We start from the raw sequence: 57,671 nt of genomic DNA on the forward strand, positions 1-57,671 counted from the left end.
CTTGCGCTGTATGTATCCAAAGACAGTAGAAATAGACATAGGTTATGTTGTTATAATTGGGGTTCTGTAAATTTAGTGAAAATTCAGGCGATTTGGTGTTAATTAAACTACCCGGAAATGTTAAATAAAGTGGTAGTTCATCGAAAGTGAGGACCTTTTCAGCAATTTGACGCCCGAGTTTAGCTACAGAAAGGTTATCGCATGCGTTAAATTGCTCCAATAGGACAATAAGTGAGAGTAAATCCCTAATAATCAATAATAAAGACTATCTTCGCCTTTTAATACTTATTTATATGAACGAAGGAACAATTAAATTTTTCAATGAAGCCAAGGGCTTCGGATTTATTACGCCAAGTAATGGCGGAGCAGACTTATTTGTACATGCAACAGGTCTTAACGGGCAGGTGCGTGAAAACGACAAAGTGTCTTATGATGTAACGGATGGTCAAAAAGGACCAACCGCAACCAATGTAAACGTTATCTAAGATATAATTTACCAGTGTTTGTTAAAAGCCAATCCTTCTGATTGGCTTTTTTTTTGTTTTAAATAGCAACTATCCCCCAACATAATCCTGTTCCTTTCCCTGTGCCGTTTAAGTGGATCGGCTTCGTCTTGTGTTTCGGTCAGTTTGGCCAAAGCCTCAAGTCATCCCGATAGCTATCGGGACACACGAAGTGATGGTCTAAAGCGCCCAGAGTTCCACCACGGGTTTTACATCACTCGCAATACCAATGGATTTGTACTTCAGATCGACTCTTTTGATGGCTTTTTTACCGCTGAGCATGGCCGCATTGCTTTCGCTGTCGCTTTTGATCAACTGATGGAGGTCAACCCTTTGCATTTCTCCGCTCGCCAGATAAATGTCAAAAGATTCCAGGTTGATGGTAGCATTAATCATTTTAATTTTAACTGCGCTGTAACGCTTGGTGGTGGTCACAATGATTTCTCCGGCTTCTTTCTTAAAGTCGATTTCGGTTTCCGCAATTTTACGCCAACCGGGAGCTACCTTCTCGCTCTGTGCCTGTATGATGGAATGGCTTGCTATCAGAAGCAGCACCAATGCTAGCTTTTTCATTTGCTGTATTTTTAAGTTGATAAAAACGTTTGAAATGATAAAAACTGAGGTCATCTGAAGAGATTATAAAGGTAGAAAATACAGCCCCAAATAAATTACAACTATTTGGGTTTTTATTACACTATTCCATCGCTTTTAAAACGGATAACCAATCGCCAGGTTGAAGATGAGATTTTCCTTGCGCCACGATCCACTGCCAAAATCAATTTCATCCAATACCCAACGGCTGCCATCCTCGAGATAAGGTTTTCGTAAAGGGAAGGCAAAATCGGTACGCAGCAGTAAAAACGAAAGGTCAAACCGCAGCCCTACTCCTGTTCCCACCGCAATCTGGTCCATGAACTTTTTGGAGAATTCAGCGCCGGGTTTATCGGGGTTTTTATGCATCAGCCAGATATTACCGGCATCCACAAAGACTGCCCCATTGATGATGCTAAACAATTTGGTTCGGTATTCTGTATTGAATTCCAATTTGATATCACCCGATTGGTCAGGTAAAAAGATACTGGTCCCGGATTCGGGCAGATAGGAACCCGGACCGATGGAGCGCGAACGAAAAGCCCTAATACTATTGGTACCGCCAATAAAAAACTGCTTGATAAAAGGCAGTTCGGTCGAATTGCCATAACCATAACCAACACCCGCAATGATGCGACTGGCCAATTGGGATTCGGTTCCGAGCTTTATATAATGGCGAAAGTCATTTTCAAACTTGATAAACTGGCTGAACGGCACGCCCAATACTTTGATGGTATCACCTTGTTTTACATTGGCACCCGTAATCAAACCGGACAACATGGCTGAAGTATCGACCGATCCTTTATAATATAAGGTGTTTTTTCGGATTGCCTCCATCGTATTGGTGTAGGTATAGGAATAAGTTGGGCCAAAAATCAATTGCTTTTCAATGACTTTGGCCAAAGTGGCATTGGCCGCAATTTGCTCATAGTATAAACTGGTTACATTGTTCGGACTCACATAATGGATATCGGTTACATTCAATTGGTGTTCTTTGCGGATGTTTTCTTTCCACAGATAACCAAACGAACCTTTGAAGGAATTCAGCGCATACAATTGTTCTCTTTTTTGGAACTCATAGCCGATGGTCGCCTTAGTTTTCGGCACAAACCCACTGGAAGATTTTAATTGGAACGGCGCAATAAAACGAGGCCAGATCAAACTGGCTTCCGATCCGATTCGATACACATTAAACCCATTATTCTGACCGGATACCTGTACTTCCAATCCGCCAAAAACAGAAACGGTAAACAATTCCGCCCCCTTAAAAGTATTGCGATTGCTCCAATTAACGTTGAGTTCGGTTCCGGTATAATTGGCCGAATTGGATTTACCCAAAACTTCTATGCGTATCGATTTCTTTTTATGCGGTGTGAGATAATAGTAAGCATTCAAAACCGTATCAAGCGAGTCAGAAACGGTAAATTGGTTCTTTACAAACTTAAACGTGCCAAGGTTCACCAGTCGGTTCAGCGAAAGATTGTGATCGGTTCTGTTGTACAAATCGCCTTTTGAAAAATAGAGTGTACGGTCAAAAATCCGCGGGTTAAATAATTTTTCTTTGTCATAAATGGTGAAATCCTTGTAACGCACCACCGCAGTAGTATCTTTTTCCAACTTGTCCAAACGGCGTTTACCGGTATTAATGGAATAATTAGGATAGATGATAATGTCGCCAATAGTAAACACTTTTCGGGCTTTTGCCGGCGTTTCTTCTTTTACTTTTACAATCAGATCGGTTTCATAACTGCCTACCGTACTGTCCACCTGCATGATCAGATAATCGGGGCCAAAATAATAGTACCCTTGTTCCTTGAGACGCGCATCAATGCGAAGGCGTTCTGCTTTTATAACTTCTAAATCATAAGGCGCCCCTTTTTTCAATAGCGTCTTGTCCCGGGTAGCCGTTACAGCTTTTCCCAATCCCGAAGAATCTGTTGGGAATTTGATTTCTTTGAGATGGTATTGCTTGCCGGGATAGGCGCTGTACTCTGTAGTAGCGCGTTTCCCTCTTTTAGTAGAATCGGCAGTGGCGGTGGCTTTAAAATAACCCCTGTTCTCAGAATAGTTCTGTAACAATCGCGCATTATAATCCATATCCACCTGACTGAACAATACCGGTGGTTCTCCTGCTTTAGTGCGAAGCCAATAACGAAATCCTTTTTGTTTTTTGGGCTCTCCGGCCAAATGATAAAAAAACAATTTGACCCGCAGTCCGAGGTATTTGGTATTGGGTTTAGGACGCAGCAATGCCTTGAGTTCCCTCTGCAATGCTTTGCGCTCTTTGGCGGAAACTAAAGTGTCCACTACCTTTACTTTGCCGCCTACATACAATAATTCACCTTCGGGCAAACGTTTGGTATTGCTGCAGGACGAAGCGAATAGCAGCAGTAAAAAAATAATCCAATAGCGGTGGAAGCCTTTCATATTATAATTTTTCTGTTTCTTCTGTTGGCGGTTGTTCTTTCTGTTCGTCTTCTAAGGCTTTATCTCTTTTCATTTTTCGTTTCAGCGCCTCTTTAATTCTTTTCTCTTCTTCCGAACGGTGAAAAAGTTCGGTAAACTTATTGTAATCCATCGTGATGATAAAGGCGACGCCGGTTTCAATGATTTGTCCCTGCAGGGCAATTTGGTATTCATTTTTGCGATACGCTCTCAGCATATAGCGGCCGTCTTTAGAGAGTTGGTAACTCACAGAAACATCACCGGCTATATTGGTCAGGTCACGATTGGCCTGTTCAGGTCCTTCAATGCCAAAACTGCTGCCCACGGTAACTTTTAAGCGGTCATTCAGCAATTGTTTTGAAACCCCTACGTTCAAATCGGTGCGGTTGGCCTTTTCTCCTGTGGTGTAATCATTGGACGTTTCCAGGTCTAAATCGACCTCAACCCCTTTGATTAAGTCACCGGCCAGATTATTGAGTTGTTGAGACAGTATTTTACTCACACTCTGGCGCGCAAAGGTTTCAGTGCCGCTGCCTGCCTCACTGGCAAAAGGATTTTCTCCGATAAATCGGTTTAATAGCAATAAGGCAAATACTTGCTTGTTGAGTTCATCGGGTTGTTGGCGCAATTGTGCCAATTTCGTTCGCGTGGTGCTGACTATTTCTGAGGAAACATTATAATTGCCTTCGGGCAATATGATGTCAAAAGTAATCACCGGTTTTAGCAATTCGCCATTCATTTTCAATACCGTTTCAAACGGGATGCGCTGTTTATAGGTGTTCCTAACGGTTGGGGAAACATCGCCCAACTGATCGTCGAGCAAGTCAATCGGTGCCGTTTTGGTTTTATAAACAGCCTTGATATTGATATCGGCAGAAGTGGGTTCGCCGGTCCAAAGTATATAACTGCCCTCCCGGATTTCAAATTTTCTTTTGAGGAAATTAAAGGTCATTTCATAGGAACCTTCTTTGAGTTCGTAACGCCCGGTGAGCGTGGTTTTTCCGGATTCATCGATGCCTCCGGTAAGCTGTGCTTCTCCTTTGAGTTTGAGATAATCGCCGTTTCCTTTGTCGATAATCAAAGTCAGTTCGGCTTCTTTGTTGACTTCAATATTGACAGAAACATCCATTCCTTTGAATTTTGATTTATTAAGCGAATCGAGCGTTACAGCGAATCGCTCATCTACCAACGGTGCATCCTGGTCAATAAATTCGACTATGCCTTCCCTATCGGCTATCGCGGGATCAGATTGTGGCAAAACGATGGTAAGCTCGGTACTTTTATTGACTTTGATATTGCCCTCAACCACCGGTTTATTAAGATCGCCTTTGACTCTTAATCTCGTGTCAACAAACAGTTTTCCATAATACAAGTCGTTGTCTTTAGCGGTCGAATTGGTCACTCTGAAATTATCGGCATTGATTCTCAAATCGAAAGCAAAATCGCGGTAATTGGGCGTATCCACTTTCCCGCGCAGTTCGAGGGTGTTTTTTTTGGAATCGGACAAAGTAAATTTTTTGAACACCATTCCGGCTTCAGTAAAACTCATGGAATCATTCAATAATTCAAAGGCCGAATTCAGTTTGGTTACCGTAAAAGCACCATTGTGAAATTGCAGCTCACCTATGATTTTGGGTTGGTCAAAAGTGCCTTTGATATGGAATTTCCCTGAAACATACCCGCTGCTTTTGGTAAGCTGGTCATAGGTAAAGGGCTGAATGCTCAACAAATTTAATTGCTGCATGTCGAGGTTCAAGTCAAAGCTTTGGTCGCCATATCGGTAAACACCGTTCAGCGCCACTTGATTTCCCTTTTCTGAAAGCGTGGCTTGAACCGCGTAAGTATTGGCCACCCGATTATCAACTTTGAGACTGATGTTGCCGATGGTTTCTTTCTTAAAGGAGAAATTTTCAATGGTCAGGTCAGAGACGAAAATGAATTGGGTATTGAGGTTTTCCAATCGCACTTCTCCGTCAATGATACCGCCGAAAGCCAAGGCTTCCTTTTGCACCATACGCGAGAGTGTAGCAATGTTAAAGTCGGTAAAATTAATCAGCAACGGCGCGTTTGGCATATTCGATTGCGACTGTAACCGAACAAGGCTTCCTTCGTTTCTGAGTGTAAAATCGTTGGCATAAATACCATCATTCCCAAAACGAATGAGGTTGTTTTCGGAGACTGTCCATTTTTCATAATTGAGCAGTAAGTCTTCGGGGGACAAATGGAATTCGGTATGGCCGTTTATCGCTTTTAAGTTTCCGGCGACTAAATATTGGTCTTTGCTTTTATCATCCAGCAATCGCAAGCTGAAGCCCAGCGTATTTTCCTTGATGACGCCTTCGATTGAAGTACCGGGCAGTCGCAACTGGGCGTTTTGAATTTCATCAATAAAAACATTATACACTAAAGCATCGTCTTTGGTATTGATATTGACCACGGCATTGGTAATCGTATTGGTGCCATAGACCAGTTTTGGTACAGTTGCCCTGAGTACAATGGTATCGTTAACGCTGTTGTATCGGCCTTTAATACTGATAGGCTGTAATTGGGTAATCTCGGGGAACAATTGGGTAATTACCGGATCATTACTGACATTAATATCAAAATCAAATCGCTGTGACGGGGTTAGTTTTTTCTTTACTGAAGGTTTCACATCATAATAATTCGCTATCGAATTGGATAAGGCAGTGGCTATTTGGCTGAGCTGGTATTTCCCTTCCATCCTGGCTTTAAGGAGTTGGGATTTGATTTGCAACGTATTCTTTTCCGCTGTTGCAATGGCTGTGATGTTAATGGAATCCAATTGGAATTGTTCTTTCCCGTTCGAAAAAAGCAAATGGTGAACCGCTATTTTTCCGTTGAGAAAATCGGGATCGGCGGTGGGCAGATTGGCCTCAAGTTGGCCTCTTACCTTTAACGGTCCGGTATGAAAGTGCAACTTTTCTAAATCGGCCAAAGCCAAATTCAATTGGAGTTGAACCTCTGGATATTTGTTTTTAAAACTGCCTTTGGAAACCAAATCAAATTCGAGATTCGGGTCGGTGCTATTGGCAGTGGCTTGGTAATCTCCATTCACAATACCGCCTTTTAGCGCAAGATTTTGATAAGTATAACCATTAAAGTCTCCTTTTCGCATAAAGCCGTCTACTGTTGCTGTGGCCGTTTTGGGATTTAATCCGGTGCCTTTTATTTTGGCTTTGGCGGTTACTTTACCTATCGAATGGTCTTTGATTAACTGACCCATGTCAAAATTATTGAGTTCAGCAACGCCATTGTATCTTTCTTTGTTTTTTACCCTATAATCAAAATGGGTTTTTATTTTGGCACCGCCAAAACTACTGTTCAGAACAATATCGGTATTGAAATTGTCTAATTTTCCTCTGAACCTGCCTTTAACATTCATCCGCGCCGGCAACTGAATATTCCCCGGAATATACTCATCGCCTATAACCCGGCGAACGTCATCGGCTTGTAACTGAAGGTACTTGATGTCTAGATTATACCACGCTTTCAAGCCATCCGGCAAGCCAATAATTCTACCGCTTGCTATCATGTTCACTGTGCCTATGCCACTGATTTGCATTTTAGGAAAAATAAGGTCTTGGAGTTGACCTTTAACCTGTCCGTTGATTTTGGCTATGGCGTTTGGGTTGTTTTTAAAAAGTGCTACTTCACTCACTTCGGGTGCAAACAGTAAGATGTCTTTGACCGACACGTGGCTATTTTGTAAACTGGCATTGATTCCCAATATGCCCGGATTCGCTTGCAGTGCTTTTACAGACGGATAATTAACACCAACTTGGTTTCTGAGCAAGGTTTGTGGTGTTTTTAAATAGAGATTTTTGAGATTTACGCCTCGGGGACTATAGGTAAAATCGGTGCGAAGCGCTTGTATATTTACACCGCTTTGCTCTTTTGCGGTAAATGATTTGATGTTCCCGGAAACGACTTCATTGGCATACTTCAGGCCTTTTGCTTCGAGTTGGAGTTGTTCTACATTCAAATGCCTGTAATCAATACCGCGTTTGACCCGTAGCGTATTTTCATCATCAAAACGGAAATCAATTTGTTGCAAGCTGACCGTATTCAGGCTCAGTTGCCAATTGGGAGTTTCTTGCGCCTGAAGAGTATTGATATTGAGTCTGCGGTCGTTTCTGCCCAATGTTAATCCGCCTTTTAAGCCTGTTAATTCAAATCGGTCGATGGCTATTTTTTGCTTTTGCAAATTGGTTTCCTCAAAATCGATAAAAAGTTTGTTCAATATGAGCCCGCTATTGAGTCGTGTCCCGGCATTGTCATAACCAATGTTTATTTTGGTAAAATCAATTTTACCCAGTTTGATTTTCAAATCGGGTCTTTTCTTAATCAGCGAATCGGTAGTTACGATGGTTTTGGTGGCAATTTCACGCACCAATTCGCCCTGTTTTAGTTTTACGGTCAGTCCGTGAAGGTTAATCTTTGGCACATCAAAATCCATTTTCTCTAAGTCAAATGTCTTCATATTAGTATCAAAACTAATTAGTGATGCATTGAGATTGTTTTTGGTTACAGCATCATCAAAGTGCAACCGGATATCCTTAAGGCTGATTTTGTGAACGGAAAAAATGGTGGGCTTGCTATCCTTTTTTGGCGTTTTGGAAGCAAAAGCATCAATAATATAATCGAAATTGAAGACTGAATCTTTATCGCGTTTAACGTTAGCTATGATACCATCCAAACTGACAGCATTGATTTCTACCTCATCATCCAACAATTTAAAAAGGCTGATATCAATTGTTATTTTTTTCCCTGCCAATAAAGTATCTCCGATTTGGCTTTGCAGGTAAATGTCTTCCAGAATGATTTTTTTGGGTAGCCCAATTTCGATGCTGCCAATGCTGACCGGCGTGTGGATTTTGCCTTCGAGATAAGCAACGGCTTTGTTTTTAATAACATCCTGTACTGTCGGAATCTGGATCAATAAAACCAATAGCAGGAACAACCCGATAATAGAGCCTATTATCCAGCAAACTATCTTAAAGCCTTTCTTTACGTATTTTGACAGCGTCACTTTTGTATCAGAATAGTAGCGTGTGTTCTACACAACCTTTGTTATTTTATTATAAATCAGTTATCTATACAAATTTGACACAATTAATCCGGATAAGTATTATAAATAACAAGTGGTTTATTATATAATTCGCACATTGGCTGTCAAAACTATCGCCCTCAATATCCCTTTTTATGCTATTTTTGTGGCTATGCGAATCAGAACTTTAAACGGAATTGACCCAACCCTTGTAATGGAAGCCTTTAACAAAGGTTTTTCCGATTACAGCGTTCCGGTGCAAATGACTGCTGAGCAATGGGCTTATAAAATGCGGAGCGAAAATGTACAATGGAATCTTTCCGTTGGCGCTTTTGACGAAGATCAATTGGTTGGGTTTATCCTTCATGGAAACAAAACCAGAAACGGTCAGCAATGGGTTTACAATGGCGGAACCGCGGTCATTCCTTCGCACAGAGGGCAACGGCTTACGCAAAAAATGTATGATTATATTTTGCCAATACTCCGCGAACAAAGTGTTAGCAAAATTCTCCTGGAAGTGATTGATACCAATGAACCGGCCATTACAACTTACCAAGCCATTGGATTTAAAAACACCCGGAGATTACTGTGTTTCAAAGGCCATTATCAGGCTAAAATACTAAGTAATAATTATGAAATCAGAACGCTTGCTACTTTAGATTGGGCTGTCCTGAAAACTTTTGGGGAGGTTACTCCGAGTTGGCAGAATGATATCGAAGCCGTTGAACTGATACGACCACAAATCAAGGCTTTGGGGATTTTCAGGGATAATATCCTGGTAGGTTATCTCATCTACAATCCTGTAAGCAATAAAATTTTCCAATTGGCTATAGCCAAAGAACAGCGCCAAAAAGGATTGGCTTCTGCCCTGTTGCAATATGCTTTCGGGGAAACAGACAAACCTTTAATCCTGACCAATATAGAAGATACCGCTACTGTAACCATTAATTGCCTCAACCATTTTGGTTTGGAACATTTTATTACGCAAAATGAAATGGCATTAGTGATGGCTTAAAAGAAATTATTCTGCTAACTGCGCTCTGCATTGGTCACAAAACCACACTTTTTCCTGATCAACCTGTTTAATCGTTCCGTTGGCATCATTCATCATGCATTGGGAATGATGGGTGCAATGATCCAATCCGAGGTTATGTCCTATTTCATGCAGCGCAACTTTTCTCAACCGCTCTAAAAACTGGGCACGGGATACATTGCGTTGCAACCTAAACGTGGAAACCACACAGGTTTTTCCGGGTCTGAATCCCAGACCAAAAATGCCCCATTCGGGGAACTCAGCGTTTTTATGATGGGCAATGTCTTTCTCTGTAACCAACAGTAAATTGTGATTGGACAAGTATTTCACCAATATCTTAGAAGCCTCATATCGGGTTTTACTGGGCGCTAACAAATCAGCTGTCAGTGGTAGCGCAGGTTTGATTACACACTCATAACCGTAGAACGCTTCGACAGATTTTTTCAGATGATTGCTGTAGTCAACATTGACATCACCCAACGGTTGGATGTAAACTACAGTTTCTTTAAGAGAAGTGAAAGTAAAATAAGTCGAAATGTACAAACCTGTCGCTATGACAAGCGCCAGAATTACAAGGATTATGATCGTTTTCTTTCTTAAAAATGCGGCCATGAGGATTGGTGTTGTTGGTTTTCAAATCATCATAAATTGTACCGTTTTATAAACAATAGAACGTTTCCGCAATAAATATTCTCAATATTTAATCCCTCAAAGCAATTAACTGAACATTCAATAATTCGGCCTTTTAAACAAAGTAGATATGGTCTTTTAAACAAAACTGTGATAACAAACACACTCTAACTTTGTCCCTATAATTTAAATCAAATAAAAAAATGAAAACAAACAATTATCAGGGAGTCCTACAACAACCTTTAAGCAGCGGGTTTAATGCAAAATCAACCACAAGTGACGTAATCAAAGGGATTGACCTAACAGGGAAAATAGTTATTGTAACCGGTGGTAATACTGGTATCGGTCTTGAAACTACTAAAACACTGGCATCTGCAGGAGCTACGGTAATAGTAGCAGTGAGAGACACTGAAAAAGCAAAGAAAAATTTAGAAGGCATTACCAATGTTGAAATCGAAGCTATGGATTGTATCAATCCACAATCAATTGATATGTTTGCACAAAAGTTCATGGCATCAAACAGACCGCTGCACTTATTAATCAATAACGCAGGAATAATGTGGGTCCCTTTACGCAGAGATACTCGTGGTTTTGAATCACAATTGGCAACAAATTATCTGGGACAATTTCATCTCACTTCAAGATTATTTCCTGCCCTTAAAAAAGCAAATGGAGCCAGGGTTATCAATGTCTCTTCTTTAGGACATCAAATGGCGCCCTTCAACTTTGAGGATCCTAATTTTCTAAATCGGGAATACCAAACATTATTGGCCTACGGACAATCAAAAACCGCGAGCAATCTTTTTACCGTTGAGTTGGACAATCGTTCCAAAGCCTACAATATAAGAGCCTACGCTGTACATCCAGGTTCAATTGGCGGTACTGAATTAGCCAGAGAAGCATCATTGGATTTATTACAGCAAATGGGATTTTGCGATGCCTATGGCAATATTCTTCCTGAAATTGCTGCCAATCTGAAATCTGTTCCGGAAGGCGCCGCTACTACCGTTTGGTGTGCTACCAGCCCATTGCTTAACAATATTGGAGGCGTATACTGTGAAGACACTGATGTTGCCAATTTATTCGGAAATGCAAAGGAAGATACTTTTGGGACAAGTGGTGTAATGCCTTATTCGTTAGACGAAGATCTAGCTTGGAAACTGTGGAGTTTAAGCGAGGAAATGACAGGTGTTACTATTCAGGATATTTAATTAATTTTGATAAAGCATAAGCAATAAATCGAAATGGATTTTCAGACAAACTACATAACCCCAGAAATTAAATTATCATGTTATGAAGACAAGCTCTTCAAAACAGAATTAACATTTGACCATCATATGCTTGTATGGTTCATCTCAGGGGAAACAAAGATTATTCAAGCTGAAGCCAGTTATATATTTAAAGCAGGTGACATTTTCTTAATTCCACGAAATCAGTTGACAACAGTAATCAATTACCCAAAAGATGGATTACCACATAAAACAGTGGCCATGCACTTGTCGACGGAAAGATTAAAAGAGTTTTACGCCAATATTGAAGTAAATAAAGAGGCAACTGCGATACCTAAAATCCGTATATTCAATAACCATCCTTTGTTGCAAAGTTGCTTTACATCACTGTTGCCCTATTTTGACATAACGACACCATTTCCTGAAAATATCGCTTCACTAAAAATTACAGAAGCCATCAGCATACTCAGAGAAATTGATAATAACATTGACGGTATTTTAGCCAACTTTGAAGAACCAGGTAAAATTGACTTGGCCGGATTTATGGAAAAGAATTTTATGTTCAATATGCCAATGGAAAAATTTAGTTACCTCACAGGAAGAAGCCTCACAACCTTCAAACGCGATTTCAAAAAAGCCTTCAATGCCACGCCTCAAAAATGGCTTACCCAAAAACGTTTGGAACTCGCCCATTACCTGTTTGCCGAGAAAAACAAAAAACCTATTGAAGTGTATTTCGAAATAGGTTTTGAAAACCTCTCGCACTTTTCTTATGCTTTTAAAAAACACTTTGGGTATGCTCCTACCGCTTTAATAGAGGATAAAAGCAATCGTTAATGCTTGCGATTGAATGTTGATAATAACAAAAAAAAAAATCGGGAGTGAGTCCCGATTTCTTAGTTGTTGTGTATTTAGATTTAGTTTTAGTTTTTGATAAAACGTTTTACAGTGGTTTGGTTTTCCCCCTGCAATTGGATCAGATAAAAACCGGCTGACAAATGATTCACATTGATCGCCGCTGTATTTTGTCCTGAGATTAAGTTGTTCTCTGCCAAAACTTTTCCGGCTGCGTCAATAATGCGGTATTTTGTAAAATGGGCATCATTGGATAAACTCAAGTATAAAGTGGCTGCGGTTGGATTGGGATAAATCGTAAAGGCAGCATTCGGATTTGGATTTCCTACGCCTAAATTACAATTGGTATCTTCTTCCACAACGATGGGTAAAGATTCATTGCTGCTCGTACTGTTCGGGCAGAAACTTGGTGCGGCAACCACATGGTAAGAACCCGGACCGGTAATTAAATAATTCATTTCATTAGCGCCGTCTATAGGTGTGCCGTTTTTATACCATTGGATACCCGAATCATAAGGCATAAAAATCGAAGCCGTAAAACTTCCACCCGGACACAACATCATATTTCCGTTGTTGGGATTGATTGAAACGAACTCATTCATTTCGGTACCTACCGTAAAGCCAACCCAGGCATAACTGTCTATCTGAATCACATTCGACTCATAAGTATTTCCGTTGAGCGTGGCCACCACTTTAAAAAGAGATTGGTCATAAGTATACCAGTCATAAGTAAAGGAAGACTGTGTTGCACCGTCAATCGCCACATAAGGATCAGAAGAAAACCAATATTTAGAATACCACTGATAAGTATCATAAATAGGATTGGTTACCGTTGCTGTTCCATTGGTCCAAGGGCAAAGCATCAGGTCACCTGTAATTTGCGGTGCCTGTGCTGATGCTCTTCCCAGGCTAATTAAACAAAAAATAAATAGTAGTGTTTTTTTCATAAGGCAAGTTTTTAAAGATTAATTTGTTAGTTAGTACAAATTTAGAAAGGGCAGCCTTAATCGGCACGTTTTTGGGCGTGACAAATTGTGACATTGGAGAGAATAATTTGTGACAACACAAAGTTAGCCAATTATAATAAGCTATAAAACAGCAACTTAAATAAATCGCAAAAGTGACAGCCTAAATACTAAGCAGGTAAGCGTTCAAAGAAAGGTGTTCGGGAAGTTCAAGGCGTTTTTCAATTCTTTCCTTGCGTTTTCTGCAGGCGACCGGAGTAATGTGGAGCATATTGGCAATTTCTTTGGTATCCAGATTCATATAAACATAAGAAATATAACGGATATCAGTTGTCGTTAATTGCGGATGTTTTTCGGTCAGTCTTTTAATAAATCCCTGATTGACATCGTCAAAATGACGCACATAATTGTCCCAGTCATCATCGGTTTTGAGGTAATCCTTTAAAGCCTTTATGTCTTTGATGATGGTGCTGTTTTCCGAAAGCTGAGGCACTTCCGACAGCGATTTTAAAATGTCCTGCAGCAGTTGATTTTTTTCCGATTGGTACAAAGCCCTTGATAAGATTTTTTGGTTTCGCAACTCAATTTCGTTTTGCAGTCTTTCCTGTTCCAATAAGGTGGTGCGTTCCTTTTCATGCAGCAAGGCATTATCCGCCATTTCCTTTTGGAGTTTGAATTCTATAAGTTCCTGATCGCGCTTGATGATTAACTCTTTTTGCTTGTTTTTGATGAGTTGGTTTCTGAAGATTAAAATCAGGATGATAATCCCCAAAGCAATGACCAGGATGACCGAGTAGAAAATATTGCGTTCGCTTTGGATCTTGGCTTCATTTTCGACAATCTTCTCTTTGTAATTCTGAATCTGGAATTTGACTTCGCTGCTTTCATACAACTTGCCGTTCTTTATTTTATTGAGTTCGTTATCTGAAATATTGATGGAATCCTTATACTGAAACGCCAAATCATAAGACTTCAGACGAAAATAAATATCCGACAAGTTCCTGTACAATTCAATCTTATTCTCCAAATCGGGTTGCTCCGACAGGGCATTATTGGTCCATTGCAAAGCCGATGACAGATTGTTTTCCTTCAGATAACTTTTGGCAATAATGGTCGAGAGGTTGATGCGATGGTCAATGTCTTCTTCCGCTTTTAATTTTGGCAGCAAACTTATCGCTCTGACTCTTGCTCTTTGGGTTTCACCCAATAACAGATCATTGGCACAGATTCCTATTTGAGTCGGAATGGCGACCGTCGGATTTTTGGTATAACCCAGCGCGTCATTGAGATAGTTTCGGGCTTTTTGGAGTTTGTTTTCATCATTGGCCAAACTGCCCAAATTCATCGAATACAAACCCATTTTGAGCGAGTCATTGTATTTTCTGGCAATCAAATAGGCTTTATAAAAATGCTCATTGGCCTTCTCAAACTTCTTTTCCTTACCATATAAAATGGCAATATTGTTTAGCACTATCATCTCGTGTTGCGGATCTAAATGCTTGACTGCAATTTGGTAGCTGATAAGGTATTGCTTCAGCGCTTCACCATAATCGAGCAACATATAATAATTGTTCCCGATATTATTTTGGGCCAAAAACAATTGCTTGTACCATTTGTTTTTCTCGGCCAAATCCCGGGCATTCGAAAGCAACTCCAGTGACTTGACGTGATTTTTCTTCAGCATCAATTCGACTCCCGTTTTGATAATGGAATCGCATTGTTTGCTATCGGTCGCACCGGCTGTAGTGAACCAAAACAAGAAGAAAAACAAAAATGGAATAATCGATTTGATAGATAGAAATTTTAAAAACATTCCAAAAATAGCGCTAAATTTTTAAATGAATAGGATTAAATACAGTCGGAAAGGTTGCGTCAAAAAAAAAGCCCCGGGTCATCACTCCGGGACTCAAACAAAAAATAATCACCTATCAATCGTTCTTAACCGCTACTTAACCAACGGTGTGATGCAACATTCGATGACAATCTTTATTTTATTGTAATATCATTGACTTGTCAAAAAACCTATTGTGGTACTCTTCTTTGTAAGCATGCTTCCATCGCTTATGGCTCCAGAGATAATTTTCCGGATGGCTTTTGATGGTTTCTTCCAATTTCCCGGTAAAAATACTGGTAATCATTCCCGTCTTATATTGCGCTGTAAAATCGAAAACCGGCGTTAAAGCAAACTTATAATGGCCTCTGTCTTCGCGTATGATTTCGGCAAAAAGAATGGGTGTTTTGTGTGCCGCAGTGTATAACTCCGTTCCACTGATAAAAGCCGTTCGCTGTGATAAAAATGACGTCCAAAAACTCTTTTTAGGCACAATGGGGTTTTGGTCTGCTACCAATATCAAAACATGCTGTTGCTGTGTAAAAGCTTCCATTTCCTTTTTCATATTGCTGGAAGAAACCATTTTTGAACCAAACCGGCTTCTTATCCTGAGCATTAAATCGTTAAATGATTTATTCCTTACAGGTTTATAAGCCACCACAACATTGGTATTTTTAAATGCCGAAGCCACATGAGCATTCGCCCACTCCCAATTGAATTGGTGCCCTAAATAAATATGGGCATTTTGATTGCTGGCCAAAACTTTTTCAAGCTCGGAATAATCCGCTGTGATATGCTTTTGCAATTGCCTTTCCGATATGGATAACAATTTTAAGGTCTCCATAAAGTGATCACAAAAATTCTTGTAGAACTTTTTCTCAATCGCCATCCTCTCTTCCTCATCAAGATAAGGAAAGGATTTGGCAATATTGGCTTTCACTACATCACGACGGTATTTGAAAACATGGAACAGCAAATAAGCAAATACATCGGAAATGATATATAAAATCCGCAACGGAATCAGTGAAATCGGATACAATAGTACGGTTATCATTTTAGCAATCAATTGGCAAATACCTGGTCTATATCAAACAATTGAAAATTCAATTTTGATTCCTGTTTTGCATTTTCTGTTTTGAGTTCTTCGTTTTGAATTTCAGACTTCTGATCTTCTATATTGTTACATTCATTTCTCACGACACATTTTACATGGTCAAAAAAGCTTGTGTTTTTCATAGTTCGTTTTGTTTTGGTTAATACTTAAATCATTCCCATCCGCCACCTAAAGCTCTATAAAGCTCAACATTGGATGCTAATCTTTCTTTTTTGATAGTGGCCAATTCCAATTCGGCTTGTAACAGATTGCCTTGAGCAAAATTCACTTCAAGATAAGTCGCCATACCGCTTTTGAAAAGCAAATTGGCGTTGTCGACTGCTTTCTGTAACGTCGCAACACGTTCAACAGCGATGGTGTATTGTTTTTCCTGTTTGTCAATTTTTACCAACGCATTCGATACTTCACCCACAGCAACTAAAACAGTTTGTCTGAACTGAATCACAGCTTGGTCGCGTTCCAATTTGGCTACTTCGTATTGTGTTTTTAATCTTTTTCCGTTCAATAATGGCGCAGTCAATCCACCGGCAACCGACCCAAAAAGCGAGGCCGGAATGTTGAACCAATTGCTCGATTCAAAAGAATTCACACCACCAACAGCCGTAATATTCAATGAAGGATACAAACTCGCTTTGGCAATTCCCACTTTAGCATTGGCTGCTTTTAAAGCCAGTTCCGCGCTTTTTACATCCGGGCGTTTGCTCAACAATTGCGATGGAATTCCGGCAGACAGATTGTCTTTTACAATTATGGTTTCGAGTTTACTGGCTCTTTCCTTCGCCTCAGGAAAAGTCCCTGATAAAACACTCAAGGCGTTTTCCTGTAATTGGATGTTCTTTTCCAGCTCGGGAATCAATTGCGTCGCAATCAATCGGTTGGCTTCGGTTTGCTGTTTCGCCAATAAGTTGACATTTCCGGCTTCATACTGCAGATTGACTGCGAATAAGGTGCGGTCATTGATTTCCAAAGTTTTTTGGGCTATCGCCAATTGGGCATCCAACATCAACAAGTCATAAAAACCATTGGAAACAGCAGCCACGATGGTGGTTTGCAATGCTTTTTTGGCTTCGGCCGTTTGCATATAAACCGCCTGTGCTGCTTTCTTTCTGCTTCTGATTTTACCCCAGATATCGGCTTCCCAGGAAAGATTTAATCCGGCTGAAAAATCATCCACATGGTGTTGTCCCAATGCCTGACTGATATTCATTCCGTTAAAGCTATTATCTGAAAGTCTGGTGCTTGAAGCTGTTGCAGAAGCATTCAATTGTGGCACATTGCCCCATTTGCTTTGCTTGAATTGCAAATTGGCTATCGCGATATTCTTTTCGGCGATTTGCAAATCGTTATTTTTAGCCAAAGCCTGATCGACTAGTTTGACCAAATCGCTTTCTTCAAAGAAAGATTTCCATTGGATATCGGCGATGTTGGTCGTATCAGCGGCTGTGCTGTTTCTGAAATTTGCGGGAACTTCAGGTTTGACGGTCTGTGCCAATGCAGTAAAACTTACCATCATTAGCATCGCCAACACATTTATTTTTATATATCGTTTCATAATCTGATTTTTAATTTTTGTGTAATTAGGCTTGAGCTTGTTTTTCGTTATTCAAAACAGCCAATGGCTTCCCGGTTACTTTTTCCTGTAAATACTGGAAGGTTATAAACAAAACCGGAATGATAAATATTCCCAGGATTACTCCTGAAACCATTCCTCCTGCCGCACCAATACTAATCGAATGGTTACCCAAAGCTGATGGTCCTGTCGCACGCATCATTGGGGTAAGCCCAACAACAAAAGCAAATGAAGTCATGATGATTGGTCGCAAACGCAGTTTGGCTGCTTCCAATGCCGAAGCCAAGAGTGATTTACCTGCTTTTCTTCGCTGCACGGCATATTCGACAATCAGGATGGCATTTTTGGCCAGCAATCCGATGAGCATGATTAGCGCAACCTGTACATAAATATTGTTTTCAATTCCCGTCAAGCCAATAGCGGCAAATACTCCGAAGATTCCTGTTGGTATCGATAACAATACTGCCATCGGAAGGATGTAGCTTTCATATTGTGCTGCTAATAAGAAGAACACAAACAACAAGCTCAATCCGAATATCATGGCTGATTGTCCTGATGAAGTAATTTCTTCATTGGTCAAACCGGAAAACTCAATGGTATAGCCTTTTGGCAATTTCGTTTCGGCCACTTCCTGAACGGCTTTGATGGCAGCGCCTGAGCTAAATCCGGGTTTGGCTATGGCATTCACTCCAATGGAGTTAAACAAATTGTATCGTGAAGCCGTTTCGGAACCGTTAACCGGTACCATTTTTACCAATGAAGACACCGGAACCATTTCGCCAAATCGGTTTTTAACAAAAATATTGTTCATCGATTCTATGCTGGTTCTGGAATTTACCTCAGCCTGAACCATCACACGGTAGTATTTTCCGAAACGGTTGAAATCAGACGCCTGTGCACTTCCGTAATAGGTCTGCATCGTTTGGAGAATGTCCCTAACATTCACGCCCAATTGCTCTGCTTTAACATCATCCACTTCCATTTCCAGCTGTGGATAATCGGCTTTGAAACTGGTAAAGGCAACCGCTATTTCGGGACGTTTCATCAATTCGCCGATAAACGCATTACTCACGCCGCTAAACTTGCTGATGGTTCCTCCTGTTTTATCTTTCAGCACAATATCCAAAGCGTCAACATTACTAAAGCCGGGAACTGTTGGGAAGGTAAACACAAAGAAATTAGCGCCTTTTATTCCGGCCAGTCTTCCACGCACATCGTTCATGATATCGTTGATGTCTGAATGCTCACCGCGTTCTTTAGCCGGTTTGAGCAAGATGAATGCCACTCCGGCCGAAGAACTGGTGGATTGCGTTAGCATATTAAAGCCCGAAATAACATTCAGCACTTTTTTAGATGGAAGGTTCCCTAACTTACCTTCCACTTCCTCCATTACATTTTTGGTTCTTTCCAAAGATGCTCCGGCAGGCATTGATAACGAAATCGCAATAAATCCTTGATCCTCTGATGGAATGAATCCTGTGGAGGTATTTTTTACCATATAGACTGTTGCTACAATAACTACAGCCAATCCACCAAAGCTTACCCATTTGTTTTTGATTAAAAACTGAAGACTTTTTACATATTGATTGGTCAGTTTGGCAAAACCGGTATTGAATCCGATAAAGAATTTTTCCTTAAAGTTTTTCGGTTTTTCTTCACCATGATGGTGATCATCATGAGGCACATCTTTTAAAAATAAGGCTGCCAAAGCCGGACTCAATGTCAACGCATTTACCGCAGAAATCACAATTGCAATCGCTAAAGTAAAGGCAAACTGACGGTAGAAAACTCCGGTAGAACCTTCCATAAATCCGACCGGTAAAAACACGGCCGACATGACTAATGTAATTGATATGATGGCACCGGTAATTTCGCTCATCGCCGAAGTGGTTGCGGCTTTCGCCGACAATTTCTTGCTGTGCATTTTTTCGTGAACCGCTTCGACAACGACAATCGCATCATCGACTACAATTCCAATCGCTAACACCAGGGCAAAAAGGGTAAGTAAGTTGATCGAGAATCCAAAAACCTGCATAAAGAAGAACGTCCCTAAAATAGAAACCGGAACCGCAATCGCCGGAATTAATGTTGCTCTGAAATCCTGAAGGAATAAAAACACGACAAGGAATACCAACAGGAAAGCCTCAATCAAGGTTGATTTCACCTGCGAAATCGACATGTCCAAAGAATCTTTGGTATTGTATAAAATCAGGTGTTTGACATCTTTTGGAAAATCCTTTGACGCTTTTTCCATCATTTCCCTGATGGCAATCTGCACATCACTTGAATTGGAACCCGGCAATTGGAAAATACCAATATTCAATCCTGATTTTCCGTCTATTCGTGTGCTGCTTCCATAGGAATACGAACCAAATTCAACACGTGCAACGTCTTTTAAACGAAGTACGGAACCATCCGCATTGGAATGGATTACGATGTTTTCGTATTCACCCGGATTGTTTAATTTCCCTTTGTATTTGATTACATATTCAAAGGCTTCTTTACTGCTTTCGCCAAATCGTCCCGGTGCCGCTTCCAGGTTTTTATCCTGAATGGCTCCCAAAACCTCCTGAGCGCTTAGTTTGTAAGCGGCCATTTTTGATGGATTTAACCAAACACGCATCGAGTAATCCTTGTTTCCTCCAAAAATAAAAGCCTGCCCTACTCCGGGAATCCTTTTTATCTCGGGAATGATATTGATTTGTGCATAATTGTTCAAAAAAGTTTGATCGTATTGTTTTTCATTTTCGGTGTACAAATCAACAACCATCAAGAGACTGTTTTGTTTTTTGGTCGTCTGTATTCCCGCCTGAACTACTTCTGCAGGCAATTGACTGGTAGCTTGTGACACCCTGTTCTGGACATTTACAGCGGCCTGGTCGGGATCGGTTCCGAGTTTAAAATTGACTGTGATTACAAGCGAACCATCATTACTGGCGGTAGAACTCATATAACTCATATTCTCTACCCCGTTGATGGCTTCTTCCAGTGAAGGTGCAACCGAGCGCAAAACTGTTTCTGCATTGGCTCCAGGATAAAGCGCTACAACCTGCACTGCCGGCGGCGCGATATCAGGGAATTGCTGTAACGGAAGCGTTTGTAAACCAATTGTTCCGAGGATCACAATAAGTATAGCGATGACTGTTGACAGCACGGGTCTGTCAATAAATTTTTGTAACATGATAAGTGATTTAGTTTTTCTTGATTAAATTTTGGCCACTACTTTTTTAGCATTTTGCTTCGCCAGTTCGCTTACGCTCGTGTCAGGAATAATGGTCGCGCCGTCAGGCAGATTTTCAAAACCTTTTAATACGATTCTGTCTCCGGTCGCAATGCCTTCCTTAATCAAATAATCGGTTCCGCTCTTGGCAGAAACAACTACCGGTTGTCTGGTCACTGCATTCTTTTTGTCCACCAGGAAGACATAAATTTTATCCTGAATTTCAATAGTCGCTTCTTGAGGAACCACGATCGCGTTTTGGTGTTGCATACTGATTTTTACCCTTCCTGTATTTCCGGAACGCAAGAGTCCGTTGGCATTTGGGAATTTCGCTCTCAGCGTAATGGCTCCGGTGGTTTTATCAAATTGACCGTCAACCATATCGATTTTTCCTTTTTCAGCATACTCAGTATCGTCAGACAACACTAGAGAAACCGGTGCCAAACCTCTTAATTTATCATTTACCGAATTGCCTTTGTACTGTGATTTGAAGTTGATAAAATCATTTTCGCTTAAAGAAAAATAAGCGTACACTTCTTTGGTATCCGACAATGTGGTCAATGATTCAGGATCAGCCGGACTGATTAAGCTTCCTTGTTTTCTTGGTAATCTTCCGATATAACCGCTAACCGGTGCTTTGATGGTCGTGTAACCCAAATTGATTTGGGCCGTTGCCACCACTGCTTTAGATTGCGCTACGGTTGCTTTGGCTATCGCCAAATTAGCTTTGGCTGTTTTCAATTGATAATCCGATACGACTTTGTTTTGTACCAATGGCAATAGCTTTTCTACTTCCAATTGGGCATTAATTACCGCAGCTTCTGCCGCATTCAAACTAGCCGTTGCATTGTTGTATTGCTGACGGTAAGGATTGTCGTTGATTTTAAACAAAGGCTGACCTGCTGTAACATAAGCACCTTCATCTACATAAATTTTATCCAAGGTTCCGCTTACTTGCGCTCTGATTTCCACATCAGTTTTTCCTTGTATGGCTACCGGATATTCAGTATCGGTAGTGGTTGATTGGTAAGCGATGTCCAGAACCGGTAAGGTTGCCGGTGCACTAGTCGGTGCGCCTGCATTTTTGTCGGCACAACTGGCTAAAAACAGAGCGATTAAGCTCAAGGTAATTAAGTTCTTCATAATGATTGTTTTGATAGTTATTGATTTTTGTTTTTGATTTGTATTTGTATTTGTCATTCTAATTTTGTTTATCTGAAATAATTAGATTTTATACCGAATGTCCACTGGACATTCTCCTCTTAATATCAAATGTTTTTGATTCTTATTTATTGAAGTTTCCATATTACTATTTGAAATGAACGGTTCAGAATTATTGCTGTTTGATATAAATTTTATGATTGTAATACCTTTATTTTGAAACGATTGTTCCAGAATTAAAGCTGATTTTACAAAATATTGTACTTCTTCCTCACATTCATTTTTTGAAATGATTGTTCCAGAATTGTTGTTAAAAAAAAGTACTAACGGGTAATACTTTTAATAAGGTATTCAGACATTTTTTTGATAATAATTGGATCCTGGTTTAAAATAAAAGCCTGTTTCCATCCTGTAAATGTCGTCATGATATATTCTGCTAATAAAGGCGCCTCTTCACTTCCATCCAACTCACCATCGTCTATCGCTTTTTGGATTAAGTTGGTCATTAACTCCAGGTATAAGGCGCTGTTTTTGATTAACACATTTCTAACCTGGCTGTCTTCGGGAGCAATTTCAAAAACGGTTTTGATTCCCAAACAGCCTTTTTCAGAATCTACAACCCAAGCTGCCTTATCACGAATGATATTGATTAACGCCTGTAAAGCTGATTTTTCCTTGGCCACTTTTTCCTGTGTTTCCTTTAAACCGGCTTCGGCATAAACGGTAACACATTTTATGAATAAACAATGTTTGTCACCAATGGTATTGTACAAACTGCTTCTGTTAATCTGCATGGCATCTACCAAATCCTGCATAGAAGTCGCGTGATACCCTTTTTCCCAAAAGACGTTCATTGCTTTTTCTATAATCTCACATTCATTAAATTCAACACTGCGTGCCATGGTATTCAAATTTCTGGGACAAAGATATAATTAATTCTGAAACGGTTGTTTCAGAATTAACATTTTTTTTTAAATTATTTTTTTTCAAGACCAAAAAAGACGTTTTAAACCTTATAAAATCAGGCCTTATTGAAAACAAAAAAATGTTAACTTTATCCTATTCTCAATCTTATTTAAAATCTATGACATTGAATAATGATAATTTATCCTTCAGACCGCTCAACTTTGAAGAGTTTAAAATCCTGGTCGATTGGGCCGCTCAGGAAGGTTGGAATCCCGGATTGGATGATGCTGAACTCTTTTGGAACACTGATCCCGAAGGTTTTTACGGTTACTTTGATGAGGACAAACTCATCGGTGGTGGTTCGATTGTTTCCTATGATGGGCGATTTGGCTTTATGGGCTTTTTTATTGTCCATCCTGATTACAGAACAAAAGGCATCGGCAGAACACTTTGGAAACTACGCCGCGATACTTTGTTGTCCCGTTTGCAAAATGGTGCAGCCATTGGTATGGACGGCGTGGTTGCCATGCAATCCTTTTATCAAAAAGGTGGTTTTAACATCGCTTTCCGGGATGAGCGTTATGAAAAAATGGGAATGCATTATGATGTGAATCCTGCCGTAGAAATTGCCAATGCAGAAGATTTTAACGCCATCAGTGCTTTAGACCGCGAATGCTTCGGTGTATCGCGTGAACGCTTTTTGACCCTTTGGCTCAATGCTGTCAATGCCAAAGTTTTTAAGTTTACCGCCAATAATCATTTGGGCGGATTTGCTGTGATAAGAAGATGCCAAACCGGCTATAAAATCGGTCCTCTTTTTGCCGAAAATGATACCATAGCCGCAGCGCTATACGAGCGTTGCCTGACCGAAGCTATTGGGCAACCTGTTTATTTAGATATTCCAATGAGTAATAAAGCCGCTGCTGCTTTGGTTCAAAAATACCAGGCATCTTATGTTTTTGAATGTGCCCGAATGTATTTAGGAACACCCCCTAAAACTCCTATCGAAAAGATATTTGGGATTACCAGTTTTGAATTGGGATGAGAACAATGTCATTTCTTAATCTAGGTTAAGTGTGTAAGGTTGAAACCCGCCATAACTTTGTCCTGTTCAAAAGAAGCAATCAAAACAGCTTTGATGACAAAGACAAAAATTTAAAAACATAACATAAAAATTAAAAACAATGGCAAAAGCAACATGGGCAATCGACCCAACACACTCAGAAGTAGGTTTTAAAGTAAAACACATGATGTTTACCAATGTTTCCGGTAAGTTCAATTTATTTGATGCTGACATCGCAAACGAGGAAGAGCAATTTGAAACTTCAAACATTAACTTCAGCGCAGAAGTTAATTCCATCAACACCGGAAATGACGACAGAGATAATCACTTGAGAAGTGCTGACTTCTTTGACGCAGAAAACTTTGGCAAGCTGACTTTCAAAAGTACCGGTGTGAAAAAAATAAATGAAGGTGAATATCAAATCAGTGGTGATTTGACCATTAAAGACGTGACCAAAAACATCGCTTTGGATGCCGAATACAGCGGACAAATGAAGGATCCATGGGGAAATACCAAAATCGGATTATCATTAAACGGTAAAATCAACCGTAAAGACTTTGGATTGACCTGGAATGCTGCTTTGGAAACCGGTGGTGTATTGGTTGGAGAAGACATTAAATTAAACGCCGAAGTACAATTCGTGAAACAATAAAGATAGTTTTGATTGATGAAGAAACCGTGAGGCTCATTTTGAGTTTTGCGGTTTTTGTTATGCCAAAATTGATTAACTTAGTAGGACCAAAAACAACCTCAATTTATGTCAAATATTGGAATCATTATAGAAGAGCGTTCCGCAGATATCGGGAACTTTTTAGTAGGCAGGCTGTTGCCTTTTCGCGAAAAGCGGGCCGTTGGACCATTCGTTTTTATTGACCATATGGGTCCGGCGCAAATGAAAGACCATCAAAATATAGATGTTCCGCCACATCCGCATATCGGTTTATCCACACTCACCTATTTATTCGAAGGCACCATGATGCATCGGGATAGTTTGGGCACCGAAATGGAAATCAAACCCGGAGCTGTGAACTGGATGACTGCCGGAAAAGGCATAGTCCATTCAGAGCGCACACCTGAATATTTAAGAAATACCGAGAAAAGCTTACACGGGTTGCAGATTTGGGTTGCCTTACCCAAAGCTTTGGAAAATATGGAACCATCCTTTGCCCATGTTGAAGCGCAGGACTTACCCGAATGGCTGCAGGATGGCGTCACCATTAAACTGATTGCCGGAGAAGCTTTTGGCAAAAAATCACCGGTTCCGGTGTACAGCCCGTTGTATTTTATTGAAATCAAGAGCGACAGCCGAGCCAAAGTCAACATTGGTCACGAACTCTATGGCGAAAGTGCCATGTATATTTTGGAAGGCAGTATTACCAATGATGGGAATACTTATGGCACCAAACAATTATTGGTCGCCAAAGAAACTTCGCTTTGTGAATTCGAAATGAGTGAAAACACAATACTGTATCTTTTTGGCGGCGAACCTTTTCCCGAAGAGCATTTTATTTATTGGAATTTTGTCCATTCAGACAAAGCAATGATTGAGCAGGCCAAAGCAGATTGGGAAGCACAGCGGTTTCCGAAAGTGCCCAATGAAACCGAGTTTGTACCGCTGCCACAACCTTTTGGAGGATAAAATGAAAATTATATAACATTTTGCCGAAATTATAGAACACGCATCTTATAATAAATACCCACATTTGTGTTAGCAATATTAATGGTCAAGAGAAGAAAAGTCAAAATCACCAAAATCCCCATTTTGGTCCTAACCGATAAAATTGCTGCTTTTTCGGCAAAAAAAAGCAAAAACGTCCCGAAGTATCGGGACGTTTTTTTTATGTCATTACTTCACCAATTCTTTAGACAAGGATTTTTCCTTGAGCAAATCATTAATGCGCTCCTGCAAAGTATTGTATTGACCGACAGCCATATTTTCTATCGTTTTTGCCCATTCTAAAAAAGAACTTTCATGAGGTGCTTTTCTGCCGGTTTTAATGTCAATCGGGACAAATTTGGTTCGCATAATCGCTTTCAAATGGGATTGGCTTTCGTTTTTCATTTGGGTTTCAACCAACAGATATTCAGGATTGGCTTCCAGTAAGGTAGATTGAATGCTTACCACTTCATTGTAAACCGCCGGGCGCAAATAGGCAATTTCGTGACCGCCGACCACCCAGGAAATATTCTTTTGATAATATTCAGCCAAATTGAGATTGTAATGTTCTTTGAGATGATCTTCACGTGCATTCAAAAAATAATCGATATAACGTGCATTATTAAGATGTCCAAACAGATCACAATCACTAAATCGGATGGTATAAACGGATGTTGGAGTTATAGTCATCATTTTAATATTTTCTCGTTTGTGAATTCTCATAAGGTAGGAAATGTAACTCTCCGGATAACATCGCAGGAACAATAAAGCTGTTTCCTTCTATAACAAAATCAGCCGGTCCGGCGATGAGTTCGTCCATTGGCAGTCTGTTGGTTCTATGGTTTGACAATTGAATGGAAAGCAAAATTCCTTTCTTATCATAAGCTACCCAATTGCTGGTGTACAGCACATCATTGGCAACATATAACCCATCATAAATTCCTTCCGCAGCGGTAAGTTGGGTAAAAGTGTTATTCTTTAAATTGATATAACCTACAACTCCATTGGCTTTATTATTATTTCCCAAACCGTTCACATAAAGCAAATTGGCTTTTTTGAAACAGAACAATCCGTTGATACCGGCAATCGGTTTGTCAATTACAACTTCAGTATAGGTTTTATCCGGGAGATTGACTTTGTATAATTTGCTGACATCCGTAGCCGAAACATATAAAGTATTGTTATCCCAAACGGCAATATCATTGAGGAAATGGGTATCCCTGCTAAAATCAATTTGGTATAAAGTTGCTCCGGTTTTTACATCAATGGCCACTACCCTGTCGATATCTGTCAGGAATAAAATGTCTTTGTTGACCACCAATCCTTTTGGAGCATTCAATGTTTCTTTTGCAAAAGCTGCATCAACTAACTTTCCGTTTTGGTCAAGCTTGATCACTTTACCATCGCCATCTTTGGCATCGGGAGTTAAGTTTTTACCAATATCGCCTGCATACAAATAACGACCATCGGCCACTACACTTTCGATATGATCGAATCCTTTTACCGTTTGTGATTGAGCAGTACTTGCTGCCATGCTTCCCAGAAGCATCATTTTGAGTAGATTTTTCATTGTTTTTTGGTTTAGTTTAAATATTTAATATACCAATCGGTATATTTTATGATAAAAATTTTTAGTTCTTCAAATTGTGTATATAATTTTCCAGAAAATCCATTCCTGCTTTTAAGGCAGCGACATTTCCGGTAACTTTGGTCTGCATCACACCGCCTTGTATGAGCGAAATAATTACAGTACAAACCTCATCAATATTGATATCGGGTTTGAGTTCACCTGAAATAATGCCTTCATTTACACGGCGAGCAATCGCACTTCTCCAAAACTCTATGGCATTTGCCGCTTTTACCTTCAGCTGCGGATGCATATCATCGGCTTCGACTGCCGTGTTCAAAACCGGGCAACCACTGTGTAAAAATGGCAATTCGAGGTATTTGCGATACGTTTGCGGATAGATCAATAATTTAGAAATAATGCTTTCGTGCTTGTCCATACGTTCTTTAAGGTAACTGACAACCGATTGGAAATTATAGTCGAAAGCAGCCAGTGCTACTTCATCCTTATTTTCAAAATTGCCATAAATACTTCCTTTGGTCAAACCGGTAGCCTCAATCATATCATTCAAAGACGTTGACGCATAGCCTTTCTTATTGAAGATAGGTGCGGTCTTTTCAATGATAAATTGTCTGGTGCGATCTGCTTTTGAAATCATAATGAAAGTAATATTTAACAAATGTAAACAAAAATATACTAATCGGTATTTTTTAATAAAATAAATTATCAACATAAAAAAACCGTCTCAATTGCTCAGGACGGTTTTCCGTTTAAACTCAAAAAATTACTCAAATCTACTTTACTTTAAACATTTTGGCGTTATAATAAGTTGTTGTAAAATCTATTTTTTCTTTGGCATCGCGGCTTGGATTGGCACTCTGTCCGCAAAATGATCTACCTCATCAATTTTGTCATTGGCATCAAAATGATACAAGATATGCATCCATTGGGTCATAGAAGAACCGCCTTTGTATTTGACAGTAACCTCAAACCAACTCATCAGCCATACACCCGGTGTTTCTAACCTTTGTGGTTTGTTGATTTTAATTGGGAACCAAATATCATTCTTGTAAACTAAACTTTCAATCATATTCAGTCTTCGGTCACGCCAAAATTTATCAATAGCCGGTTTTCCAACCAAACTATCACCGGCGTTCCAATAATATTTGGCATTGTCGGCATAATCGCCCATCCAGGCATCCATATCACCGCTGGCTAAGGCAGCCATGTGTTTTTTACCAATCTCAGTATACTTTGCATCGGTAAATTCAGCCTGTTGTTCAGTGTCTGGCTTTGCGGCATCTGATGCGGCTGGTGCTGTAGGTTCGCCAGGAGTTTCTTTTTTACATCCCAAGAAAAGGACAAGTGCAAGCGCAATAAATAATAGTTTTTTCATAAGGTAAAGGTTTTAAATTAATAGTTAGTTACTAAGCTTAAAATTTTACCATTATGCGAAAGCAGGTCAAAAAATAGTGGAATAAAAGTACTAATAAAATGGATAAGTTGCTTTAAAAAAGAATTTATTTTAAATAAAAACACTGATTATCAGTAATTTATTAATGTCAGAAATTACAAAGCCTCCGACTTTCATCAGAGGCTTGCACAATTGATAACTAACCCACAATTTATTTAACAATCAATCGCTTTACTATTCCTTCAGAGGTTTTAATCAAATAGATTCCTGATGTAAAATTTTTTGTATTTAAAGTTTGTGCTTCTTTCTGTGCCAAAATCAATTTTCCTGAAATATCATATACTTCAATATCGGCTGTCCTGTTAAAATAAACCAAACTGTTATCTACCGAAGGATTTGGGAAAACCGCAAATGTTGGAACATTGCCCTCAAAATCTGGTGTTGATAAATCATTCGCATCCACTTCAAAAATCGTAATGGTACCGCTGATTTCATTGGCTACTAAAATATACGGAGTACCGGTTGGGCTGTTCTCCGAAGTAACATAAGTAATTCCCTCCGGACCATGATCACCGCTATAAGCCGAAGTGCTTCTGCTGTTTTTGTAATCTACCAATATTGCATTGTTCGGGTCGGTTATATTGTAAACCATCACGCCTCCTATTCTTTCCAACGAAATAAAAGCAAAAGTTTCTGTACCTATTTGTGCCAATGTTACCCCTTCAGGTTCCGGACCTTTAGCACGGCTTCTTACTTTAGCCGCATTATCCTCGTGGTCGGCATTGAAAATAGTAGGTAAATTAGTCGAGGTGTACATTTCGAAATCATCACCACTGTCATAAACCAATTGACCGGTAGCCGCATTAAAAATAGAGAACGAACGGGTTCCAACGGCATTGATGGTTTCAAATTCTGCATCAGCATCTGTATTTCCGTTTAAGTTGGTTACCCTGTAGCGACCCATATTGTACGATTGCTTTAACACAGCCGCATTTGGAAAAGCTGTTGCATCCAAACCATAAGCGGCAGCACCAACGGTAGTTCTTTCATTCAAACCGCTGTATTCCTTTTCGTCACCTTCGTTGGCCGTAACCAAATAAGTGGTTCCTCCAACAGTATAATTGGCAATCGCATCAGGAATGTAAAAGGCATTTATCGGCCAGTTGGCAATCAATACTTGGCCATTATTGTCGGATATATCAAAACCGTTTCCTGGCAGGTTTACGTCTTTCGTTCCCAAAGCCCAAAGACTGTTAAAAGTATTATTGCTCAAATTGATTTCGGCCACTGCATTGTTTTCCTGTAAAGTCACCCAGGCTTTTTGAGAGTCAGCACTGATGGTAATATATTCGGGTTCAAAATCCTGAGACATGGTGCTGGTTGCTTTTAATTTTCTCACACCCGAAGTGATTAACGCGGCTTCCTGTGTATTATAATCGGTAAACAATAAAGTTGTCACATTGGCTTGCGTCAAAGCAGGAATGCCGCCTGAAATATCTATGATACTCACCGAACCTTCAGGATCAACTGAGTAATTGGCATTGGGTTGGCCTTCGTTGGCGGTCATTACTTTGGTTCCATCAGGGGAAAAAGTAATCATATCCGGTAAGGCACCAACAGTCACTTGTTTTAGAAAAGTTCCATTGGTATCAAAGAAAACCACCGAACCGTTTAATGCTTCGTCCACATTTGGCGAAGCCACGGCTACAATTCCGTTTTTAACCGCAACCGAAGTCACGCCGCCATAAACATTCATATCAACTGAAGTCACCACTGATGGTGTTGTAGGATCACTGAAATTGATAATATCCAAAAATCCGGCAATCGCACTCGTTGTAAATAAGCGCTGGGAAACCGGATCATGCACCACAATTTCGCAAGTGCTGGTATTGGCTCCCGAAGGATCAAAACTACCCACATAGTTCAATTCGATTTGGTTAGTCGGAACTGGTGCCAATCGGTCATTGTCTTTAATGTAAACCGTTGCCGTTGTATTTCCGGTAAGGCTTAATCCAACAGGATTTTCGAGGCTCAACACAAAATATTCGGCTTGTTGTTCTTCAAGGATATCATCAATAATCGGAATGATAATCGTTTGTGTCAAGGCACTTGAACCGGTAAAGTTTAAGGTTTGTGTAACCAAAGTAAAATCATTGGCATCGGCCGTACTGAAAGGCGTTCCTTTTACCACCAAATCTACGCTACTCGTTGCCGGGCTGGTCAAAGTAATATTGAAAAATAATGTGCCTGCATTTTCATTAACGGTAATAAAGTTAGAGGCTAAAGCAGCAGCCGGATTTCCCGTAGTGAAAGTAACCGCTGGTGTTGTTGTAATCGCATTATTGCTTTCATCTTCGATGGCGTTGGGAACCAAAGCCAAATAATACAACTGTCCGTTCGCTAAAGAAGCAGCAGGAACAACGGTAATCACATTCCCTGAAATCGTAGCATCAAAAGACACTTCAGTTCCTAAAGCGTCATTCAAACGCAATTCCACCAAAGCATCAACATTAGTATTGTCGATGACCGAGTCGTCCATCAAACGAATATTTTCATTAAAACTAATCGTCGGATTAACCGTAGTAGCAACATTAGTTGCTCCGTTGACAATCGAAAGAGTGGCTACCGGTGCGATAGTATCGGCTCCGCCAAAAGTAGTACCTTCTACCGTAAAATTATCAAAGCGATTGTTCCCGACCGTTCCGCCGGTGCCTTGTGAGAATTCCACTTTTAATTTGAAATTCGGATTGTTGTTGGCTCCGCTGATGGCAGAAAAATCTAAAGTTGCCAAAGCAGGATCGCCGTTATTCGGAATTACTGTTGTAAACGCAACATAGTTGGTTCCATCCAAAGAATAAGACCAGGATTGTGTTCCTGCTCCTGAACCCGAGCGACGCGTGGCAAATTTCACGATGATATTTTCATAACCTGTTGTTGGCAGGGCAAACTCTAAAGCGCCGCCAATCGGATCATTGAAACGCAAATGTGCCCCTGAAGCATCTCCATTGCGTGCATTCAAATTCAAAACTGAAAAATTCTGTCCGGTTCCGCCGGCAAAATCAATGGTACTGATGCCTCCCGCAATGGCATTCAAAACAGCACCGCCCAGTGTAGAAGTTGGCGTTGTAATCGCTGCCACCGAAGTGTTGTTGTTAAAGTTCCAATAGTGTACTAAAGTCTGGCCCCAGGAGAATGTGGAAACCAACATCAGCAAGAGAAAAGAAAAGGTTTTTGTTGTGTAATTTTTTGACATGATGGTGTAGTTTTATTTGACCACAAAATACCGTCATCCGTTTTATAGTAAGATTAATTAAAAATCATTGATTTATTAAGTATGGCACTGCCAATGTACCCGAATTGTTAGCAGACCCAAAGTCTGTTTAAATTAAATTTACATTGGTTAAATTCACCTTCATGAGAAACAATATTGACCAATTCTTCTTAAATTCGTGAACCTAAATTATTGTTATGCGTTGCTTCTATTCTTGTTTATGTTTGCTCATCAGTATGGTTGGTTTTGGCCAAACGGAAAAACCAAAATTGGAGATCACACATCTCACCGGTGATTTTTATGTCTATACGACCTATAAATTATATAACGGAACACCATTTCCGGCGAATGGTTTGTATCTGGTAACTAATGAGGGAGTCGTAATGATTGATACGCCTTGGGACGAAACCCAATTCCAGCCTTTACTGGACAGCATCCAAAAAAAGCACCATCAGAAAGTAAAGCTTTGCATTGCCACACATTCGCATGGAGATCGAACCGGTGGTTTGGAATATTATAAATCGAAAGGCATAAAAACCTATACCACTAAGCAAACCGATGCGATTTGCCGGGCAACAGGTGAAAAAAGAGCGGAGTTCCTTTTGGAAAAAGATACTGAATTCACACTTGGCCAATACACTTTTGAAACCTACTATGCTGGTGAAGGCCACACTCCTGATAACATTGTGGTTTGGTTTGGAAAAGACAAAGTGCTTTATGGCGGCTGTCTGGTGAAAAGCACGGATGCCGGAGATTTAGGAAATATGGCGAATGCCAATGTCAAAGCCTGGCCAACAACCATCAAAAACATCCAACGCAAATACAAACCCAATTATGTTATTCCGGGTCATCAAAGCTGGAAAAGCAAAAAGTCTTTGCAGCACACACTCCAGTTGTTGAATAGACTATAATATTTTTTGGTATCTTAGCTTAACATTGAAAACCAATCTTATGAAAACATATCTTTCTTTATTTTTAGTATTATTTCTTTCGTGTGATAATAAACAAAAACAATTAGAAAAAGCGGTTTTAGAAAAAGAAGAAAAGATTGAACTGGACTATTTTCACTTGACAAATCAAAGTTCTGACAAAAGCTATGGATTTACTGAAGCTAATCCAATTAAAGTTGGAGGTAGTTCAGAAAGTATGGGACCAAAAAATGAACGACGATTTTTAAGTGCATTAAAAGGTCCACATGGTGAAAAAGTTAGGTTTTATAGAGATGGTAGTTGCTGCCTTTTTGAAACTCCTAACGTAGAAAAAGGTATGAAGGGAATGCTCGACATTTACAAAGTATATTGGGACGACATCGCAGATACATTGCAGATTTATATCAATATGTATGATAGAGACAGTTTATTGATTCCGGTTGGGTTAACTTCAAAAAACTAACTTCTGGAACAACGTCTCCTAACAGCGGTCTGTACAATTCCTTAGCCTGCGTTTGCAACAAAATTTTCAAATAAATAAAAAAAGTTAAATAAACTTGCGCAAGTGAATGTTTGCATATATATTTGCAAACGATTACTTGCGAATTAAAAAAAATCAAGATGAGAAGAGATGTATATCAAGGAATAGCCGATCCTACAAGACGTGCCATAATTGGTCTCATAGCTGTTCAGGCCATGACGCCCAATGCGCTGGCGGAACACTTTAATATTTCCAGACAAGGTGTGTCCAATCACATCAAGATCCTAACGGAATGCGAATTGGTAAAACAGGAACAACAGGGACGGGAAATTTATTATTCACTTGAACTCAAAAAACTAAAGGAAATAGACCAATGGCTTGAGCAATACAGAGCCATTTGGGAGAACCAATTCAATCAATTGGACAAAGTATTATCAACCATTAAAAACCAGAAAAAATGAGCAACTTACTATTTGATTTCACCGTTGACAAAGCAGCACAAAAGGTATATATCACCCGGGAATTTGATGCTAATCTTTCCTTGGTATGGGACGCTTTTACTACAAAAGAAATCCTTGACCAATGGAATGCGCCAGAACCTTACAGAGCCAAAACAAAATACATGAATTTTGAAGTTGGCGGAAAAAGATTCTATGCCATGGTAAGTCCCGATGGACAAGAAGGCTGGATACTTCAGGAATACACTTCCATCACGCCAAAAACCAATTTCAAAATGCACAATGCTTTTGCAGATGCCGCTGAAAACCCTCAATTACCGGGTTCTGAATGGGATTATACCTTCAGTGAACAAAACGGCATCACCAAAGTCAGCATTACCATTTACAATGAATCGCTTGAACGCTTGGAGAGAATGATTGAAATGGGCTTCACCGAAGGATTCACTGCGACTTTGAAACAATTGGAAAACATATTGGCCACTTTATCGAAAAAATGATTTTTGTTTTTAAAACCTCTGTAAAAAATAAAAAACAAGCTAAAAAGCTTAAACCACATATAGACAAAATACTGCCGAATGCCGAATGGAATTTTGACCTTGAAGACTGTGACAAGATTTTGCGCATTGACAGCGAAGAAGATATTGCTTTGATAATGATAAATCTGCTGAAAATTCATAACTTCGATTGTGAGGAATTAGAGTAGAAACATAAAAAACTAAACATGAAAAAAGAACTGGCATTCAGCTTATTTTTATTAATATCTACCACAGTAATAAAAGCACAGGTTTCTAAAACTTCCGAACTTTTCCTGACGATGAAAAAAGTCGACAGTACTTTCTTTGAACGTGGCTTCAACCAATGCGACCTGGACTATCTTGATAAAACCATTCACAAAGACCTAATGTTTTACCACGACAAAGGCGGTGTTCAGGACCGAAAGACCTTTTTTGAAAGAACCAAACAAAATCTGTGCTCAACGCCCAACAAAAAACCAATCCGAAAAGTCATCCCGGAAAGCTTAGAAGTATTTCCAATGTATGATAATGGGGTTTTATACGGCGTCATTCAAAATGGCATCCACGAATTTTATATCCGGGAACCCAATAAAGCAGATGTAATTACAGGCATCGCAAAGTTTACGCATTTGTACCTATTGATCGATGGAAAATGGTTGCTGAAAGAGGTTTTTAGTTTTGACCATAACAGCGCTACAGAATCCAAAACCAAATAAAAGATTATGAAGTTAATCCAAAGCACAGAAATCACCTTGGTATACAATTTTATCAAATAAAAATACATTTTTATTGTTTATCGATAAATTTTTATTATTTTAGCCACATAATTTTAAACTTAAATAATTATGTCGAAAACAAACAACTTCGTATTTTGGGGCTTATACATTGTGGCTTGGCTCATTTTTGTTGGCTTATCCATTGAAGCAGGAGGCTTACTGGTAAACTTCTTTTTCAGTTTGTATAATCCGGAATTTGTCCAAAATCTTTATCAAAAGTTGGACTTAACTCAAATGTATAATGACAGTAGATTAGTGTTTTTTGGCATCTATAGCTTCATTCTAATCATTTCAATTTTAAAAGCTTGTCTGTTTTATACCGTGATCAGGCTAATGCACAAAATGGATTTGTCAAAACCGTTCAACACTTTTGTGGCGAGACAAATTTCACTAATGAGTTATTATACCCTTTCTATTGGACTCTTAAGTTACATTGCCCAACAGTTGGTTAAAAGTTTAATGCATCACGGTTTTGTTCCAGACAACTTAAACCAATTTTGGGCCGACAGTCAGGCCTTTATTATAATGGGCGCTGTGATCTATATTATTGCGACTATTTTCCAAAAAGGGGTAGATATTCAAAACGAAAACGAACTAACCATATAAGCTATGCCGATTATTGTAAATCTTGACGTGATGATGGCCAAACGGAAAATGTCGTTGAATGAACTTTCAGAAAAAGTGGATTTGACATTATCCAATCTTTCTATCTTAAAAACAGGAAAGGCCAAGGCGATTCGTTTTAGTACGCTTGAAGCCATTTGTAAAGCATTGGACTGTCAACCCGGAGATATTCTGGAATATACTGAGTAGTTTGATAAAGTCAGAAGCCACATTAAGAGAAGTGGCTTCTGACTCAATAAAAAAGTGCTCAGTTCTTTTTATTCAAATGGGCGTAAATTTCGTCTTTCATGTATAACAATTTAGCCTTCAATTCGTGGACAAAATTGTCATTGGCAATTTCCGACCCCATATTAATGCGGTGAATGTGATGTTCTACTTTGTGATACTCATCAAATAATTCCCTAAAGTGCTCATCTGAAATTTTCAATTCGTGTATTTTGTCCTTGAATTCAGGAAACTCGTGTAGTAAATCGTGTTTTTCCATACTGCTTTTGTTTAATTGATTAAGGTTAGTTAATGGCAATTGGCATTGACCTAAACAAACAAAAATGCGGATTGCCGGCGCGAAGCAAAGGAAATAGCTACACCTCTACTTCTCAAGAAATTAATGGATATTAAAAGTACGAAAAAATGCAGTTACAAATTACTTTTAAAAACAAAAAACCACCCAAATCTTGCGATAAAGGTGGTAGCTGATAGGATAACAGGGTTAGTTATTGTATCAACGTTTTCTTTGTATAAGTTTGACCGTTATCTAAAGTAACTTTTACCAATAGCATTTGTGGTGCGCTTTGCAGTTGGATAGCTTCCAAAGCATGGGTTGACAAATTGCCTTTGCTGAATAACTGTTTTCCAAGTACATCAAACATTTCCACTTTGGTAATCGCTGTTGAAGCACAATACACAGAAAGACCATTGCTGTTTGAAACTACTTTGATTTCGTTATCAGAAACTGTTGGTGTATCAGTTCCTAAAGCCTGAGTCGTATATCTCAATTCAAATCGGTCATTGAATGTTCCGTTTACAGTAGTAAAGGTATAATTTCCATTTTTTAAATTATGGTAAAGACCGGTATTTTTATCCAATAAATATACATCCTGATTTTCAAATACACCATCAAAATTCTCTAAACTGATGGTTAAGTTGCCCTCAATCGTGGTTGAATATCCGAAAGGTACAATATCTTCTGCTGAGAAAGGCAAAGCTTTACCCTGAATCGATAAATCTGTGGTGCCAACAGTTGTATAGATGGCAACTGCATTTCCAACCGGAGTTGTTTTTCCGTCAAATAAAGGATCAAAATCGTTTGTAGCATTTTGAATATAACCCACAAGCATTTCGTTATAAGCGCCTTCGCTGTTGCTCAATGAAACCCATACCCTGTTTTTCTCTAAACCTTGAGAAACTGAACCGCCATCATTGTTAGCTACCGGAGCATTGGTTCTGAAAAACTGATTGTTATTACCAGAAATTCTCATCGAATTTTTAAACGTAGCCGAATAAGTTCCATTTCCTAATGCTGTATTGGCTTCGATAAAGAAACCCTGACCTGCTGCCACTTTACCTGATGGAGTAGCTCCGCCAGTAATTGCGGCAGTCGCTGTTGCCACACCACCGGTTAAATTATACTTCGCATAATCATTAGCCGTATAATTATTATTGGTAATGGCTGTATTGTGGGTCCAAAGGAAAATTGTTCCGTTAACCACACCCGAATTGGCTGCATCGGTAATGAATAAATCAATATCAATCGCTGACGGATATGGATTCCCAATTAAATTATTAGTTCCTGTTGATTTTATGATAGGCGTTGTAATAATCCCATTATTTGGCGTTCCGATAAAAGTAGCCTGTAAAACTAAACTCGGACTATAAGTTAAATTTTCAGGACCTCTCGCAAGATATCCTACTCCCGGAGTCATGCTGGCAGAAACACTTTGATACACAAAATTATTAATGCTTGGGCTAAATGAATAGAAATAAGAATCACCAGGCACTTGGCTTAAAGTCGCATTGCTTATTGGTGACGACCAATAACCATAATCATACAACTTCATTGGCGCTGTATTTCTTTTGTATACAATATTCCCTGAATTAGAGGCAAAATCATTAGTCTGAACTAAACTGGCATTGTTTTCAAAAGTCAAAGAACCACCTGGGCTAACCGAAACATCGTTAGTTAACGTTAAAGTATGACCTGAATTGAAAACAACAGTTCCTGAAGTCACCTGACATGAACATCCTGATACATTTCCGGCGGAAGAATAATTCCCTGAAAACACCAATTTTTGAGCCGATGTTGGTGTACCATTTGACCATACTGAACCATTCCAGGTATTCGTTGGCTGTTGTGAAATAACAACATTAGCTGAAGCTATTGAAGTACAAGAACCTAATGTTGCTGTAACAGTATAAGTTCCGGCTGGTGCTGTCACTGTCGAACCTGATATTGAAACTCCGGTTGAAGGAGAAACAGCATAAGTATAAGCAGCATTATAATTGGTTATGATAAAACTTCCTGATGTTAAAGTACATGATGGTTGTGTTAAACCACCAACGGTTGGTTGTGCCGGAGTTACCGGTTGTGCATTAATAGTAGTGCTGGTTGTTGCTGAAATACATCCTGCATTTTTGGCCGTTACATTATAAGTCCCAGTCGGTACTGAAGTAAAAACTCCGGTAGTGTTGGTATAAGTTGAACCATCGATACTATAGGTCATTCCCGAACCCGTTGGACTGTTTACGGTAATTGTTCCGAGTGCACTACAGGTTGGCTGTGTTAAAGTCACTGATGGTGCCACCGGTATCGGATTAACAGTTACCTGAACTGCTTTTCTTGGTGTTGTTGCACTGGTTGAAACAGTTACTGCTTCAACATAATAAGTAGTGGTTGAAGACAAAACACCTGTTGTATAAGTCACAGTATATGGACTCGTGGTAGCCGTTGTTGTATAAAAAGGGCTGCCTCCTGAGGAAACGGTATAAAATTTAAATGTTGTAGAAGAAGTTGGTGCCGGATTTTGCGAAGCTGTAATCACTGAAGTACCTGAACCACAAATTGAAGTTGCAGAAGCAATAACCACATTAAATCCTCCATCAGAAACCAAAGTAGGGAAATCTGTGATTGCTCCTCCACCTCCATTACAGGAAGCCACTTTAATCGAGCCAATTTTAATAAGGTCAGAGGCACTACAGTTACTTCCTGCACTTATATTTCCACCGCTTTCCACAACGATTGAAGAACCGGCTGCCAGAGACAAATTGTAATTTCCGGTAGAAAAATCAATATTAGCATTGTTTCTGATAACAAACTGAATCGCACCATAACAACTAAGATCCAAATTTTGATTCATCACCAAATTAGTTGCATTTGTACCATTTCCAATATAAATCGTGGTACATCCTGAAAATGTACTACACGTAATCGTACTAGAATTTACGTTTGGTGAACCGGTTAAAGTACACTGCGCAGAAACTTCCTGGATTAGACCTAATACAATGACTAATAAAAATAATTTTCTTTTCATAATTTGCTTTTTTTTAGATTTGGGATAAAATCAGGTAGCAAAGCTACTCTGCAAGCTATTAATCCTACAATTTTCCCGATGTTCGACCTAAAAACTCTACGAACTACACTTTTATTGCATTTAATAGTGTATTTGTGACTTTTATCGAATAATTATTCATTTCAAGCGGCTGTATTTAGTGTTTTTTTATGAAATCATTAACAAAAAGCCGCGAAAACGATTTCGTAACAAACCTATTTACGGTTAAATAAAAGCTTTGGTTTTTATCAAAACTTAAAACTCAGGCAGACCAACCTGAACAACCATTCTTTTATGCACTTCGGATGAAATTAGCTACTAATTAGGCGCTTATAAAGAAGAATTGATGATTACATCAGAATTTAAGAACACTTTATCTATTTAATTTGACTGCTTGAGGCTAAGTAGCTACATTTGGATGCTATTCTTTTTTTATCAAACAATTAACAGAGTTTACAATATTATTTTTAAAATAATCCATACAAAACATTTGTTTTCACACTAAAAAACCAATTAAACTAATGATTCAATAATACTAAAAAAATGAAATCCCAAACCTGCATATCAGTCCTTTTTGTGCTTTTCAGTCAACTATTTTATGCAAAAGATATTTATGTAAACGATTTTTCGACAAAAGGAGACTTATATACTTCCACCATTGGAAACGATTCTAATAATGGCTTGTCATCCGATGCTCCAAAACTGACTTTGTTGGCTGCTTATGAAATTGCTTTAAAAGGTGACACCATCTATGTTGACAACGGGATTTATAATTGGGATGATTTTTTATTCCAATCAGGTAATAATTCAAAAAATATCCAAATAGTAAGAGCTGATACTCCAAAAGAGATTTTCGAAAAAACAGCCTTACCCAAAGATCAAAAAGTTTCTCCTGAAATTTTTTATATCATCAATGACAAACCGGTTAGCAGAGAAGAATACATGCGACAATTGCAATATTCCTCCAGAAAAAAATAAACTCAAATATGAAACTCAAATGTCCATATTTACTGGTTATTTTCGCGGCTTTATGTCTCACCACACCGGCTTATGCCCAACCTTCCAATGATACCTGTGGTGCAGCAATTCCAATAACGGTTACTGCCGGTTCCTGTAACTCAATCCTTTATACAAATGTGGCTGCTACAACCACCGGAGATCCGGCAACTCCTGCCTGTTGGTTGCCCAACAGCATGAGCCATAGTGTGTGGTTTTCGTTTACGGCTACCACAGCCGATATTGAAATTTCAACCAATTTCGGAGGTACTTTAGCCAATACACAAATAGCTGTTTTTAGTGGTAGCTGTGGTTCATTAACCCAAATAGCCTGTCAGGAAGATATCAACACCGGTGGAGGTCTTTTTCATACCAATGTCATTCTTCACGGATTAACCATCGGGAATACTTATTATATCGTTATAGACGGAAATGGAAATAGCACGGGAACTTTTGGAATTTGTGCTCAGGAAACTTTACCGGTCGGACCGCCACTTCCTGTTCAGGATTGTGCCACCGCACAAACGTTATGTAACACTTCTAATATTACTGTTCCAAATGGAATCGGTGGCGTTGGTGTCAGTCAGGAAAATCCAAGTTGCTTTGGTGCGCCAGGAGAAAGAGCCTCCAATTGGTACACCTTTACAGTAGCCACAAGCGGAAATTTATGCTTTGCCATTACCCCGACTGCAGTCATAGATTATGATTTTGCAGTTTACAATACCTCTTCGAGCTGTCCCGGAACAGAATTATCCTGTAACTGGAGCCCAACCACAGGTGTGGCCGGAACCACCGGATTAGGTTGCGCCGGAGGACAATGTAATGCTTGTCTGGCAGTTACAGCCGGGCAAACTTATACTATTTTAGTCGATCGTTATACCGCTTCCTCTTCGGCTGGATTTACGATGAGTTTTGGAGGAACAACCGCTACTTTCGCCAGTCCGAATCCAACTTTTACCGCAACAACGGCTTGTGTTGGAAATGCCACACAATTCACCAATACCACCAATGGAAATTTCACCTACAACTGGACATTCGGCGATGGTTTTACTTCCAATTTGGAAAACCCATCACATACGTATGCAGCAGCAGGCACTTATAATGTAACCTTATTGCTTACCGCTGTTCCAGGTGGTTGTCAAAATGCCATAACCCAATCGGTAACGGTAAACCCATTGCCTACTGTTGATGCAGGAACCGGTGGCACAGTTTGTTCGGGTAATTGCATTACCCTGGGCGGAACTACAAATGCAGTTGGATCTGTTGGCCCCGTTTCTTTTTCAAATACTAATTCCTATGCCATTCCTGACGGAAGCACTACCGGAGTTAATGCACCAATCACTGTTTCGGGAGTTTCACCAGTTACTATCGCAAATGCTTCAATAAATTCTGTTTGTATTAATTTAACCCATCCCTGGGATTCGGATTTAGATATTTTTCTGGTAGCGCCCAATGGCACAACCATCGAGCTGTCAACAGACAATGGTGGATTAGGGGACAATTATACCAATACCTGCTTTACGCCAACTGCCGGTACAGCCATAACTGCCGGTGCCGCTCCATTTACAGGAACCTTTTCTCCCGAACAGGCTTTCAGTTTATTAAACGGCAGCAATGCTAATGGAACATGGCAGCTTTTTGTTCAGGATGATGTTGGCGGTGATATAGGCACAATAAATAGTTGGTCGATTGAGTTCAACAACAATCTGCCTGCGTTTACCTGGTCACCTACAACCGCAATGACCAACTCAACTACGTTAAGTCCAACAGTTTGTCCAACAGCAACTACGACTTACACCTTGACAGCTAACAATGGTGTTGGATGTACCACAACTGACACAGTCACTATTAATGTAACTGCCGCAACCACCACACCAACTTTCACTGCTGTGGATCCAATCTGTTCCGGCGCAAGTTTAGCCGCTTTGCCTACGACTTCCAATAACGGAATTACAGGAACCTGGTCGCCAGCCTTAAACAATACGGCAACCACAACGTATACTTTTACACCAACTGCAGGACAATGTGCGATACCAACAACCTTAACGATTACTGTTAACCCAAATGTCACTCCGACATTTACGGCTGTCGCTCCGATTTGTTCCGGCGGAACCTTATCGGCTTTGCCAACGACTTCCAATAATGGAGTTACCGGAACCTGGTCACCTGCCTTAAACAATACGGCAACTACTACTTATACATTTACACCAACTGCCGGTTTGTGCGCATTACCAACAACGTTAACGATAACCGTTAATCCAAATGTTGTTCCGACATTTACCGCGATAGCTCCGATTTGTTCAGGTGCAACCTTATCGGCTTTGCCAACAACATCTAATAATGGAATTACCGGAACCTGGTCGCCGGCTTTAAACAATACGGCAACCACTACTTATACATTTACACCAACGGCCGGATTATGTGCGGTGCCAACAACGTTAACCATTACCGTTAATCCAAATGTCACTCCGACATTTACTGCTGTAGCTCCGATTTGTTCGGGCGGTACTTTATCGGCTTTGTCAACGACTTCCAACAATGGCATTACAGGAACCTGGGCTCCGGCTTTAAACAATACGGCTACGACAACTTATACTTTTACGCCAACGGCTGGTCAATGTGCGGTGCCAACCACTTTAACCATTACCGTTAATCCTAACATCACGCCGACATTTACCGCTGTAGCTCCAATTTGTTCCGGTGAAACCTTATCGGCTTTGCCAACAACTTCCAACAATGGAATAACCGGAACCTGGTCGCCAGCGCTTAATAATACTGCAACCACAACCTATACATTTACTCCGACAGCAGGGCAATGTGCGGTATCAACGACTTTAATGATTACCGTTAATCCGAATATCACACCAACATTCACGGCTGTGGCTCCGATTTGCTCCGGCGGAACCTTATCGGCTTTGCCGACGACTTCCAATAATGGAATTACCGGAACCTGGTCACCGGCTTTAAACAATACTGCTACGACAACTTATACTTTCACGCCAACGGCTGGATTATGTGCGCTGCCAACAACCTTAACCATTACCGTTAATCCAAACATTACACCGACATTCACAGCAATCGCTCCGATTTGTTCGGGCGGAACCTTATCGGCTTTGCCGACGACTTCCAATAATGGAATTACCGGAACCTGGTCGCCGGCTTTAGACAATACGGCAACCACTACTTATACATTTACACCAACTTTCGGACAATGTGCATTATCTACAACATTGACTATAACCGTTAATCCGAATATCACTCCGACATTTACTGCGGTAGCGCCAATTTGTTCCGGTGGAATGTTATCGGCTTTGCCAACGACTTCCAACAACGGAATTACCGGAAGTTGGGTTCCTGTACTTAACAATACAACAACCACAACCTATACTTTCACGCCAACGGCCGGATTGTGTGCGGTGCCAACGACCTTAACCATTACCGTAAATCCGAATCCAACCATCATTGGGACTCTGACTTTCTGTAATGGCAGCACTTCTCAGCTTAGCGGTTCGGGAACTCCGGCTGTAGTTTCGCCTTGGATTTCTTCCAACACAACTGTTGCAACCGTTAATAGTTCAGGATTAGTAACCGGTGTTTCAAATGGCACTTCGATTATAACTTATACTGACAATAATAGCTGCAGCGCAACGGCAACAGTTACTGTCGCCACCAATATCACTCCGACATTTACAGCAGTAGCACCAATTTGTTCCGGTGGAACCTTATCGGCTTTGCCAACAATTTCCAATAACGGCATTACAGGAATCTGGGCTCCGGCAATTAATAATGCCGCAACCACAACTTATACATTTACCCCGACAGCCGGACAATGTGCGGTATCAACAACCTTAACGATTACGGTTAACCCGAATATCACGCCAACCTTCGCTGCTGTGGCTCCTATTTGTAATGGCGCAACCTTATCGGCTTTGCCAACGACTTCCAACAACGGAATTACAGGAATCTGGGCTCCGGCAATTAATAATGCCGCAACCACAACTTATACATTTACCCCGACAGCCGGACAATGTGCGGTATCAACAACCTTAACGATTACGGTTAACACGAATATCACGCCAACCTTCGCTGCTGTGGCTCCTATTTGTAATGGCGCAACCTTATCGGCTTTGCCAACGACTTCCAATAACGGCATTACCGGAACCTGGGCTCCGGCTTTAGACAATACAAACACAACAACTTATACTTTTACACCAACTGCAGGATTATGTGCGGTACCAACGACCTTAACCATTACCGTTAATCCGAATATCACTCCAACATTTACGGCTGTAGCTCCGATATGTTCGGGAGGAACTTTATCGGCTTTGCCTACAACATCCAATAATGGAATTACCGGAATCTGGTCGCCGGCTTTAGACAATACGGGAACTACAACTTATACTTTCACGCCAACGGCCGGATTGTGTGCGGTGCCAACGACCTTAACCATTACCGTAAATCCGAATATCACTCCGATATTTACGGCTGTGGCCCCGATTTGTTCGGGCGGAGCTTTAGTCGCTTTACCAACGACTTCCAATAATGGAATAACCGGAACCTGGTCACCGGCTTTAAACAATACTGCTACGACAACTTATACTTTCACGCCAACTGCCGGATTGTGTGCGGTATCAACAACACTAACGATTACAGTTAATCCAAACATTACACCGACATTCACAGCAATCGCTCCGATTTGTTCGGGTGGAACCTTATCGGCTTTGCCGACGACTTCCAATAACGGCATTACAGGAACCTGGTTGCCGGCTTTAGACAATACGGCAACTACAACTTATACGTTTACGCCAACTGCCGGATTGTGTGCGGTATCAACAACACTAACGATTACAGTTAATCCAAACATTACTCCAACATTCACGGCTGTCGCTCCGATTTGTTCCGGTGGAACTTTATCGGTTTTGCCAACCACTTCCAATAACGGAATCACGGGAACTTGGGCTCCGGCTTTAGACAATACAAACACTACAACTTATACATTCACACCAAACGCAGGACAATGTGCGATATCAACAACGTTAACGATTACAGTTAATCCAAACATTACGCCAACATTCAATGCGGTGGCTCCGATTTGTTCCGGTGGAACTTTATCGGTTTTGCCAACCACTTCCAATAACGGAATCGCAGGAACCTGGTCACCGGCACTCAACAACCTGGCGACTACAACTTATACGTTTACACCAACAGTGGGCATTTGTGCAACGACCAATACATTAACCATCATAGTGTATTCTTTACCGCAAATCAATGCGATAGCACCTTTATATTATTGTGATCCGAACAATGATGGTTTTGGTACTTTTGATTTGACACAAGTCATTCCGACAGTTACCGGAGGCGTTCCTTATCCGGTTAGTTTTCATGAGACCGTAACGGATGCCGAAATTAATGGAACAACCATTCCAACTCCTTCTGCTTACGACAATATCCATGTTGATGCTCAGACTATTTATATCAGGGTTGAATCGACTGAGAGTTCGGGATGTTATGAAATACTTACTTTGGAATTAATTGTGAATCCAACTCCTGAAGCGATTGAGCCACAAGATTATCATATTTGTGATGACAATCATGACGGATTTGCCAGTTTTAATCTGAATACAAGAACGCTTCAAATATTGGGTTCAATAAGTTTGACTACACATTCCATTGGTTATTTTACAAGTTTGTCTAATGCCCAGTCGAATAATAATCCAATCAACAATATTACTGCTTTTATCAACCAAACCATCAATACCCAAACCATTTGGGTTCGTGTTACAAACAATGCCACCGGCTGCTATGACATCGTGACTTTACAATTAATTGTAGACCCTCTACCATTAGCAACCCAACCTAATTATGCGCCTTACAGCCTTTGTGATTATTCACTACCGTTGGGCTATGAAGAGTTTGATTTAGCCTCAAAAATCTCAGATATATTATTAGGTCAAATGGGCATGAATGTTCGTTTTTATTATAGTGAAACAGATGCTTTGGAAGATGTAGATGAATTGCCTTTATTGTATACGAATGTCGAACCTTATGTTCAGACGATTTGGGTAAAAGTTGAAAATGCAAACACCAGATGTTCGGTTTTATCAACGATGGATCTTCGTGTTGAACCGTTACCAAGCCCTATTCCGCAAAACGAACCTTATACGATTTGTGATGGTAATCAAGACGGATTTAGTACATTTGATTTGACTACTTTAACGGTTGACATTCTTCAGGGAGCCGATTACACCATTACCTATCATGAAACGGCAACCGACGCACTGTTAGGCAACAACCCATTGATTAGTCCTTATGACAATATCAGTCCGTTTGTACAGTATATTTATGCTTCTGCCCTTGACAACAGCAATGGCTGCAGAAGTATTATCCCTATAGAATTGAATGTTGAACCTCAACCAATAATGCCAATTGATGTTCCGGATCTGATACAGTGTGATGAAGACAACAATACCCAAAATCAAACAATGTTTTTTGATTTGACTCAAAATACCTCAATGGTATTGGCTGCCCAAGAGTTTAACCCTTCTAATTTTACGGTAACTTATTATACCTCACAGGCTGATGCCATAGACGGAATTGCACCAATTATCCCGGCAACAAATTATGTGGGCAGCAATCACGAGATAATTTGGGTGAGAATCGAAAATAATACCTCGCATTGTTTTGCTATTGGTTCGTTTGAATTATTGGTGAATCCGCCATTGCTTTTGACAACGCCAACGCCTTTAAGTTTGTGTGATTCAGATGATTTCTCTAACAATCAATACACTACTTTTGATTTAACCGTGAAAGAACTGGAGATTACCCAAGGTCAGGTCAATATGACGGTAACTTATTATCCAAGTTATCCGGTTACTGCGTTGAGCATTCCTATCGACAATCCAATAGCCTATACCAATATTTTACCGGGTGTACAAACTCTCGGGGTTATGGTATCCAATGCACAAGGCTGCAGAAGTTATACGTCTTTAGACATTAGGGTTTTACCGGTTCCGACACCAAACACAAATGGCCTTAGCCCATTGGCACCACAATGTGACGTGAACAATACCGGTGATATGCTTGAAGTATTTGATTTGACCATTAACGCTGCCTTAATCATCAATGGTGACCCTACTTTAGTGCTGCATTATTATCCGAGTCCTGAAGATGCGATGACACAAACCAATGAAATCATGAATCCTTCAGCGGCATTGGTGGGAGAAAACGTTTGGATTCGCGTTGAAAATAACCGAATTGATTATCTGGGCAACCATTGTTTTGCATTGGTAGAACAACCTTTAACCGTAAATCCGTTACCGACAATCATTCAGCCTTTAACCGTTCAGAATTGTGATGATGATACTGATGGTCAGGCTCTGTTTGATTTGACTGATACTACTCCAACCCTGTTGGGCAATAATCAATCGCCAACAGATTTTACGATTACTTATTATACCACGGCTGCTTCTGCGCAATCGGGAACAAATGCTATTGCAAATCCAACCAACTATACCAATCAAACCAATCCACAAATTATTTACATCCGGGTGGTTAATAATACCACTGGTTGTGTGAATTATGGTGGCCAATTTACTTTAGTTGTGAATCCGAAACCAACTGCGGTTGCTCCGGCTAACTTTGCTACTTGTGATACTGACGGAACAAACGATGGCTATTTTACTTTAGACCTAAGTGCGTATATCTCCGGAATCATCGGCAGTCAAACCGGCGCAAACACGACTTTCCATGACAATCAGGCTGATGCTGAAAACGGAACAAATGCGATTACAGATTTGGCCAATTATCAGGCATATAGCCATACGCTATGGATTCGGGTGGAAAATACAACCACCGGTTGTTACCAATTGGCTTCATTTGTTTTAACCGTTGAACCATTGGCAGAACCGCAAATCACTTCTGCTGCCAATACCATTTGTGTGGAATATGGAACCAATATTTTACTAAGTGGCTTGACCTTAAACAGCGGCATCACCAATCCAAATTATACTTTTGCATGGTCACTTGATGGTGTGGTAATTCCGGGTGCGACAAGTTCAACTTATGACATTACCGCTGTGGCTCCGGGAGATTATACAGTCATTGCCACCAGTTTGAACCCGCCGTTATTGGGATGTACTTCGCTAGTTTCCAATACTTTTACCGTAATCCAATCCGGTCCGGCTCAAGCGAGCGAACCAGCCTATACGGTAAGTAATCCTTTTGGTGACAACCAAATCATAACGGTTAATGTGGTTGGTTATGGACAGTATGAATTCAGTTTGGATGATGGTCCGTTCCAAAGCAGCAATGTTTTTGAAAACGCAACATTACATCCTCATACGATAACGATTCGCGATGTAAAGGGCAATACCAGTTGTGGTGAAATTGTAATCGAAAATGTTCTAACCATTGACTATCCGCATTACTTTACGCCAAACGGAGATGGTTATCACGATACCTGGAATGTAACCGGGCTAGCCAACAGACCGGCCAAACTGTACATTTTTGACCGTTATGGAAAACTATTGAAACAAATCAGTACTTCCGGTGAAGGTTGGGACGGAACTTATAATGGCCATCTGATGCCAGCTACTGATTATTGGTTCAAAGTGGAATATCAAAATGGTGCGCAATGGAATGAATTCAGGGCACACTTCTCTTTAAAAAGGTAATTTTTTAATCTTTATTAATGAGGCAGTTTGTCTTTAAGAACCCCGTATAAAAAAGTACCCAAAACAGCGCCGATCAATATCAGTCCGACACTCATGAATCCGGCACCAAGAAGAATAAAAATCGGTCCGGGACAAGCACCAACCATAGCCCAGCCCAATCCGAAAAGCGTTCCGCCAATCCAATAGCGTGCATTTCCCTTTTCTTTGTCCTGGATAACGATTAGGTTACCGTCAATATCTTTTAGTTGTTTTCTTTTGATTAGTTGAACACCGATTAACCCTGTAGTGATGGCCACTCCGATGATACCATACATATGGAACGATTGGAACTGAAACATTTCATAGATTCTGTACCAGGAAACCGCTTCGGCTTTGGTCAAAATGATTCCGAAAATAAAACCAACGATTATATATTTTAAAAATTTCATAGTTTAAAAAATTAGAGGTAAAATAAAGTGCGCCATAATCAATCCGCCGACAAAAAATCCAATTACCGCTTTTAACGAAGGCAACTGCAAATTGCTCAAGCCTGAAATCGCATGCCCTGACGTACAACCACCGGCATAACGCGAACCAAATCCGATTAAAACGCCTCCAAAAATCAAAATAAAAATCATTTTACCCGATTGGAATATTTCGTTTCCAAAAAGCGCCTCCGGCAATAATTTTCCGTTTGGTGCTTCAATTCCCATTGCGGCTAATTGCTCAATGGTTTTTGGGTTTAAATCCACATTGGAAGCATCACTTAAAAAATGAACTGCCACATAACCGCCAATCATTGCGCCAAAGACCACAGCCAAATTCCAGCGTTGTGATTTCCAGTCCCAGTCAAAGAATGGTACTTTTTTTCCAATGCCGGTCATGGAACACAACGAACGTAAATTAGAAGACATTCCGAAAACTTTTCCAAAATAATTGAGCGTCAGCATGACCATTCCAATCAGAAAACCGGAAACAGCCCAATGCCATGTATGTGTAATAAATTCCATCTGAATAATTTTTACAAAAATAGAAATATAAAAATGTTATCCACTATTAAATATTATTGAAATGAAGTATTTTTGAACCAAATTAAATCACAACATGAAAAATTATTCCATCGAGATAAAATGGACACTTCGCTTTATATTACTGGTATTGGCTTGGGCCATCGGAGAAAAATTCACCGGTCTGCATGATGTTTATATCGATAAATATGCCCTTTATACTAATCTTTTTGTTATTCCGGCGTTCCTGTTTTTTTATCTGGCTTTAAATGAAAAAAAGAAAGTCATTTACAACGGCCAAATGACCTGGACACAAGGATTTGTCAGCGGCATTATTTTATCTTTTTTCATTGCTTTGCTGATGCCTATTGCCCAGTTGGTTATCTATAAAAGTATCACGCCACATTTTTTTGACAATATTATTGAATACAAACTCAAAAATAAATACATGTCACTGGAAGACGCCAAAACATTCTTCAATTTGAATACCTATATGGTTGAAAGTGCTTTCAGCGGATTGTCAAAAGGAATAATGACCGGAGCAATTGTTTCGTTATTTATCCGAACCAAAAAATAAAATAGCACGGTTATTGTATTATCGAAAAAAAAATAATCAACTATTCTGAACTAAATTCAGCATCAATGAAAAAAATAATCAAAATCAGTTTTTTTGCCCTATTGCTTTCGCTTTTCACTTCTTGTGTAAGCACACGTTCTACTTTGAAAAACGTTGATGACAATGCTCCTATCCCAACACTAAAGGGAAATGCCTTTGTTTTAACCGAATACAGCAAAGACAAAAAATATGGTTACGATCCGGATTATCCGGTAAATGTTTTTTACAAAGACGCTAAAAACGAAAACCTCAATGCCGAAAGATTCTTAAGGGCATTGGCCGGGCCGAATGGAGAAACCGTCACTTTTACAAAATTGGAAAGTTGTTGTCCGTTTCCGACCAAAAGAACAGAAATGGGCGCCGGTTTTTTAGATATTTATGAACTGACTTGGGAAGGCCAAAAAAATCCAGTCAAACTTTACATAAATATTTATGAAAGAGGATATTTGCTTGTCCCTGTTGGTCTTTCAGCCAAAAAATAACTTAACAAAATATCTATAAAATGTAACCAAATTATTCATAACTTAGCGGTTTTTAAATCCAAAATTTTATGAATATAAATACCATTCCACAAATCAAGAATATCGATAGTGGAAATTTCTTCGTCCTTGCAGGACCATGTGCTATTGAAGGCGAAGAAATGGCAATGAGAATTGCCGAGAAATTAGTTACCATAACTGATAAATTAGAAATACCATACGTTTTTAAAGGCTCATTCAAAAAAGCCAACCGCTCGCGAATAGACAGTTTTTCTGGAATTGGCGATGAAAAAGCATTAAAGATTCTTCGAAAAGTTTCAGAGACTTTTCATATCCCAACCGTTACCGATATCCATACCAATGAAGATGCAGCGATGGCTGCTGAATATGTTGATGTATTACAAATTCCGGCATTTTTGGTGCGCCAAACCGATTTAGTCGTCGCAGCTGCCAAAACCGGAAAAGTAGTCAACTTAAAGAAAGGACAATTCATGAGTCCGGAAAGTATGAAACATGCCGTTCAAAAAGTATTGGACTGCCAAAATGAAAATGTAATGGTTACCGACAGAGGAACCATGTTTGGTTACCAGGATATGATTGTTGATTTCCGAGGCATTCCAACGATGCAACATTATGCCACTACTGTCCTTGACGTTACCCATTCCTTACAACAGCCAAATCAAACCGCTGGAGTAACCGGCGGAAGACCTGATATGATTGAAACGATTGCCAAAGCCGGAATTGCCGTAGGCGTGGATGGCATATTCATTGAAACCCATTTTGATCCGGCTCATGCCAAAAGTGATGGCGCCAATATGCTGCATCTGGATTATTTTGAAGGTTTGATGACCCGATTAGTAGCCATTAGAAAAACAATCAATTCATTTTAATTTTTTAATTTTATTTAAGCTTTGAAAAAAATATTTTTATTTTCATTTCTAACATTATATACCATAACCCAATCTGTTTCAGCTCAGGACAAACAAGCTAATCCGGATAAATACACCGCTCACAACAAAGGTAAATTCTTTGTTTATTGGGGTGGAAACAGAGAAAGTTATTCTAAATCAGACATTCATTTTAAAGGAGATAATTACAACTTTACCTTGCATGATGTAACGGCGAGTGACAAACCAAAAGGGTGGCATATGGATTATGTAAACCCTGCCAGGATGACGATTCCGCAGACCAATTTAAGGATTGGTTATTTCATCAACGACCATTACAACATTGCCATAGGCGTTGATCATATGAAATACGTAATGGACCAAAACCAAACAGCAAACATAACCGGCGAAATCAATGAAGGAACTCCTTTTGACGGAACATATAACAATGAACCCATTGTACTTACAGAAGATTTTCTTACTTTTGAACATACTGATGGGTTGAATTATATCCATAGTGAATTTTCAAGGGTTGATGATATTTCTAAATTGTTTAAAGTCCGAAACACTGATATATTTCAACTTAACATTACGGAAGGAATTGGCGCAGGTGTTTTGTATCCAAAAACAAATGCCATGCTTTTAGGAAAAGAAAGACACGATGATTTCCATGTTTCAGGATATGGAATTTCTGCGAAAGTGGGACTTAACTTTACATTTTTCAAACACTTCTTTATCCAAACGGAATTAAAAGGAGGTTATATAGATATGAATGACATTAAAACAACACATAGTGATTCCGACAGCGCTTCTCAGCATTTTTTCTTTTTGCAGAGAATTATAGCTTTCGGAGGGATTTTTAAAGTATAATTTTTTTTTAACGAACAAACAAACTACTACCAACCAAAAACAACCAATATGAAAAAAATTACGTTATTACTGTTAGCATCTTTCTTCTCAATCGCTGGTTATTCTCAATTAGCTCCGGAATGTTTTGAATCAACAACCGGTCCTGATCCGTTACCATCTACCAACTGGACATTAGGCACAGGAAACTGGGCTGTTTTCGACAACGGTGTTGGATTAGGGCAACGCTGGGGAATAAACAGTACTATAGCTTCGCCCGTCATTGTTTATCAAGGCGCTAATGCGGCTTATATCAATAGGGAGAATATTGGCCAGGGAAATACTTCCGAAGACTATTTGGCAACTCCTTTGGTTTCCATTCCGGCAAATGGTGAATTGCATTTTTATACCCGAACTTTTACAGTTGGGAATCAGGGAACGCTTTACCAAATAAAAGTAGCGCCGTCTACTGCTTCGCAAACAAATCCTGCCGCTTATGCTTTGGTACAGCAATGGACTGAACCTGAATTGGTAACAACTTTCAATGTTTATGAAGAAAAAATTGTTGATTTATCAGCTTATGCCGGACAATCAGTATATGTTTCCTTTGTTAGGGTTTATACGCAACCGTTGGCAATATTAGATGGTGACAGATGGTTGATTGATTGTGCCAGTATTAATACAAAATGTTTAGCACCTGTTAATTTAACAGCTACCTTATTAACAGCAGATGGAGCTACATTAAACTGGGACAATCCAAGTGGTGCTACTTCTTGGGAAATTGAAATCGTACCTGCAGCAGGAACACCGACAGGTGTTGGAACTGTTTACAATGGTCCGCTACCTTATGTAGTTACGGGATTGAATGCTAATACAGCTTATAAATTTTATGTAAGAGCTTTGTGTTCTACAGGATATTCGAGTGAATGGGTTGGACCATCAAGCATTTTCACCACTTCAACACTACCTCCAGTCTGTGGCGGTAACTTTGTGGATGAAGCCGGGCCAACAACAAACTATGCCAATAATTCAGATTCAACCGTTACCATTTGCCCAAGTATTCCGGGCGAATTGGTTACAGTAACTTTTACTGCATTTAATACCGAAGCCAATTGGGATGCCTTATATGTTTTTGATGGAAACTCAATTGCAGCACCTCAAATCGCGAGTGCTAATCCACCGGCTAACGTACCGGGAGGTTTGGCCGGAGGTTACTGGGGAACAACAATCCCTGGGCCTTTTACTTCATCGAGCCCGGATGGTTGTTTGACTTTCCGATTTAGAAGTGACGGTTTTGTTAATAATCCGGGATGGATTGCTAACGTAACCTGTGCTCCGCCACCGGTTTGTCAGCAGCCAACAGCTTTAACAACAACAAATATTACTCCAAACGAGGTTACCTTAGGTTGGACCAATGTTGGAAACGCTACATCGTGGCAAGTCTTGGTTTTACCATGTAATGCGCCACCACCAACGGCAGCTTCAACAGGTTGGACAGAGGTATCAACAAATACATATACAATGACTGGCTTAACCTCTGCCTTTTGTTACAATTTTTATGTAAGAGGTAATTGTGGAGCCACGGATGGCGTAAGTTTATGGGCTGGTCCAAAATCATTTACAACCTTAGTAGCGCCGCCGGTTTGTGGAGGTAACTTCGTAGATGAAGCAGGTCCAACAACCAATTATGCCAATAATTCAGATTCAATTGTTACCATTTGCCCTGTTACTCCGGGTGATTTAGTTACAGTAACCTTTACGGCATTTGATACAGAAACCAACTGGGATGCTTTATATGTATTTGACGGAAATTCAATTGCTTCGCCACAAATAGCGAGTGAGAATCCTGCAAATAACGTTCCTGGTGGTTTAGCCGGAGGTTATTGGGGAACAACAATCCCAGGGCCATTTACTTCTTCGAGTCCGGATGGTTGTTTAACTTTCAGATTCAGAAGTGATGGTTTTGTTACTAATCCTGGATGGGTTGCCAATGTAACTTGTGCACCAGCACCAGCTTGTCAACAGCCAACAGGTATTACTACCTCAGACGTTACTTCAGACTCCGTTACAGTAGGCTGGACCAATGTCGGAGCTGCAACTTCATGGGAAATATTTGCCGTAACTTGTGGTTCGACACCACCGGATGCTTCATCTGTAGGTGTGCCGGCTACTGCAAGTCCATTTTTACTTGATGGTCTGGACTCTTCTACCTGTTATGATATTTATGTAAGAGGAAATTGTGGGGTTGATGGCTTTAGCGCATGGGCAGGTCCAAGATCTATAACGACTCAGGTAGCACCGCCGGTTTGTGGTGGAATTTATATAGATGAAGGTGGACCGGACAATTACCCTAATAATTCAGATTCTATAGTTACCATCTGTCCGGTAAATGCCGGAGATCAGGTAACTGTTACCTTTACTTCTTTTGATACAGAAACCAACTGGGACGCCTTATATGTATTTGACGGAAACTCAATTACAGACCCACAAATAGCAAGTGATAACCCTGCCAATAACGTACCTGGTGGTTTAGCCGGAGGTTATTGGGGTACAGAAATACCTGGTCCGTTTACCTCATCAAGTGTGGATGGTTGCTTGACCTTCCGATTCAGAAGTGATGGTTTTGTTACTAATCCTGGATGGGTTGCCAATGTGACTTGTTTACCTCCACCAACCTGCCCGAGACCGACTGCTTTAGTAGTTTCAGATATAACTCAAACCGGCGCAACCGTAGCCTGGACAGAAGTTGGTTCAGCCACTTCATGGCAAGTTTTATTTTTACCGGCAAGTGCACCGGCACCGGATGCTTCAGCAACAGGCTGGGTAACTGCGACGACTAACCCATTTGTATATGACGGTTTAGATTCTGGTACACTTTATAAAGTTTATGTAAGAGCATTTTGTAATGACGCTGACATTAGTTTCTGGTCAAACGGATTAACTTTTGCAACTTTAATTACCAATGATGAATGTGATAACGCTATAGATGTTCCTGTAAATCCTGCAACTGAATGTGTGCAATTTGTATCAGGAACTGTAATTGGCGCAACTGCTTCAGCGTTACCGGAAACTACTTGTGGCGGTACTGCTGATGATGATGTTTGGTTCTCTTTTACCGCTACCGCTACGGATCACTCCATTAATTTCAATAATCTTTTAGGAAATGATACTTTTATGGTCCATGGAGTATATAGTGGTACTTGTGGTACTTTAACCGAACTCTATTGTAGTTTTGACAATCAAAGTATTGCCAGTGGTTTAGTTATTGGCCAAACCTATTATATAAGAGTACATACCTGGACAGGTGATGCTAATCAAAACACAACCTTTGATGTTTGTATAGGAACCATTCCTCCACCAATATCAACTGACGAAACAACATACACTACGCTCGAATTGATTGAAGATGTATTCTTAAACTCAACTTGTGCAAGTGTTTCGAATGTTACCTCATCAACCGGTACCGATTTTGGTTCAACTAATGGTATTGCCTATTTCAACCAAAACGGTTCAGGATTTCCTTTTAGTGAAGGTATTGTGTTAACGACTGGTGACGCAATGAGAGCACCGGGTCCAAACACTGAAGGACTTGGCGATGGTACCGATGCCTGGCCAGGTGACGCCGATTTGGAAGCTATCATTTTGGCAGCAACCGGAGAAGCTATGAATTCACATAATGCTACCAAACTGGAATTTGATTTTGTACCATTAGTAAGTGAAATCAATTTTAATTTCATTTTTGCCTCAGAAGAATATGGTACATTCCAATGTAACTATTCAGATGCCTTCGCCTTTTTATTAACGGATTTAACAACCAATGTAACTACCAATTTAGCAGTAATCCCGAACACGACAACTCCTGTTTCTGTGGTAACCATCAGAGATATGTTGTACAATGCAGGTTGTGCTTCTGTTAACCCTGAATATTTTGATGCTTTTTATGGCTTTGGCGGATTAGATCCTCTAGGTTCTCCTGCTGATTTTAACGGGATAACTGTTCCGCTTACAGCTACCTCAGCAGTTACTCCGGGTAATCAGTACCATATCAAGTTGGTTATTGCAGACCGTTTTGACAACAGTTTTGACTCTGCCGTTTTCCTTGAAGGAGGAAGTTTGGATATTGGAAATATTGAATTGGGAGAAGATTTTCTTCAAGCCAACAATACAGCATTGTGCAATGGAACAGATTATACCATTACAAGTGGTTTGAATCCTGAACTTTATACTTTCACCTGGACTAATGGTGGAAACACAATTCCTAATGAAACCGGTCCAAACCTAACCATCAACCAACCAGGTGTTTATGGTGTTACCATTCAATATATTGGTACTACTTGTACTTCATCAGATTCACTTACAATTGAATACTATGACCCATTTGTACCGGGAACTCCTAACAATTTAGTAGCTTGTGATGTTTCAGGTTTTGCTCAATTTGATTTAAGTCAAAATAATGCTTCAGCCTTAGGAAGTTTAGATTCTGCTTTATATAATGTAAACTATTATCTGACTAATGCTGATGCAATCGCTGAGCTAAACCCTCTACCAACATTATATACTAATACAACTCCAAACTCGCAAATAATTTTTGTCAGAGTAGAAAATAACCTTACCGAATGTTTTGAAATCAGAAGTTTTAACCTGATTGTAAATCCACCGATAGCACCTACATTCCTTTCTCCTGCTCCTATTTGTAGCGGAGATACCGCGCCAACGTTACCATCAACTTCAATCAATGGGGTTACAGGAACCTGGTCTCCTTCTGTAG

At 39.9% G+C, this 57,671-nt stretch carries 44 protein-coding genes (2 of these 44 running past the window's edge); 22 read left to right on the plus strand and 22 right to left on the minus strand.

The features are described 5' to 3' along the window. Nucleotides 1-39, minus strand: partial view of a hypothetical protein gene (locus P1K33_RS12380; protein ID WP_284653296.1) — the 5' portion only. Its footprint begins 204 nt before the window's first position; the window shows 39 of its 243 coding nt (coding positions 1-39); its start codon is at nucleotides 37-39; the stop codon falls past the left edge of the window. 254 nt (nucleotides 40-293) lie between these two features. Between P1K33_RS12380 and P1K33_RS12385 the strand changes: the two genes are divergently transcribed. Next, entirely contained in the window at nucleotides 294-485 is a 192-nt protein-coding gene (locus P1K33_RS12385; protein ID WP_284653297.1) for a cold-shock protein, read from the plus strand. Nucleotides 486-683: 198 nt separating this feature from the next. Here the strand turns inward: P1K33_RS12385 and P1K33_RS12390 are convergent, their stop codons facing one another. From P1K33_RS12390 to P1K33_RS12400, 3 genes are all read right to left on the minus strand, one after another. Continuing rightward, on the minus strand, nucleotides 684-1,076 hold the full coding sequence (locus P1K33_RS12390; RefSeq protein WP_284653298.1) for a DUF2541 family protein: 393 nt from the start codon (nucleotides 1,074-1,076) through the stop codon (nucleotides 684-686). 135 nt (nucleotides 1,077-1,211) lie between these two features. Further along, the gene (gene tamL, locus P1K33_RS12395) at nucleotides 1,212-3,521 is read right to left on the minus strand and encodes a translocation and assembly module lipoprotein TamL (protein ID WP_284653299.1); all 2,310 of its coding nucleotides are present in this window, start codon (nucleotides 3,519-3,521) and stop codon (nucleotides 1,212-1,214) included. Between the two features lies 1 nt (nucleotide 3,522). After that, on the minus strand, nucleotides 3,523-8,589 hold the full coding sequence (locus tag P1K33_RS12400) for a translocation/assembly module TamB domain-containing protein (protein WP_284653300.1): 5,067 nt from the start codon (nucleotides 8,587-8,589) through the stop codon (nucleotides 3,523-3,525). A gap of 136 nt (nucleotides 8,590-8,725) precedes the next feature. Here P1K33_RS12400 and P1K33_RS12405 point away from each other — a divergent pair, with 136 nt between their 5' ends. Then, entirely contained in the window at nucleotides 8,726-9,622 is an 897-nt protein-coding gene (locus tag P1K33_RS12405) for a GNAT family N-acetyltransferase (RefSeq protein ID WP_284653301.1), read from the plus strand. A 6-nt stretch (nucleotides 9,623-9,628) separates the two neighbouring features. Here P1K33_RS12405 and P1K33_RS12410 read toward each other — a convergent pair whose 3' ends face one another. Further along, nucleotides 9,629-10,252 carry a matrixin family metalloprotease gene (locus P1K33_RS12410; RefSeq protein WP_284653302.1) on the minus strand — a complete coding sequence of 208 codons (624 nt, stop codon included), beginning with the start codon at nucleotides 10,250-10,252 and terminating at the stop codon, nucleotides 9,629-9,631. 221 nt (nucleotides 10,253-10,473) lie between these two features. On the opposite strand from P1K33_RS12410, the gene P1K33_RS12415 reads away from it, so the two are divergent. After that, complete coding sequence (locus P1K33_RS12415) at nucleotides 10,474-11,481, plus strand: SDR family NAD(P)-dependent oxidoreductase (protein ID WP_284653303.1); 1,008 nt, start codon at nucleotides 10,474-10,476, stop codon at nucleotides 11,479-11,481. A gap of 33 nt (nucleotides 11,482-11,514) precedes the next feature. Continuing rightward, a complete protein-coding gene (locus P1K33_RS12420; RefSeq protein WP_284653304.1) occupies nucleotides 11,515-12,336 on the plus strand; it encodes a helix-turn-helix domain-containing protein in 822 nt (273 codons plus the stop codon). A gap of 86 nt (nucleotides 12,337-12,422) precedes the next feature. On the opposite strand, the gene P1K33_RS12425 is transcribed toward P1K33_RS12420, so the two are convergent. The 8 genes from P1K33_RS12425 to P1K33_RS12460 form a co-directional block, all read right to left on the minus strand. Next, the gene (locus P1K33_RS12425; RefSeq protein WP_284653305.1) at nucleotides 12,423-13,301 is read right to left on the minus strand and encodes a T9SS type A sorting domain-containing protein; all 879 of its coding nucleotides are present in this window, start codon (nucleotides 13,299-13,301) and stop codon (nucleotides 12,423-12,425) included. A 181-nt stretch (nucleotides 13,302-13,482) separates the two neighbouring features. Beyond that, nucleotides 13,483-15,132 (minus strand): tetratricopeptide repeat protein, encoded by a 1,650-nt coding sequence (locus P1K33_RS12430; RefSeq protein WP_284653306.1) that lies wholly within the window; start codon nucleotides 15,130-15,132, stop codon nucleotides 13,483-13,485. 178 nt (nucleotides 15,133-15,310) lie between these two features. Beyond that, complete coding sequence (locus P1K33_RS12435) at nucleotides 15,311-16,204, minus strand: lysophospholipid acyltransferase family protein (RefSeq protein WP_284653307.1); 894 nt, start codon at nucleotides 16,202-16,204, stop codon at nucleotides 15,311-15,313. An 8-nt stretch (nucleotides 16,205-16,212) separates the two neighbouring features. Then, nucleotides 16,213-16,386 (minus strand): hypothetical protein, encoded by a 174-nt coding sequence (locus P1K33_RS12440; protein ID WP_284653308.1) that lies wholly within the window; start codon nucleotides 16,384-16,386, stop codon nucleotides 16,213-16,215. Nucleotides 16,387-16,415: 29 nt separating this feature from the next. Beyond that, a complete protein-coding gene (locus P1K33_RS12445; RefSeq protein WP_284653309.1) occupies nucleotides 16,416-17,816 on the minus strand; it encodes an efflux transporter outer membrane subunit in 1,401 nt (466 codons plus the stop codon). Between the two features lie 25 nt (nucleotides 17,817-17,841). Then, the gene (locus P1K33_RS12450; RefSeq protein WP_284653310.1) at nucleotides 17,842-21,015 is read right to left on the minus strand and encodes an efflux RND transporter permease subunit; all 3,174 of its coding nucleotides are present in this window, start codon (nucleotides 21,013-21,015) and stop codon (nucleotides 17,842-17,844) included. Between the two features lie 24 nt (nucleotides 21,016-21,039). Then, nucleotides 21,040-22,197: an efflux RND transporter periplasmic adaptor subunit gene (locus tag P1K33_RS12455; RefSeq protein ID WP_284653311.1), complete on the minus strand. Its 1,158-nt coding sequence runs from the start codon at nucleotides 22,195-22,197 to the stop codon at nucleotides 21,040-21,042. Nucleotides 22,198-22,538: 341 nt separating this feature from the next. Further along, on the minus strand, nucleotides 22,539-23,117 hold the full coding sequence (locus P1K33_RS12460; protein ID WP_284653312.1) for a TetR/AcrR family transcriptional regulator: 579 nt from the start codon (nucleotides 23,115-23,117) through the stop codon (nucleotides 22,539-22,541). Between the two features lie 143 nt (nucleotides 23,118-23,260). Between P1K33_RS12460 and P1K33_RS12465 the strand changes: the two genes are divergently transcribed. The 3 genes from P1K33_RS12465 (at nucleotide 23,261) to P1K33_RS12475 (ending at nucleotide 25,823) form a co-directional block, all read left to right on the plus strand. Then, nucleotides 23,261-24,166 carry a GNAT family N-acetyltransferase gene (locus P1K33_RS12465; RefSeq protein WP_284653313.1) on the plus strand — a complete coding sequence of 302 codons (906 nt, stop codon included), beginning with the start codon at nucleotides 23,261-23,263 and terminating at the stop codon, nucleotides 24,164-24,166. Nucleotides 24,167-24,305: 139 nt separating this feature from the next. Then, nucleotides 24,306-24,836 carry a YceI family protein gene (locus P1K33_RS12470; RefSeq protein ID WP_284653314.1) on the plus strand — a complete coding sequence of 177 codons (531 nt, stop codon included), beginning with the start codon at nucleotides 24,306-24,308 and terminating at the stop codon, nucleotides 24,834-24,836. Between the two features lie 105 nt (nucleotides 24,837-24,941). Beyond that, the gene (locus P1K33_RS12475; RefSeq protein WP_284653315.1) at nucleotides 24,942-25,823 is read left to right on the plus strand and encodes a pirin family protein; all 882 of its coding nucleotides are present in this window, start codon (nucleotides 24,942-24,944) and stop codon (nucleotides 25,821-25,823) included. 207 nt (nucleotides 25,824-26,030) lie between these two features. Here the strand turns inward: P1K33_RS12475 and P1K33_RS12480 are convergent, their stop codons facing one another. The 5 genes from P1K33_RS12480 to P1K33_RS12500 all read right to left on the minus strand — a co-directional run bounded on the left by P1K33_RS12480 (nucleotide 26,031) and on the right by P1K33_RS12500 (nucleotide 32,075). Further along, nucleotides 26,031-26,534 (minus strand): acyl-CoA thioesterase, encoded by a 504-nt coding sequence (locus P1K33_RS12480; RefSeq protein WP_284653316.1) that lies wholly within the window; start codon nucleotides 26,532-26,534, stop codon nucleotides 26,031-26,033. Between the two features lies 1 nt (nucleotide 26,535). Beyond that, nucleotides 26,536-27,411: an NHL repeat-containing protein gene (locus P1K33_RS12485; protein ID WP_284653317.1), complete on the minus strand. Its 876-nt coding sequence runs from the start codon at nucleotides 27,409-27,411 to the stop codon at nucleotides 26,536-26,538. Between the two features lie 61 nt (nucleotides 27,412-27,472). Further along, nucleotides 27,473-28,066, minus strand: a complete 594-nt coding sequence (locus P1K33_RS12490; protein ID WP_284653318.1) for a TetR/AcrR family transcriptional regulator — start codon at nucleotides 28,064-28,066, stop codon at nucleotides 27,473-27,475. Between the two features lie 183 nt (nucleotides 28,067-28,249). Then, complete coding sequence (locus tag P1K33_RS12495) at nucleotides 28,250-28,804, minus strand: nuclear transport factor 2 family protein (RefSeq protein WP_284653319.1); 555 nt, start codon at nucleotides 28,802-28,804, stop codon at nucleotides 28,250-28,252. Nucleotides 28,805-29,033: 229 nt separating this feature from the next. Then, the gene (locus tag P1K33_RS12500; protein ID WP_284653320.1) at nucleotides 29,034-32,075 is read right to left on the minus strand and encodes a choice-of-anchor I family protein; all 3,042 of its coding nucleotides are present in this window, start codon (nucleotides 32,073-32,075) and stop codon (nucleotides 29,034-29,036) included. 215 nt (nucleotides 32,076-32,290) lie between these two features. Here P1K33_RS12500 and bla point away from each other — a divergent pair, with 215 nt between their 5' ends. From bla to P1K33_RS12540, 8 genes are all read left to right on the plus strand, one after another. After that, a complete protein-coding gene (bla, locus tag P1K33_RS12505) occupies nucleotides 32,291-33,004 on the plus strand; it encodes a BlaB/IND/MUS family subclass B1 metallo-beta-lactamase (protein ID WP_284653321.1) in 714 nt (237 codons plus the stop codon). Nucleotides 33,005-33,044: 40 nt separating this feature from the next. Continuing rightward, entirely contained in the window at nucleotides 33,045-33,485 is a 441-nt protein-coding gene (locus tag P1K33_RS12510) for a 2-dehydro-3-deoxyphosphooctonate aldolase (RefSeq protein WP_284653322.1), read from the plus strand. A gap of 158 nt (nucleotides 33,486-33,643) precedes the next feature. Further along, a complete protein-coding gene (locus P1K33_RS12515; RefSeq protein ID WP_284653323.1) occupies nucleotides 33,644-33,964 on the plus strand; it encodes an ArsR/SmtB family transcription factor in 321 nt (106 codons plus the stop codon). After that, nucleotides 33,961-34,458, plus strand: coding sequence for an SRPBCC family protein (locus P1K33_RS12520; protein ID WP_284653324.1), 498 nt, complete (start codon nucleotides 33,961-33,963; stop codon nucleotides 34,456-34,458). Before P1K33_RS12515 ends, P1K33_RS12520 begins: the two co-directional genes overlap by 4 nt. Next, nucleotides 34,455-34,664, plus strand: coding sequence for a hypothetical protein (locus P1K33_RS12525; RefSeq protein ID WP_284653325.1), 210 nt, complete (start codon nucleotides 34,455-34,457; stop codon nucleotides 34,662-34,664). The genes P1K33_RS12520 and P1K33_RS12525 overlap by 4 nt, the downstream gene beginning before the upstream one ends. Nucleotides 34,665-34,682: 18 nt before the next feature. After that, nucleotides 34,683-35,192, plus strand: coding sequence for a nuclear transport factor 2 family protein (locus P1K33_RS12530; RefSeq protein ID WP_284653326.1), 510 nt, complete (start codon nucleotides 34,683-34,685; stop codon nucleotides 35,190-35,192). Between the two features lie 129 nt (nucleotides 35,193-35,321). Next, a complete protein-coding gene (locus P1K33_RS12535) occupies nucleotides 35,322-35,858 on the plus strand; it encodes a DUF2975 domain-containing protein (protein WP_284653327.1) in 537 nt (178 codons plus the stop codon). 3 nt (nucleotides 35,859-35,861) lie between these two features. Further along, entirely contained in the window at nucleotides 35,862-36,065 is a 204-nt protein-coding gene (locus P1K33_RS12540) for a helix-turn-helix domain-containing protein (RefSeq protein ID WP_284653328.1), read from the plus strand. Nucleotides 36,066-36,123: 58 nt separating this feature from the next. On the opposite strand, the gene P1K33_RS12545 is transcribed toward P1K33_RS12540, so the two are convergent. Both P1K33_RS12545 and P1K33_RS12550 read right to left on the minus strand, forming a co-directional pair. Next, a complete protein-coding gene (locus P1K33_RS12545) occupies nucleotides 36,124-36,360 on the minus strand; it encodes an HP1242/YdcH family protein (protein WP_284653329.1) in 237 nt (78 codons plus the stop codon). 229 nt (nucleotides 36,361-36,589) lie between these two features. Next, nucleotides 36,590-39,403 carry a RemA C-terminal-like gliding motility protein gene (locus P1K33_RS12550; protein ID WP_284653330.1) on the minus strand — a complete coding sequence of 938 codons (2,814 nt, stop codon included), beginning with the start codon at nucleotides 39,401-39,403 and terminating at the stop codon, nucleotides 36,590-36,592. A 561-nt stretch (nucleotides 39,404-39,964) separates the two neighbouring features. On the opposite strand from P1K33_RS12550, the gene P1K33_RS12555 reads away from it, so the two are divergent. After that, nucleotides 39,965-40,399, plus strand: a complete 435-nt coding sequence (locus P1K33_RS12555) for a hypothetical protein (protein WP_284653331.1) — start codon at nucleotides 39,965-39,967, stop codon at nucleotides 40,397-40,399. A gap of 8 nt (nucleotides 40,400-40,407) precedes the next feature. Beyond that, nucleotides 40,408-49,089, plus strand: a complete 8,682-nt coding sequence (locus P1K33_RS12560; protein ID WP_284653332.1) for an FIDD domain-containing protein — start codon at nucleotides 40,408-40,410, stop codon at nucleotides 49,087-49,089. Nucleotides 49,090-49,103: 14 nt separating this feature from the next. On the opposite strand, the gene P1K33_RS12565 is transcribed toward P1K33_RS12560, so the two are convergent. Next, nucleotides 49,104-49,517, minus strand: a complete 414-nt coding sequence (locus tag P1K33_RS12565) for a DUF6691 family protein (protein WP_284653333.1) — start codon at nucleotides 49,515-49,517, stop codon at nucleotides 49,104-49,106. Nucleotides 49,518-49,520: 3 nt separating this feature from the next. Then, entirely contained in the window at nucleotides 49,521-50,078 is a 558-nt protein-coding gene (locus tag P1K33_RS12570; RefSeq protein WP_284653334.1) for a YeeE/YedE family protein, read from the minus strand. A 94-nt stretch (nucleotides 50,079-50,172) separates the two neighbouring features. Here P1K33_RS12570 and P1K33_RS12575 point away from each other — a divergent pair, with 94 nt between their 5' ends. From P1K33_RS12575 to P1K33_RS12595, 5 genes are all read left to right on the plus strand, one after another. Beyond that, complete coding sequence (locus P1K33_RS12575; protein ID WP_284653335.1) at nucleotides 50,173-50,652, plus strand: DUF4199 domain-containing protein; 480 nt, start codon at nucleotides 50,173-50,175, stop codon at nucleotides 50,650-50,652. A gap of 65 nt (nucleotides 50,653-50,717) precedes the next feature. Beyond that, nucleotides 50,718-51,173 (plus strand): 2-dehydro-3-deoxyphosphooctonate aldolase, encoded by a 456-nt coding sequence (locus P1K33_RS12580; protein ID WP_284653336.1) that lies wholly within the window; start codon nucleotides 50,718-50,720, stop codon nucleotides 51,171-51,173. A gap of 68 nt (nucleotides 51,174-51,241) precedes the next feature. Continuing rightward, entirely contained in the window at nucleotides 51,242-52,060 is an 819-nt protein-coding gene (gene kdsA / locus P1K33_RS12585) for a 3-deoxy-8-phosphooctulonate synthase (RefSeq protein WP_284653337.1), read from the plus strand. 21 nt (nucleotides 52,061-52,081) lie between these two features. Then, nucleotides 52,082-52,927 (plus strand): hypothetical protein, encoded by an 846-nt coding sequence (locus P1K33_RS12590; RefSeq protein WP_284653338.1) that lies wholly within the window; start codon nucleotides 52,082-52,084, stop codon nucleotides 52,925-52,927. A gap of 48 nt (nucleotides 52,928-52,975) precedes the next feature. Next, on the plus strand, nucleotides 52,976-57,671 hold the 5' portion of the coding sequence (locus P1K33_RS12595) for a choice-of-anchor L domain-containing protein (RefSeq protein ID WP_284653340.1). 3,275 nt of this gene lie beyond the right edge of the window; 4,696 of the gene's 7,971 nt are visible here — the first part of the coding sequence; the start codon lies at nucleotides 52,976-52,978; the stop codon falls past the right edge of the window.

Source organism: Flavobacterium terrisoli, from assembly GCF_030167905.1.
Classification (GTDB): Bacteria; Bacteroidota; Bacteroidia; order Flavobacteriales; family Flavobacteriaceae; genus Flavobacterium; species Flavobacterium terrisoli.

Bases quoted from the DNA above. Each gene is read 5' to 3' on its own strand.
- P1K33_RS12460 (WP_284653312.1), bottom strand. From the start codon at position 23,117: ATGGCACGCAGTGTTGAATTTAATGAATGTGAGATTATAGAAAAAGCA.
- P1K33_RS12475 (WP_284653315.1), top strand. From the start codon at position 24,942: ATGTCAAATATTGGAATCATTATAGAAGAGCGTTCCGCAGATATCGGG.
- P1K33_RS12430 (WP_284653306.1), bottom strand. From the start codon at position 15,132: ATGTTTTTAAAATTTCTATCTATCAAATCGATTATTCCATTTTTGTTT.
- P1K33_RS12435 (WP_284653307.1), bottom strand. From the start codon at position 16,204: ATGATAACCGTACTATTGTATCCGATTTCACTGATTCCGTTGCGGATT.
- P1K33_RS12470 (WP_284653314.1), top strand. From the start codon at position 24,306: ATGGCAAAAGCAACATGGGCAATCGACCCAACACACTCAGAAGTAGGT.
- P1K33_RS12580 (WP_284653336.1), top strand. From the start codon at position 50,718: ATGAAAAAAATAATCAAAATCAGTTTTTTTGCCCTATTGCTTTCGCTT.
- P1K33_RS12420 (WP_284653304.1), top strand. From the start codon at position 11,515: ATGGATTTTCAGACAAACTACATAACCCCAGAAATTAAATTATCATGT.
- P1K33_RS12570 (WP_284653334.1), bottom strand. From the start codon at position 50,078: ATGGAATTTATTACACATACATGGCATTGGGCTGTTTCCGGTTTTCTG.
- kdsA (WP_284653337.1), top strand. From the start codon at position 51,242: ATGAATATAAATACCATTCCACAAATCAAGAATATCGATAGTGGAAAT.
- P1K33_RS12500 (WP_284653320.1), bottom strand. From the start codon at position 32,075: ATGTCAAAAAATTACACAACAAAAACCTTTTCTTTTCTCTTGCTGATG.
- P1K33_RS12495 (WP_284653319.1), bottom strand. From the start codon at position 28,804: ATGAAAAAACTATTATTTATTGCGCTTGCACTTGTCCTTTTCTTGGGA.
- P1K33_RS12415 (WP_284653303.1), top strand. From the start codon at position 10,474: ATGAAAACAAACAATTATCAGGGAGTCCTACAACAACCTTTAAGCAGC.
- P1K33_RS12575 (WP_284653335.1), top strand. From the start codon at position 50,173: ATGAAAAATTATTCCATCGAGATAAAATGGACACTTCGCTTTATATTA.
- P1K33_RS12390 (WP_284653298.1), bottom strand. From the start codon at position 1,076: ATGAAAAAGCTAGCATTGGTGCTGCTTCTGATAGCAAGCCATTCCATC.
- P1K33_RS12545 (WP_284653329.1), bottom strand. From the start codon at position 36,360: ATGGAAAAACACGATTTACTACACGAGTTTCCTGAATTCAAGGACAAA.
- P1K33_RS12550 (WP_284653330.1), bottom strand. From the start codon at position 39,403: ATGAAAAGAAAATTATTTTTATTAGTCATTGTATTAGGTCTAATCCAG.
- P1K33_RS12425 (WP_284653305.1), bottom strand. From the start codon at position 13,301: ATGAAAAAAACACTACTATTTATTTTTTGTTTAATTAGCCTGGGAAGA.
- P1K33_RS12560 (WP_284653332.1), top strand. From the start codon at position 40,408: ATGAAACTCAAATGTCCATATTTACTGGTTATTTTCGCGGCTTTATGT.
- P1K33_RS12465 (WP_284653313.1), top strand. From the start codon at position 23,261: ATGTTAACTTTATCCTATTCTCAATCTTATTTAAAATCTATGACATTG.
- bla (WP_284653321.1), top strand. From the start codon at position 32,291: ATGCGTTGCTTCTATTCTTGTTTATGTTTGCTCATCAGTATGGTTGGT.
- P1K33_RS12555 (WP_284653331.1), top strand. From the start codon at position 39,965: ATGAAATCCCAAACCTGCATATCAGTCCTTTTTGTGCTTTTCAGTCAA.
- P1K33_RS12440 (WP_284653308.1), bottom strand. From the start codon at position 16,386: ATGAAAAACACAAGCTTTTTTGACCATGTAAAATGTGTCGTGAGAAAT.
- P1K33_RS12540 (WP_284653328.1), top strand. From the start codon at position 35,862: ATGCCGATTATTGTAAATCTTGACGTGATGATGGCCAAACGGAAAATG.
- P1K33_RS12565 (WP_284653333.1), bottom strand. From the start codon at position 49,517: ATGAAATTTTTAAAATATATAATCGTTGGTTTTATTTTCGGAATCATT.
- P1K33_RS12490 (WP_284653318.1), bottom strand. From the start codon at position 28,066: ATGATTTCAAAAGCAGATCGCACCAGACAATTTATCATTGAAAAGACC.
- P1K33_RS12530 (WP_284653326.1), top strand. From the start codon at position 34,683: ATGAAAAAAGAACTGGCATTCAGCTTATTTTTATTAATATCTACCACA.
- P1K33_RS12450 (WP_284653310.1), bottom strand. From the start codon at position 21,015: ATGTTACAAAAATTTATTGACAGACCCGTGCTGTCAACAGTCATCGCT.
- P1K33_RS12385 (WP_284653297.1), top strand. From the start codon at position 294: ATGAACGAAGGAACAATTAAATTTTTCAATGAAGCCAAGGGCTTCGGA.
- P1K33_RS12525 (WP_284653325.1), top strand. From the start codon at position 34,455: ATGATTTTTGTTTTTAAAACCTCTGTAAAAAATAAAAAACAAGCTAAA.
- P1K33_RS12520 (WP_284653324.1), top strand. From the start codon at position 33,961: ATGAGCAACTTACTATTTGATTTCACCGTTGACAAAGCAGCACAAAAG.
- P1K33_RS12515 (WP_284653323.1), top strand. From the start codon at position 33,644: ATGAGAAGAGATGTATATCAAGGAATAGCCGATCCTACAAGACGTGCC.
- P1K33_RS12535 (WP_284653327.1), top strand. From the start codon at position 35,322: ATGTCGAAAACAAACAACTTCGTATTTTGGGGCTTATACATTGTGGCT.
- P1K33_RS12410 (WP_284653302.1), bottom strand. From the start codon at position 10,252: ATGGCCGCATTTTTAAGAAAGAAAACGATCATAATCCTTGTAATTCTG.
- P1K33_RS12480 (WP_284653316.1), bottom strand. From the start codon at position 26,534: ATGATGACTATAACTCCAACATCCGTTTATACCATCCGATTTAGTGAT.
- tamL (WP_284653299.1), bottom strand. From the start codon at position 3,521: ATGAAAGGCTTCCACCGCTATTGGATTATTTTTTTACTGCTGCTATTC.
- P1K33_RS12485 (WP_284653317.1), bottom strand. From the start codon at position 27,411: ATGAAAAATCTACTCAAAATGATGCTTCTGGGAAGCATGGCAGCAAGT.
- P1K33_RS12510 (WP_284653322.1), top strand. From the start codon at position 33,045: ATGAAAACATATCTTTCTTTATTTTTAGTATTATTTCTTTCGTGTGAT.
- P1K33_RS12455 (WP_284653311.1), bottom strand. From the start codon at position 22,197: ATGAAGAACTTAATTACCTTGAGCTTAATCGCTCTGTTTTTAGCCAGT.
- P1K33_RS12445 (WP_284653309.1), bottom strand. From the start codon at position 17,816: ATGAAACGATATATAAAAATAAATGTGTTGGCGATGCTAATGATGGTA.